The 57,377-nt window shown below is 50.7% G+C and carries 54 protein-coding genes (2 of these 54 cut by a window edge); 27 read left to right on the top strand and 27 right to left on the bottom strand.

Annotated features, from left to right (window positions below; all coding sequences use genetic code 11):
* A protein-coding gene (locus E3U44_RS03610) for a hemolysin family protein (protein ID WP_134356709.1) crosses the window boundary here: on the bottom strand, window positions 1–932 show its 5' portion. It extends 397 nt beyond the left edge of the window; 932 of the gene's 1,329 nt are visible here — the first part of the coding sequence; it begins with the start codon at window positions 930–932; its stop codon lies beyond the left edge, outside the window.
* Between the two features lie 213 nt (window positions 933–1,145).
* On the opposite strand from E3U44_RS03610, the gene E3U44_RS03605 reads away from it, so the two are divergent.
* The 3 genes from E3U44_RS03605 (at window position 1,146) to E3U44_RS03595 (ending at window position 3,169) form a co-directional block, all read left to right on the top strand.
* Window positions 1,146–1,748: a coiled-coil domain-containing protein gene (locus tag E3U44_RS03605; protein ID WP_134356708.1), complete on the top strand. Its 603-nt coding sequence runs from the start codon at window positions 1,146–1,148 to the stop codon at window positions 1,746–1,748.
* A 253-nt stretch (window positions 1,749–2,001) separates the two neighbouring features.
* Window positions 2,002–2,439, top strand: coding sequence for a glycine zipper family protein (locus tag E3U44_RS03600; RefSeq protein ID WP_134356707.1), 438 nt, complete (start codon window positions 2,002–2,004; stop codon window positions 2,437–2,439).
* Between the two features lie 70 nt (window positions 2,440–2,509).
* Window positions 2,510–3,169 carry a 2OG-Fe(II) oxygenase gene (locus tag E3U44_RS03595; RefSeq protein WP_166804990.1) on the top strand — a complete coding sequence of 220 codons (660 nt, stop codon included), beginning with the start codon at window positions 2,510–2,512 and terminating at the stop codon, window positions 3,167–3,169.
* Window positions 3,170–3,184: 15 nt separating this feature from the next.
* On the opposite strand, the gene E3U44_RS03590 is transcribed toward E3U44_RS03595, so the two are convergent.
* Window positions 3,185–4,258: a hypothetical protein gene (locus E3U44_RS03590; RefSeq protein WP_134356705.1), complete on the bottom strand. Its 1,074-nt coding sequence runs from the start codon at window positions 4,256–4,258 to the stop codon at window positions 3,185–3,187.
* Window positions 4,259–4,608: 350 nt separating this feature from the next.
* Between E3U44_RS03590 and E3U44_RS19815 the strand changes: the two genes are divergently transcribed.
* Complete coding sequence (locus E3U44_RS19815; RefSeq protein ID WP_240761717.1) at window positions 4,609–5,163, top strand: MBL fold metallo-hydrolase; 555 nt, start codon at window positions 4,609–4,611, stop codon at window positions 5,161–5,163.
* A gap of 73 nt (window positions 5,164–5,236) precedes the next feature.
* Window positions 5,237–6,031: an MBL fold metallo-hydrolase RNA specificity domain-containing protein gene (locus E3U44_RS19810; RefSeq protein ID WP_240761715.1), complete on the top strand. Its 795-nt coding sequence runs from the start codon at window positions 5,237–5,239 to the stop codon at window positions 6,029–6,031.
* Between the two features lie 62 nt (window positions 6,032–6,093).
* On the opposite strand, the gene E3U44_RS03580 is transcribed toward E3U44_RS19810, so the two are convergent.
* From E3U44_RS03580 to E3U44_RS03565, 4 genes are all read right to left on the bottom strand, one after another.
* Complete coding sequence (locus E3U44_RS03580; RefSeq protein WP_134356704.1) at window positions 6,094–7,137, bottom strand: metal-dependent hydrolase; 1,044 nt, start codon at window positions 7,135–7,137, stop codon at window positions 6,094–6,096.
* Between the two features lie 19 nt (window positions 7,138–7,156).
* A complete protein-coding gene (locus E3U44_RS03575; RefSeq protein ID WP_134356703.1) occupies window positions 7,157–8,011 on the bottom strand; it encodes a hypothetical protein in 855 nt (284 codons plus the stop codon).
* 174 nt (window positions 8,012–8,185) lie between these two features.
* Complete coding sequence (locus tag E3U44_RS03570) at window positions 8,186–8,776, bottom strand: hypothetical protein (protein ID WP_134356702.1); 591 nt, start codon at window positions 8,774–8,776, stop codon at window positions 8,186–8,188.
* The gene (locus E3U44_RS03565; RefSeq protein ID WP_134356701.1) at window positions 8,776–10,287 is read right to left on the bottom strand and encodes a PAS domain-containing sensor histidine kinase; all 1,512 of its coding nucleotides are present in this window, start codon (window positions 10,285–10,287) and stop codon (window positions 8,776–8,778) included. Before E3U44_RS03565 ends, E3U44_RS03570 begins: the two co-directional genes overlap by 1 nt.
* A 252-nt stretch (window positions 10,288–10,539) precedes the next feature.
* On the opposite strand from E3U44_RS03565, the gene E3U44_RS03560 reads away from it, so the two are divergent.
* On the top strand, window positions 10,540–10,737 hold the full coding sequence (locus tag E3U44_RS03560) for a CsbD family protein (protein WP_134356700.1): 198 nt from the start codon (window positions 10,540–10,542) through the stop codon (window positions 10,735–10,737).
* 492 nt (window positions 10,738–11,229) lie between these two features.
* Here E3U44_RS03560 and E3U44_RS03555 read toward each other — a convergent pair whose 3' ends face one another.
* Window positions 11,230–11,709, bottom strand: coding sequence for a hypothetical protein (locus tag E3U44_RS03555; protein ID WP_166804989.1), 480 nt, complete (start codon window positions 11,707–11,709; stop codon window positions 11,230–11,232).
* A gap of 265 nt (window positions 11,710–11,974) precedes the next feature.
* Between E3U44_RS03555 and E3U44_RS03550 the strand changes: the two genes are divergently transcribed.
* The gene (locus tag E3U44_RS03550; RefSeq protein WP_134356699.1) at window positions 11,975–12,958 is read left to right on the top strand and encodes a metallophosphoesterase; all 984 of its coding nucleotides are present in this window, start codon (window positions 11,975–11,977) and stop codon (window positions 12,956–12,958) included.
* Window positions 12,959–13,080: 122 nt separating this feature from the next.
* Here the strand turns inward: E3U44_RS03550 and E3U44_RS03545 are convergent, their stop codons facing one another.
* The gene (locus tag E3U44_RS03545; RefSeq protein ID WP_134356698.1) at window positions 13,081–13,989 is read right to left on the bottom strand and encodes a complex I NDUFA9 subunit family protein; all 909 of its coding nucleotides are present in this window, start codon (window positions 13,987–13,989) and stop codon (window positions 13,081–13,083) included.
* A 438-nt stretch (window positions 13,990–14,427) separates the two neighbouring features.
* On the opposite strand from E3U44_RS03545, the gene E3U44_RS03540 reads away from it, so the two are divergent.
* A complete protein-coding gene (locus tag E3U44_RS03540) occupies window positions 14,428–15,834 on the top strand; it encodes a DUF389 domain-containing protein (RefSeq protein ID WP_134356697.1) in 1,407 nt (468 codons plus the stop codon).
* On the opposite strand, the gene ssb is transcribed toward E3U44_RS03540, so the two are convergent.
* The gene (gene ssb, locus E3U44_RS03535) at window positions 15,717–16,190 is read right to left on the bottom strand and encodes a single-stranded DNA-binding protein (RefSeq protein ID WP_134356696.1); all 474 of its coding nucleotides are present in this window, start codon (window positions 16,188–16,190) and stop codon (window positions 15,717–15,719) included. The genes E3U44_RS03540 and ssb overlap by 118 nt on opposite strands.
* 39 nt (window positions 16,191–16,229) lie before the next feature.
* Entirely contained in the window at window positions 16,230–17,648 is a 1,419-nt protein-coding gene (locus tag E3U44_RS03530; RefSeq protein ID WP_134356695.1) for an MFS transporter, read from the bottom strand.
* A 62-nt stretch (window positions 17,649–17,710) separates the two neighbouring features.
* Between E3U44_RS03530 and uvrA the strand changes: the two genes are divergently transcribed.
* Window positions 17,711–20,578, top strand: a complete 2,868-nt coding sequence (uvrA, locus tag E3U44_RS03525; protein WP_134356694.1) for an excinuclease ABC subunit UvrA — start codon at window positions 17,711–17,713, stop codon at window positions 20,576–20,578.
* Between the two features lie 6 nt (window positions 20,579–20,584).
* Here the strand turns inward: uvrA and trkA are convergent, their stop codons facing one another.
* The 7 genes from trkA to def form a co-directional block, all read right to left on the bottom strand.
* The gene (gene trkA, locus E3U44_RS03520; protein WP_134356693.1) at window positions 20,585–21,958 is read right to left on the bottom strand and encodes a Trk system potassium transporter TrkA; all 1,374 of its coding nucleotides are present in this window, start codon (window positions 21,956–21,958) and stop codon (window positions 20,585–20,587) included.
* A 47-nt stretch (window positions 21,959–22,005) separates the two neighbouring features.
* On the bottom strand, window positions 22,006–23,370 hold the full coding sequence (locus tag E3U44_RS03515) for a sigma-54-dependent transcriptional regulator (protein WP_134356692.1): 1,365 nt from the start codon (window positions 23,368–23,370) through the stop codon (window positions 22,006–22,008).
* Window positions 23,367–25,568, bottom strand: a complete 2,202-nt coding sequence (locus E3U44_RS03510; RefSeq protein ID WP_134356691.1) for a sensor histidine kinase — start codon at window positions 25,566–25,568, stop codon at window positions 23,367–23,369. The genes E3U44_RS03515 and E3U44_RS03510 overlap by 4 nt, the downstream gene beginning before the upstream one ends.
* Window positions 25,532–26,125 carry a DUF4390 domain-containing protein gene (locus E3U44_RS03505; RefSeq protein ID WP_134356690.1) on the bottom strand — a complete coding sequence of 198 codons (594 nt, stop codon included), beginning with the start codon at window positions 26,123–26,125 and terminating at the stop codon, window positions 25,532–25,534. Before E3U44_RS03505 ends, E3U44_RS03510 begins: the two co-directional genes overlap by 37 nt.
* A complete protein-coding gene (gene rsmB, locus E3U44_RS03500) occupies window positions 26,103–27,419 on the bottom strand; it encodes a 16S rRNA (cytosine(967)-C(5))-methyltransferase RsmB (RefSeq protein WP_134356689.1) in 1,317 nt (438 codons plus the stop codon). The genes E3U44_RS03505 and rsmB overlap by 23 nt, the downstream gene beginning before the upstream one ends.
* A 9-nt stretch (window positions 27,420–27,428) precedes the next feature.
* Window positions 27,429–28,397: a methionyl-tRNA formyltransferase gene (gene fmt, locus E3U44_RS03495; protein WP_134356688.1), complete on the bottom strand. Its 969-nt coding sequence runs from the start codon at window positions 28,395–28,397 to the stop codon at window positions 27,429–27,431.
* A gap of 240 nt (window positions 28,398–28,637) precedes the next feature.
* Complete coding sequence (gene def / locus E3U44_RS03490; protein ID WP_134356687.1) at window positions 28,638–29,141, bottom strand: peptide deformylase; 504 nt, start codon at window positions 29,139–29,141, stop codon at window positions 28,638–28,640.
* A gap of 273 nt (window positions 29,142–29,414) precedes the next feature.
* Here def and E3U44_RS03485 point away from each other — a divergent pair, with 273 nt between their 5' ends.
* The 7 genes from E3U44_RS03485 (at window position 29,415) to E3U44_RS20530 (ending at window position 36,636) form a co-directional block, all read left to right on the top strand.
* A complete protein-coding gene (locus E3U44_RS03485; RefSeq protein WP_134356686.1) occupies window positions 29,415–30,452 on the top strand; it encodes a LysM peptidoglycan-binding domain-containing protein in 1,038 nt (345 codons plus the stop codon).
* Between the two features lie 24 nt (window positions 30,453–30,476).
* Window positions 30,477–31,583: a DNA-processing protein DprA gene (dprA, locus tag E3U44_RS03480; RefSeq protein ID WP_134356685.1), complete on the top strand. Its 1,107-nt coding sequence runs from the start codon at window positions 30,477–30,479 to the stop codon at window positions 31,581–31,583.
* Window positions 31,580–32,059: a DUF494 family protein gene (locus tag E3U44_RS03475; RefSeq protein WP_134356684.1), complete on the top strand. Its 480-nt coding sequence runs from the start codon at window positions 31,580–31,582 to the stop codon at window positions 32,057–32,059. Before dprA ends, E3U44_RS03475 begins: the two co-directional genes overlap by 4 nt.
* Before the next feature lie 112 nt (window positions 32,060–32,171).
* Window positions 32,172–34,526 (top strand): DNA topoisomerase I, encoded by a 2,355-nt coding sequence (locus E3U44_RS03470; RefSeq protein WP_134356683.1) that lies wholly within the window; start codon window positions 32,172–32,174, stop codon window positions 34,524–34,526.
* 58 nt (window positions 34,527–34,584) lie between these two features.
* Window positions 34,585–34,749, top strand: a complete 165-nt coding sequence (locus tag E3U44_RS19805) for an AIR carboxylase family protein (protein WP_240761714.1) — start codon at window positions 34,585–34,587, stop codon at window positions 34,747–34,749.
* 80 nt (window positions 34,750–34,829) lie between these two features.
* Window positions 34,830–35,903, top strand: coding sequence for a uroporphyrinogen decarboxylase (gene hemE, locus E3U44_RS03460; RefSeq protein WP_134356682.1), 1,074 nt, complete (start codon window positions 34,830–34,832; stop codon window positions 35,901–35,903).
* Between the two features lie 568 nt (window positions 35,904–36,471).
* Entirely contained in the window at window positions 36,472–36,636 is a 165-nt protein-coding gene (locus E3U44_RS20530) for a hypothetical protein (RefSeq protein ID WP_166804988.1), read from the top strand.
* Between the two features lie 188 nt (window positions 36,637–36,824).
* On the opposite strand, the gene E3U44_RS03450 is transcribed toward E3U44_RS20530, so the two are convergent.
* Together E3U44_RS03450 and E3U44_RS03445 are read right to left on the bottom strand one after the other, a co-directional pair.
* A complete protein-coding gene (locus tag E3U44_RS03450; protein WP_134356681.1) occupies window positions 36,825–37,304 on the bottom strand; it encodes a DUF2231 domain-containing protein in 480 nt (159 codons plus the stop codon).
* Between the two features lie 79 nt (window positions 37,305–37,383).
* Window positions 37,384–38,295 (bottom strand): alpha/beta fold hydrolase, encoded by a 912-nt coding sequence (locus tag E3U44_RS03445; protein WP_240761713.1) that lies wholly within the window; start codon window positions 38,293–38,295, stop codon window positions 37,384–37,386.
* A gap of 176 nt (window positions 38,296–38,471) precedes the next feature.
* Here E3U44_RS03445 and E3U44_RS03440 point away from each other — a divergent pair, with 176 nt between their 5' ends.
* The 4 genes from E3U44_RS03440 (at window position 38,472) to E3U44_RS03425 (ending at window position 42,422) form a co-directional block, all read left to right on the top strand.
* Entirely contained in the window at window positions 38,472–38,681 is a 210-nt protein-coding gene (locus E3U44_RS03440) for a hypothetical protein (RefSeq protein ID WP_134356680.1), read from the top strand.
* Between the two features lie 398 nt (window positions 38,682–39,079).
* A complete protein-coding gene (locus E3U44_RS03435) occupies window positions 39,080–40,243 on the top strand; it encodes a hypothetical protein (protein ID WP_134356679.1) in 1,164 nt (387 codons plus the stop codon).
* A gap of 28 nt (window positions 40,244–40,271) precedes the next feature.
* Complete coding sequence (locus tag E3U44_RS03430) at window positions 40,272–41,000, top strand: ferritin-like domain-containing protein (RefSeq protein WP_134356678.1); 729 nt, start codon at window positions 40,272–40,274, stop codon at window positions 40,998–41,000.
* Window positions 41,001–41,369: 369 nt separating this feature from the next.
* Window positions 41,370–42,422: an AI-2E family transporter gene (locus E3U44_RS03425; RefSeq protein WP_134356677.1), complete on the top strand. Its 1,053-nt coding sequence runs from the start codon at window positions 41,370–41,372 to the stop codon at window positions 42,420–42,422.
* 228 nt (window positions 42,423–42,650) lie between these two features.
* Here the strand turns inward: E3U44_RS03425 and E3U44_RS03420 are convergent, their stop codons facing one another.
* Window positions 42,651–43,901: an NAD(P)/FAD-dependent oxidoreductase gene (locus E3U44_RS03420; protein WP_134356676.1), complete on the bottom strand. Its 1,251-nt coding sequence runs from the start codon at window positions 43,899–43,901 to the stop codon at window positions 42,651–42,653.
* 390 nt (window positions 43,902–44,291) lie between these two features.
* Here E3U44_RS03420 and E3U44_RS03415 point away from each other — a divergent pair, with 390 nt between their 5' ends.
* Window positions 44,292–44,945: a hypothetical protein gene (locus E3U44_RS03415; protein ID WP_134356675.1), complete on the top strand. Its 654-nt coding sequence runs from the start codon at window positions 44,292–44,294 to the stop codon at window positions 44,943–44,945.
* A gap of 41 nt (window positions 44,946–44,986) precedes the next feature.
* Here E3U44_RS03415 and E3U44_RS03410 read toward each other — a convergent pair whose 3' ends face one another.
* Window positions 44,987–45,829 carry an alpha/beta hydrolase gene (locus E3U44_RS03410; protein ID WP_134356674.1) on the bottom strand — a complete coding sequence of 281 codons (843 nt, stop codon included), beginning with the start codon at window positions 45,827–45,829 and terminating at the stop codon, window positions 44,987–44,989.
* 31 nt (window positions 45,830–45,860) lie between these two features.
* Window positions 45,861–46,652: a co-chaperone DjlA gene (djlA, locus tag E3U44_RS03405; protein WP_134356673.1), complete on the bottom strand. Its 792-nt coding sequence runs from the start codon at window positions 46,650–46,652 to the stop codon at window positions 45,861–45,863.
* 217 nt (window positions 46,653–46,869) lie between these two features.
* On the opposite strand from djlA, the gene coaBC reads away from it, so the two are divergent.
* From coaBC to argB, 4 genes are all read left to right on the top strand, one after another.
* Window positions 46,870–48,081, top strand: a complete 1,212-nt coding sequence (gene coaBC, locus E3U44_RS03400) for a bifunctional phosphopantothenoylcysteine decarboxylase/phosphopantothenate--cysteine ligase CoaBC (protein ID WP_134356672.1) — start codon at window positions 46,870–46,872, stop codon at window positions 48,079–48,081.
* Window positions 48,062–48,517 (top strand): dUTP diphosphatase, encoded by a 456-nt coding sequence (gene dut, locus E3U44_RS03395; RefSeq protein WP_134356671.1) that lies wholly within the window; start codon window positions 48,062–48,064, stop codon window positions 48,515–48,517. Before coaBC ends, dut begins: the two co-directional genes overlap by 20 nt.
* A gap of 209 nt (window positions 48,518–48,726) precedes the next feature.
* Window positions 48,727–51,159, top strand: coding sequence for a phosphomannomutase/phosphoglucomutase (locus tag E3U44_RS20255; RefSeq protein WP_276321954.1), 2,433 nt, complete (start codon window positions 48,727–48,729; stop codon window positions 51,157–51,159).
* 39 nt (window positions 51,160–51,198) lie between these two features.
* Window positions 51,199–52,110 carry an acetylglutamate kinase gene (gene argB / locus E3U44_RS03385; protein WP_134356669.1) on the top strand — a complete coding sequence of 304 codons (912 nt, stop codon included), beginning with the start codon at window positions 51,199–51,201 and terminating at the stop codon, window positions 52,108–52,110.
* A 39-nt stretch (window positions 52,111–52,149) separates the two neighbouring features.
* On the opposite strand, the gene E3U44_RS03380 is transcribed toward argB, so the two are convergent.
* The gene (locus E3U44_RS03380) at window positions 52,150–52,803 is read right to left on the bottom strand and encodes a hypothetical protein (RefSeq protein ID WP_134356668.1); all 654 of its coding nucleotides are present in this window, start codon (window positions 52,801–52,803) and stop codon (window positions 52,150–52,152) included.
* Between the two features lie 42 nt (window positions 52,804–52,845).
* Between E3U44_RS03380 and E3U44_RS03375 the strand changes: the two genes are divergently transcribed.
* Window positions 52,846–53,601, top strand: coding sequence for a sulfite exporter TauE/SafE family protein (locus E3U44_RS03375; protein ID WP_134356667.1), 756 nt, complete (start codon window positions 52,846–52,848; stop codon window positions 53,599–53,601).
* Here E3U44_RS03375 and pyrE read toward each other — a convergent pair.
* Entirely contained in the window at window positions 53,582–54,253 is a 672-nt protein-coding gene (pyrE, locus tag E3U44_RS03370) for an orotate phosphoribosyltransferase (protein ID WP_134356666.1), read from the bottom strand. The genes E3U44_RS03375 and pyrE overlap by 20 nt on opposite strands.
* Window positions 54,254–54,386: 133 nt before the next feature.
* On the opposite strand from pyrE, the gene E3U44_RS03365 reads away from it, so the two are divergent.
* Window positions 54,387–55,610 (top strand): AmpG family muropeptide MFS transporter, encoded by a 1,224-nt coding sequence (locus tag E3U44_RS03365; RefSeq protein ID WP_134356665.1) that lies wholly within the window; start codon window positions 54,387–54,389, stop codon window positions 55,608–55,610.
* 363 nt (window positions 55,611–55,973) lie between these two features.
* Here E3U44_RS03365 and E3U44_RS03360 read toward each other — a convergent pair whose 3' ends face one another.
* The 3 genes in view from E3U44_RS03360 to proC are tightly spaced (at most 6 nt apart) and all read right to left on the bottom strand, a layout consistent with a single transcriptional unit that may run on beyond the window.
* Complete coding sequence (locus E3U44_RS03360; RefSeq protein WP_134356664.1) at window positions 55,974–56,285, bottom strand: DUF167 domain-containing protein; 312 nt, start codon at window positions 56,283–56,285, stop codon at window positions 55,974–55,976.
* 6 nt (window positions 56,286–56,291) lie between these two features.
* A complete protein-coding gene (locus E3U44_RS03355) occupies window positions 56,292–56,855 on the bottom strand; it encodes a YggT family protein (protein ID WP_134356663.1) in 564 nt (187 codons plus the stop codon).
* Window positions 56,848–57,377: the 3' portion of a pyrroline-5-carboxylate reductase gene (gene proC / locus E3U44_RS03350; protein WP_134356662.1), read on the bottom strand. 304 nt of this gene lie beyond the right edge of the window; the window shows 530 of its 834 coding nt (coding positions 305–834); its start codon lies off the right edge, out of view — the gene reads right to left on this strand; it ends in the stop codon at window positions 56,848–56,850. The genes E3U44_RS03355 and proC overlap by 8 nt, the downstream gene beginning before the upstream one ends.

Genomic DNA, 57,377 nt, shown 5'->3' with positions numbered 1-57,377 from the left:
CGTTGCCGCATGATGGCAAGTAGACGGTCACCGGTTACCTTGTCAAGCACGCTGATGGCAGGACGCATGGCTTCACCTACGGTAGGTAGTGCCCTATGCTCGGCAAAATGGGCGGTGACATCCTTAGTGTGGATCATGCCAATAATGTTGTCTAACGAACCCTTGTAGACGGGAAGGCTGGAGAAGGGGGATTCAACCACAATCTGAAAGAGTTGTTGAGGGGGGGTCTTTGCATCCACGATAGCGACGAACCGGCGGGGCACCATCAGTTGCCGGGCGGTGCGCCGGCTTAAGTATAATGCTTGGTGCAAACGCTGTTGCTCATGTAGCTTGAGCAGTCCCACTTCCCGGCTCTCAGCGATGAGCATGTCAATTTCTTCTGGAGAGTGAACATGCCGGTGCCGCGAATGTCGAATTCCTAGTGCCCGTAGCAACACGATACCACTGCCGTTCAGAAAGGCGATAAAGCCGCTGTAGAGCCTCAGTGACCAGCGCATGGGCAAGTAAGTGTAGAGGGCAAGCTGGACCGGATACTGAAGGGCCAGTGATTTGGGTACGAGTTCACCGAATACGACTTGCAGCCCAGTGAGCAGCACCAATACAACTATTGCTGCCGTTGACTGGGCTGCAAGGGGTTCCATGTCCCCGAGTAATTCAAACAGGAGTGCCAGATCCTGGCCTAGGGTAGCTTGGCCATAGGCACCTAAAATCAGGCTTGAGAGGGTGATTCCAATCTGACTGGCGGCAATATAGCGATCGAGGCGGGCTGTATCCTCGATGATGGGCAATAGCCCCTTCGCCAGCCAATGGCCATTTTCGGCAAGCTTTTGAATCTGGCTACGGCGTACCCCTACAGCGGCGAATTCTGCAGCAACGTAGAGGGCGTTAGCCGTGATGAGGAATAGGAATACGGCAAAAGTCGTTACATTCATGTAAGGGCCTGTTGTGGGGCGATCGTTTTTATTTGAGGGCGAAATATAGAGGAGGTTGACTATTATTCCTTGATAGATTTGACCCATAAACCCATATGGTTGACACTTGACCTAGACAACCTGTTATGGTGTGTACTTTGAGCTAAGCGGCAGGGATGCACAAGCTTCCTGAGCCGCCGGATCCCATATTTCCTAGATAAAGGTTAAGAGATTATGGATATTGCTAAGAAATTCTTGCGCTTGTTTTGTTGGCTACAATTGGTTGCCTTTGCTGCGCTGACCGTCCTTGCTTTACCCCTTCATGCCCAGTCAGGGGGAGACCTATCGTTGAGCTCTGAGCAGATGCAGGAGCTCCATAAGCTGCAACAGAAGATGCGTACTGTGAGTCAACAGTTGAATGAGATTCGGCAAGAAGCGCTGGAGGCGAAACCTGAACTGCAGGAGCAGCAAGATGAGTACCAATCGTTGTTGTTCGAGACAATGAAAGAGCAAGGGAACGATCCAGCACCGGCATTGACGCGCATGCGTGAGATCGAAGGACAGATGCAGGATCAGGAATTGGCTGAAGAGAAACGCAAACAGCTTATCAGAGAGTATCGGCAAAAAGATGCGGGACTCCAGCAGGCGAGTCGTAGGGCAATGCAAGATGAGAAAGTCCGTGAGGCAGCTCAAGAACTTTCTCAATCCACTATTGCGGCTATGCGTGAGCACAATTCCGAGACAGAGCAATTATTGCAAGAGATGAAGCAACTTCGCCAAGAAATACAGCAGATGGTGGCCCAGCTTAAAACTGAAGAAGGAACTGGCAATAAATAGTACCCTGTATTAAATTAATATGGATTTTTCACCACAAAGACACGAAGAACACGAGACGTGTTCTTCGTGTCTTTGTGGTGATCCTAACATCTAACCTAAAAAATAGTCCCCTCCTGTGGCCGAAACAGAGGCCACCGCCAATAGGCGAGCTGTTTATATGATGAACCTCGCACTCCCTCCAAGGTCCGATTTTAAATGGCTACAAAGCTTTGCCTGAGATTCGATTGCGAATCTTGACCAAAGGGTAGGTGTCATGAATGCTCCAGTAAGAGTAACCGCTTTGTTTTTGTTCTTCTTTACCATAATTTTAACAGCGACAGGTTGTGCAGGACCACGGCCAATCTTGTATCCTAACCCTCATTTTAGGAGTGTTGGTCAAGAAGTCGCAGAACAGGATATTGCCGAATGTCGCGCCATGGCTGAGGCTGCAGGGGTCTCACCTGGAAAAGGTAAGGCTGGAGAAACAGTGGAAAGTTCGGCGGTGGGTGCGGGAGTGGGTGCGGCCTCTGGTGCTGTTGGTGGTGCAGTGGTAGGTGCTGCCGGTAGTGGCGCAGCCATTGGGGCTGCTAGCGGTGCCGCGGCCGGTCTATTGCGTAGTCTATTTGGTGCTTCAAGACCTAGCCAGGCGTACATTAATTTTGTAAATCAATGCCTAAAAGAGCGGGGGTATAGGCCTGTGGGCTGGGAATAGTAAGCTGATATCCTCCTAAAGCCTTGCCTTTGACGATGAGCATCCGTTTAATTTCTTGGAGTGGATATGCTTGAACACCTTATCTTCAATCACTGATGTAAGTGAAAGCGATATATTCAACCAAATCGCTTCTGCGATCGAAACACAGGGCTACATCGTTTTATCATCTGTATTGCCAGAGCCGTTGACCAACTCTCTCTTCATCCATTTAAAATCCACTAAGGAACAAGATTTTTACAGGGCTGGCATAGGTAGAGAATTTAACTATCACGTTAATCAATTTGTCCGCACCGATCAGATCTGCTGGATCGATCAGCGCCATTCAGCTACCAAAGCCTATTTAGCTTGGATTGAAAGGCTTCGCCTTGAGTTGAATAGGCGTTTATTTCTGGGTTTATTCGACTATGAATGTCATTTTGCGTGCTATCCAGTAGGGGCTTTCTATAAAAGACATTTAGATGCGTTCAGTGATAGCAGGAACCGGATTATTACTACCGTGCTTTATCTCAATCCCAACTGGATGCCTGATGATGGGGGTGAATTGCTCCTCTACTCAATAGAGAATAATACCCTGTTAGAAAAAATAGCGCCTGAGTATGGGAAGATGGTGTTATTTTTAAGTGAGAAATTTCCCCACGAAGTGGTGACGACTAATAAATTGCGTTATAGTCTCAGTGGCTGGTTTCGAGTGAATAATAGTTTTGGTGCTGTTATTGATCCTCCGAAGTAATAGCTTATGGGGCCATTAGAAAATTGTGATTTTCCTGTAGACCGGTCGCAAGCTTTGTTTAAACCATCGCTCCAGCGCGGTCTGAAAGTGCTGCTCATCTTTCAGCTGCGTAGCGTCAAAATACGAGACATCTGCAGGGATAAACAATTCCTGGGCATCATCACAGAGCACTAAGATGCGATGGTGTGCCACTTGTGAGCAAACATTTTGTAGCTCATCAGCAGCATTCTGTGTAGCCTGGCGGAGATCTAGAAGAACCAAAAAACAGTGCTGAACCGCGCTTTGCAACCACTGTCTCCACTCTTCTTCAGTGACCCAATAACTCATGGCGTTTTTGTGTCTTAGTATTTTTGGGGCCATTGGAGAAGAATCGGAGATCCGCGCCAAGGTGATAAGTGGACCATATTGCCCCATAATGGGGTAAATGGAATTGGTAAATAATGGTGAGAGAATCGGTTTCCGGCTTACCTGAAGATAGGCGATAGGTCGGTTGTGAAGACACTCGAAAAGTCCATAGCGAATGATAAGCAGTCCCATAGCAGCAGGATAGGTGAGGTAATCTTCGGGTTGCAGTACTCCCCACAAGGTTAGGGCAAAAAATATCAATGGGTGTAATAAGGGAAAGCTAAAAATATGGCGCAATAATCTGGCATTTGCACTTTCTGCTTGATTAAGATCACGGTTGCGAACAAGCGTGTAAGTGACCAACAGGGCCAATAAAACAAAATAAAAAGGATAGCTTTGGAATATAGGTGCGCCAGGACGGTAAACTTCTTGCCATGAGGAAAACCAGATCAACAAGGTGGCTGTACAAAAGAGATCGTAGCTCCAACTATAATGGAACTGGGGTAACCAATAGAGTGCTGCAGCAAGGACAAGACACCCCCAACCTATTCCAAACGCCCATGGGCTAGCCAAATAATTTTGTAAGGGGTTATCAGTCAGAACAAGAAATCCAATAATAGCCGCACTCATAGAGAACAAAGGCAAAATAATTGCAGGGAAATTACGAAAATAGAGGAGGGGAGAATTTCCCGGAGAGGGTTTTAGTTTGTTCACGCTAGCCGCTAATTTACTAAAAAAAGCCATTTTTTGCCTCTTTCAGTTCTCACGAAGTTATTTAGGATTTTAGAGGCCATTTTAAAAATAGCAATTTTGTGCTGAGACCAGGCGAGGTACGTTTGAGAAGCGCAGTGTCTGCACTTATACATGAGTATCACAAAACGTGCCTCAATGCCGTATCGGTGCTAAAGGGCATTTTTAAAACGGTTTCCTAAAGATAACACAGAAATCCTGTCTCCATGGAAGGGGTGCCGGATTAGAATTTTTTCTCTTTGTCCTTTGTTCTGCTGCTAGAAAGGCGATGATTCCTTGATGGCTAAATGCATAAGCCGGCGGTCTTAAGACCGAAATTCCAATGAGTGGGAGAGTAAATAACATTGCAAATTCATTTTTTGGGCGCAGCCGGCGAGGTGACCGGCTCTTGTCATCTGATCCAGGTGGGGGAGAAAAAAATATTGCTCGATTGTGGCTTGATCCAGGGTAGGCCTAAGGACGAGGCCCGCAACCGGGAGCCGTTTCCTTTCGATCCTAAAATCATTGATGCTGTAGTACTGAGCCATGCCCATATTGATCACTCAGGCCGGCTTCCGCTGCTTATTAAGTCAGGTTATTCCGGTCCCGTATACACCCAGCGGGCAACAGCAGATTTATGCCGCACCATGTTGAGGGATGCAGGCTTTCTAAGTGAGAAAGATGCCGAATGGGAAAACCGTAAGCGCGAGCGCAAGGGTTTGCCATTGGTAGAACTCCTCTTTACGGTAGAAGATGCGGAAGCGGCCTTGGGGCAGTTCAAGGGGCTAGATTATGGTCAGCAGCAGACCATCTTACCGGGGGTGTCCATCCGGTTGTCCGACGCCGGGCATATCTTAGGATCAGCCGTCACCGAGTTATGGCTGAGTCAAAAATGGGCAAGTGCGGAAGCTGGTCTATAGTGGCGATTTAGGCCGTTCTGGCATGCCCATCTTGGCGGACCCTACACCGATCTAAGATGCTGATCTGGTGGTTATGGAGAGTACTTACGGCAACCGCCTGCACCGCACTTGGGGGCAGACCCTGACGGAGCTAAAAGGAATATTCAACGACACCCTCACAAACGGTAAGGGAAATATTCTCATCCCCGCCTTTGCGGTCGGGCGGACCCAGGAAATCCTGTATTTATTTGCCAAATACTATGAAAAATGGGGATTGGAGCGCTGGTATATTTTTTTGGACAGCCCTATGGCGGCTGAAGCCACGGATACCTATGCCCGCAATAGCCAACTCTTCGACCGGGAGTCAGGTGAAATGTGGCGGCGTCACCAGGAACATTCCCTCTTACCCAACCTGCGTTTTACCCGTACTGCGCAAGAGTCCATGCGGCTTAATAAGATTCGTTCTGGAGCCATCATTATTGCCGGTAGTGGCATGTGCGATGGCGGGCGTATCAAACACCACCTCAAGCATAATGCCTGGCGCAAGGATTGCCATATCATCATCACCGGCTACCAGGCTTCTGGCACGCTAGGCCGGTCCCTCGTGGACGGTGCCAAATATATTAAGCTTTGGGGTGAGAGTATCCGGGTGGCCGCAAGCGTACACACGGTGGGGGGATTATCCGCCCATGCGGACCAGGCGGGCCTCATGAATTGGTATGCCCATTTCCAAGGGCGTCCACCCCTGGTTCTCGTGCACGGTGAAGCGGCGGCTGCAGGAGGGCTTGCCAAGCGTCTGCGGGAAGATTTGGCTGCTCCGGTGAGGATAGCCCAGCCCGCTTCCCCGGTGGACCTTGGACATATAGGGGATTTTATCGAGAGTCTATAAAAATAATATCAATGAGGACCTTATCGGGTCTTTGAATGTTCTGTGGTCGGTGGTTTTTCCTGTCACTCCAGGGGAAGCTCCTCTGCCGAGATAGGGGCCGAGCTATCGATGGGGCGTCCCAGCAGCATATCCAGGAAAGCGTTCCGGGTGGCCTCGTCCAATTGGCGGAAGGTGCGAAAACGGACATGTTGATTTTGCTGTGCAAGGTCCAATTCAATGCCCCACAGGGGAATGAGCTGAGTGGGCAGCATGGCATAGCGGATATCACCAAGTATATTGGGCTGTTCCGGATGCTGGGCTATAAATCCATCTGAGAACCGGGTAAACCGCTGGATATCTTGAGCCAAGAGGGAGCCGGGCTGAAGTCTTTGTAGTTGTTTCGGGGTGAAGCGCTTGGTAGAACCACCCAGGTAGATACGCGGCTCACTAAGGATGCCAACACGCACCGCATCCACATAAAATCGCCCCTTGCTTTCGTAGATAGTGCGCCACAGGATGAGATTGCCCAAGGTGGGTTTAGCTTCCAATCGCTCAATCTGATGGCCTCGGCTTTCAGCCAGGGTAACTACCAGGGCTTCTACTCGCTCCTGTTGGACGAGGCCAAACGGTAGATAGAGGAGGGCAAGACCCAGTCCTAGGCGAGCTGCTACCGGCGTAGATTTGAAAAAGCTCCACCCCAAAGCGATAGCCAGCACCCCCGTAAACAGGGGGTCGACGACCGCAATTAAATTCCAGGCGATCCGAGTTTCTAACACCGGCCAGAGAAGCTGTGTCCCATAGCTGGTGCAGGCATCCAAAAGGCCACTTGGCAGGTAGCCGAGCATGGCCAGGCCGTACAGCCGCCCAAATTTGAGGCGACGTCGTAGGAATGGCCAGAGCAACACCGCAGCAATTAGACCGCCAATGGGGACAAACAGTAGGGAATGGGTGAACTGCCGATGGTATTCCAAGGTCAGGAGGGGATCCTCCGCAGAGCGGATAAAGACATCTGCATCGGCCAGCAGCCCGGCCACAAACCCCACTGCGGCAGCCAAACGCACCTGGGACGAGCGGGTAGCCGATTGGGCGACGACTGCCCCCAGTAAGCCTTGGGTCACAATGTCCATCAGCTAGGCCCTGGGAGTATTATGACAATACCGCCGGAGCTAAGGCGGGAATGTAGTCTTGCTGTAGATAGGGGGCAAAAAGCAGGCGGGGAATAACCTCCGGATAAAGATATCGCCTCCACAAAGCCGTTTGCACCCAAGTGAAACCTTTGACGACGGCTGGCGCAGTTCCCAAAGCGACCGCATCAACTAGACAATACCAAGCGGCAACGCCGCTGGGGGGATTACCCTGGGGAAATTCTAAAACCGGATCAATAGGTACCCACCGCCAATTACCATAGGAAACGCCAATGAGTTCCAGCCAGGTCGTCACAAAAAAGGCGCCAAGATAAACCCCTGGCGAGCGGCCAAATAGCACGAAAAGGACAAACACCACAAATAACAGGGCGCCAACCGCATCTTTCTGTGCCGCCCCGGTCAACCCCCAAATCGTCCACAAACCGCCGGCAGTTAGGACCATCACAGTAATGGCTTTAAGGTTTCGCTTAAAAAGTTCTGAGCGGGCCAGGGCTACGGCGGTCAAATAAACCATACCATGGCCTGGCGGGACATAGGCGGGAACATTATGGAAGCGGTAAATATAGCCTTCCATATAGGGAGAGGCAAAATGCTCCCCAACCGTGGCAAAGGCCACGGCCACCAGCACCTGGGCGCGGACTAAACTGCTTTCTCCGCGCAGCAATGCGAACAAAGATACCCAAGCACAAACTCCCAGAAGATTCTGGAAGGTCAAAGTAGAATCGGCATCCACATACAGGCAAAGGGCAATAGAAGCGAAGACGATCAGTGCAATTCCATAATCACGAAAATTTCCAGTCGCTGCAGCCCGTCCTTTCTCAAGCAAGCCAAAGCGAACAATCCCGTCTCCCCTCATGGCCATCCCCATCTTGTTCGTAAGTCATCTTTATTGCTTGTCTTTAACAGTAAATCATTGTATGAGATAGGGTATAAAGGAGCAAGCTTTATGTTAAGTAGCTGAATGAAAACAAATTATTTTAGTATTTTTTAGGATCTATTTTACGTTTAAAATTGATCTTGAGGGATCCGTCTAAGTATCTTGAGTTTCACTAAGCCCCCCAAGGAAAAGGTTGGTCAATAAAATTAACAAACCCAATGATAGGCTGCCAACGCCAAGATAAGTCAATGTTTCTGTAATCATGTGTGAATGGGCTGGGCCACGGCCTATTGAAGGGGCAAGTAAAAACATGGATAGCCATGCGAAGGGGTAAAAACTTCCCAGACCGATAAACAGGGAAGTAAGTTTTTTTAGGCCTGGTTTCAGCTTGGAGATAGCGACGAGCAATAATAAGCCGATTGAAAATGCCGCTATGCCGGTAGCGTGAAAGTGCGCCCGTTGTGCATAGCGCCAGATTTTATCTTGACTTTTGGCATCAGCAAGGTCTGGGTTTACTGCGATCCCTCGGGCGACAAAATCCTTGAATAGATCTTCACTAAGTCCAAAGGAAAATCCAAGGCTAATTCCCAAGATGAGACTTATTAAGACTAATGTAAGACCGCTTTTTATATGGGATAAATGAATGCTCATAATTTCTTTATGTCCTGTTTTTGGAATTCTACGGCAAGGGACTGGGTAAAGAGTAACCTTTAAGTGGTTACGAAACTGCCAAATAAATTCCACTAAGCGCCATTAGTCCACCTGCTATCATCTTCTTCCGCTATCGGCAGAGCAAAATGGAATGTAGCCCCTTGATCGGCGTTAGATGTCGCCCATATTTGGCCTCTATGGGCTTCGATAATTGAGCGGCAGATGGAAAGCCCCACTCCCATGCCTGAAACCTTAGTTGTGAAGAACGGCTCGAATAATTGTTTCAACGCCTCAGAGCTAATGCCCGCTCCTTTATCGGAAACGGCAATCTCAATCTGATTATTATCCGTTGTCAATGAGGTTTGAATGGTGAGCTCTCGCTTGCCAATCTCGGTAGCCTGCATCGCCTCTAAGCTATTTCGCACCAGATTCAACAGGACTTGCTGAATCTGGACAGGATCGATAGAGAGGGGCGGCAGCGACTCGGATAATTCCAACCGCAGCCTGGCTTGGCTGTTCCTGATCTCTATCTCTGCGAGGGGAAGGGTTTCCCGAACCAACTTGTTGAGGTCTATTAGGCTAGGGTGGGTTTCTCTGCCACGAATAAAGCTTCTTAAACGGCGGATAATTTCATCAGCACGTTGATTTTGGTTGATGGCGTTTTCTAGTGTTTCTACGAGTTGTTCCGGGGAAGCTGCCCCCCGTTGTAGCATGCGCAGACATGTTTCAATATAAGTGCTGACGGCCGTCAGAGGCTGTTTGAGTTCATGGGCCAATTCAGAAGCCATTTCACCGGCAGTACTTAAGCGTTCCAGATGGGCAAGTTCTAGTTGCTGCTGCCGTATCTTCTCTTCGGCCTGCTTGCGCTCGGTGATATCGTTGACGAGGACGAAGAATCCAGCGACCTCACCCTGTTCTCCTAGATGGGGAATATAGGAGGCCTCTACATAGCGAGGCCCACCATCCTTATAGGGGACTACTCGTTCAAATACAGCCATTTGCCCTGCTAGGGCCTTCTCCACGTATTCCTTGATCGCCTGATAAGCAGCTTCGCCTAGCACTTCAACCAAGCGCTTTCCTTGGATCTTACTCCGTGAATAGCCAAACCATTCTTCATAGGCCTTGTTGACGATGCGATAGCGCTGATCGGCACCTACATAGGAAATCAGCACCGGTAAGGAATCCATCAACAAGATAAGCCGTTGCTCAGTCGCTCGCAATGCTTTCTCCGCCTGCTTACGCTCAGTTATTTCACGAACCGCACTTAAGGCAAGCATGCCCTCCTTGGTCTGGTAGCCACTGAGGCTGATCTCGACCGGAAATTCGCTGCCATCCTTTCTCAAACCATAAAGCTCAAGGCCTATACCCATAGGGCGAAAATGTGGTGTTTGAAAAAATCTTTGGCAATGTTCTCGATGGTGATCTCGAAAACGTTCGGGTAATAAGGTTTCTAGACCTTGGCCGATCAATTCCTCCCTGGAATAGCCAAACATATTCTCCGCCTGGGTGTTGATCTGGACGATGCAGCCTTCTTGATTGACGACTAGGATGGCATCGGGCGCGCTTTCTAGAAGTCCGCTGCTGAGTGCTTCAATTTGGAGCATTTTGGGACTTTTAATTAGAGAAATTGGTATTTCAAGCAATAGCTTTTTATATTACCAAATGCATTTAAATATATAGTTGTCTTCTTCAATTTTTAATCTACTATTTATAGTAAATCTATCAGAGATGGGTTGGCTAACCATAAGGTTATCTGCTCTGTAGTAGCGGCTAGAGACTACTCAATGGTAGACGTTATGGCTGCAGATCAAAACCGGGCCCTAGGAGGGCACCAAGGATCTACAAGGAGAAAGACTATGAATTGGGAACAAATTAAAGGAAACTGGAAGCAACTCCGTGGTAAGGCGAAAACCCAGTGGGGCAAGCTTACCGATGATGATCTTGATATGGCTGAAGGACGCCGTGATGAGCTGGCTGGCAAAGTCCAGGAGCGCTACGGTGTTACCAAAGAAGAGGCCAATCGGCAGGTAGATGATTGGATGCGGGGGCTATAAATTGCTACCCCGGGATTGACCTCCAGTTAAATTTTTCATAGTGCTGGATTTTCCACGTTGGCACTACTGTGAGGTTAGCGAACACAATATCCTGGGGGCATGTCCCCCAGGATATTAACATTGGTAATTAACTAATAGAACGATTTACCGTTCTTGGGGTTGGAGCTGCAACCATCTGTAAGTTTTACCCGCCTTCATTTTCCTTTTCCATTTTTCCGCATCGTTGCAACCCTTGAGCGGCTAGCCACCAGCACAATGCCCACGCCGCTTCGGTACTCTATCCGGCAAACACATCAGTGGGAGTCCCATCAGAATCTTAGGTAATAATAAAAAATAAACTTGCAAGAAGATAATGGATACCAGAGAATCGACAGGAAAGACTCCCTTTCTAAAAAAGCAGTTCTCTTTCGGCAGTTAAGGCGGGAATGGCAGATTAAAAGCATCATGGCAGCCGCGAGGACTGCCATGCACTTTTGGAGTAAATTTAAAAATTTAATCCTCTTCCTTTTGCTCGATGTTATCAGAGATAAGGAAGGCCTCCACATTTTCAAGTTCGACCTTAAGATGCGGATCCAGATCCCAGCCGTATTCGCGCTCAACCTCAACTAGGCCCACGGCACGAACGGTTCCTGTCACAGTGACCTTAGAATCTTCCGTAACCCTTGCGTGTGCTTTCATATTGCCTTCAGGAATCAGCACCACCATCTCGTCGTTGAAAAGCCCACCACTTTCAAGAATAAATGAGTGTTGATCAATCAGTTCTTCCACTTCGCCAGAAACTCTTACTTTTTTGCCATCATAGCGAAGTACATCATCCAGAAGTTCTTCTACATTCTCCAGTGTTTGAGGCTCGCCACCTGCTTGTTGGCCAGCTGCTTGAGCAGAGGTTATTACGGAAAAAGTCATCAATAGGGCGGTTGCCATCATAGCTTTTGCCAGAGTGCTTATGCTTAACTGATTCATAAATTGCATTGTGCTTACCTCCTTAAAAATATTAATTTGGCGCAGTTTTACTTTCCATCACTTAACCTAATATAAGTGATTGTTATGAAGTTTCTTAGTAACCCTCTATAAACTATAGAAGGCGTTTCGAAATCAGTCCAATTATTATTTCTACAGCAGCATTTGAATGAGTAATTAATGGTCTGGATTGGTGAATAGGCTAAAATTAGCTATCAGAATACGGTGCTCAGTATGACAATATTTAAAACAATAAAAACCACTATCAGGAGCTAAAATGAAAAAATTTCTTAAATATACTGCGGTCGTCTTATTAGGGCTGTTCTTGGTGCTCATCCTATGGGGTTTGCTAGAACCGCGCCTGATGATCGACTATCGACCAATCACTGCAGAGATTCCCAATTTGCCTATGGAATGGGAGGGCAAGCAAATAGCGCTGCTCGCTGATATCCAGATTGGCATGTGGCTGGATAATAGAGCAACCGTGCGCCGTATCGTCAATAAACTCATTGAGCAACAACCCGCTGCGGTGCTGATTGCAGGCGATTTTATTTATGAGCCGACAGGGGAGAAAACCAAGGAAGAAGCCCAAGAAGAGATGGAGTTGGAAGATTATCGGGAGGCAATGGAGCAAATCCAGGACGTTGCTAGACTTATGGATTCCCTGCCGCGATCCGGCATTCCCACGTATGCTGTTCTTGGTAATCATGATTACGGCTTGCAGTGGCCCACTGATGTGAAATTGGAACAAGTCCCTCACCTGTTGAAGCGAGCACTGAGCCAGGTAGGCATTGTGGTGCTTGATAATGAAGCTATAGCGCTTACATCAGCAGGACAATCAATACAGGATTCCTATCCCCTTTATCTTGTGGGTATCGGCAGCCGCTATGCGAGCAACGATAAGCCTTTAACCGCCCTTGCGGGCGTCCCCGAAGAGGCGCCCAGAATAGTTTTCATGCACAACCCGGATACCTTCGCATCAATTACCTCAGGGGCAGCGCCCTTAGCGTTAGCTGCGCACACCCATGGCGGCCAGATTCGTTTGCCCTTTTTCCCTGCTTGGTCCTGGATGACCGTGTTAAAAGACGATAGAGTAACGGCCGATGGTTGGATCGATAATTTTGGGCAGCCGGGAAATCGGCTTTATGTTAATCGAGGAATTGGTTTTAGTCGCATTCCGATAAGGATCAATTGCCCACCGGAAGTGACTTTACTTACTCTCCGGCGTGCGCATTTATCAGTATCCCAACCGCCTAATTAGGGAGTGGTAAGAACCATGTACCTAATCCTCCGAGAACCCTTTGAACTCAATCTTTTTTCGTTGGATTTACTCCAGTTGTGATGGTATTGAAAAGCGATAATTGGTTCATCTGCTGCAACTCTTTAATGGAGAGATTCGCCCAAGCAATGGGACAGCATCTGTTCTAGGGAACGTGGGTCAATATCCAGATCGGCGAATGTCCCGATCCCAGTGCCGACCACATTATCCATTTCCATGAGTATGACCTGATCTCGCGTCAATGGGGGATTAGGTAGGAGGGAGGCCATCCTGGCGAGTATTTTCCAGACGCTAAAGGGTACCGGCAGCAGCAGCCGCCGGCGATCAAAATAAGCAAGCACCCGCTCTACAATGTCCCGGTAACTATAGATCTGGGCTCCGCCTAGTTCAAAGATTTTTCCAGCTGCTTCAGGTGTATCCAGCGCCTGGAGTACCGCTTTAGCCACATCCTCCACATACACTGGTTGCAGGCGGGTGGCGCCGTTGCCGAATAAGGGCACCACTGGCAAACGAGTCACTGTTTTCAAAGCGCCCAGAAATGCATCATTAGGGCCGAACATTACGCTGGGCCGGAGGATAACGGCGTCTGAAAATGCATTGTGAACACGTTGTTCACCGTAAGCGCGGGCGCGCACGAATTTTGAGGGCGAGGCCGGATCTACTCCAATACCAGAAATATAGACAAGTCTGCGGATACCGGCCTGCTGGGCCCGACGTGCAACTCGCCCAGCCCCTTCCACATGGATGGTATCAAAAGTGGCCTTCCCCTGTTCCACATAGAGTCCGACGGCATTGACGACACTTGTGGCGCCATTGACCGCTTCGGCTACGGAATCTTCATCGCGGACATCGGCGGTCTGGAGTTCGATTTGGTCACTGGCTCCGGCAAGATCCGGAGCATAGGGATGACGGGCAGCGATTCGTACCGTTGCTCCCGATTCCACAAGATGGCGAACAATAGCGCGGCCAAGAAAGCCAGTGCCTCCGAAAACAGTGATTAGGCCGTGAGTCATCGTCGAATAATTAGGTGAATGTACGAGTAAGTGGGTTGTGCAAAAGTCACCCAGTCAGGTTTTATGTTTTGCCTTATTTGCTTTGAAGGGGGCTTACTTGAGCATAGTGGAATCTAAAATAATTTCCAATTTTTTATGTTGTGGTTACCATTGGTTTCAATAGCGGTAATTTCGTTTTATCTGTCGAAATGCAGATGATATTTCTGCTTGCAATAAACGCCCCCCTACCCTATATCCTAATCTAAGTATCTTAGTAAAAATTTTGAATATTCCTGGGGCGAGCCGGTGGTGTGGAGCCAGAGGACAGGGAAGTCCCCGCCAATCCTTTTTGCAGGGAGGAAAAACGGGTTGGCGAAACACTACCGGCTCGCTCCTAAAACACCGCCGAATCGGCGGAGAAATCTATCCCATCTGCGCCCTGCAAAGGACAGAACTGGCATGCGGCAACTGTATATTGAGGTATCTGAAGAGAAGGCCTCGGAAGTTATCCGGCAAGCCCAGGAGTTCGCCGGAATGAATTTATGGCACCTCCCGCTAAGGGGTTGGCCTGAAGGAAAAGAAAAAGCACTCATCCTGGCACACCTTCCGAATCGGCAGGTCGGTTCGTTTCTCCAAGCGGTGCAGGACATCGATGCAGGAGCCCACTTCACTCTTGAGCCGCGCGGTATCCTCTCACTCCGCCCTCCGGCTGATAAGGTGCCGGAGCAGACTGCGGATGTAAGCGAGCGAAGCCCTTTTGAGATTTATCTGTCTGGGGTGCAGAGTATCGGGTCGCTGCGCGGATTTATTAGCTATGCAGTGGCAGGCGGCATCGTGGTTTGGATCGGCCTTATCACTAATACGGTTTATCTTCTGGTGGCCGCGATGCTGATCGCTCCTTTTGCGGGACCTGCAATGAATGCGGCGATTGGCACAGCGACTGGAAACCTCCATCTGCTCCGACGCAGTATTGGCCGTTATGTCCTTGGGTTGGTAGTAACGGCGGGAGTAACGGCGCTCCTCACCTTACTCTTCCAGCTAAGCATAGCGACGAGCATGATGGTGGAGGTAAGCAAAATCTCGGTAGTGAGCGCTCTGCTTCCCCTTGCAGCGGGGGCTGCCGGGGCGATTAACCTTGTCCAGAGCGAGCGCGACAGCCTTGTCTCTGGCGCCGCTGTCGGCATGCTCGTGGCGGCCTCTCTGGCTCCACCGACGGGCTTGCTGGGGATAAGTCTAGTGCTTGGGGAGTGGGCCATGGCCAAAGGAGCAGCATTCGTCCTCCTGCTCCAACTGGTCGGCATCAACTTTTCGGGTGCCGTGGTCTTTCGCCTTTATGGACTCTCAGGGAAAGGGCCGCGATTTCTGCGGGGGCGGAAGTGGGCCTTTCCTACCGCCCTCGCCAGCTCGATCATAGTCCTTGCAGGACTTCTGGGATGGCAATTTAGTTCCTCTCCGGAACTTCAACGCAGCACCCGTGCCCAACGCGCCATCGCTGAGATTCGCACCGCAGTGGAAGCAAGCAATTTGGCTCAACTTGTCGAGGCGAATGCTCGATTCACCCGCGCCAGTATCCCCGAGCAAAACTCACTCCTTGCTATCGTCTATGTTCAACGCGCCAGGACTATTCCCCTTTCTGACGCCGAACTTCGTCGGCGCCTTACCCATCAGATCCAGGAGCACCTTTTGAATGCCGGTTTCAACGTAACGCCACTGGTTTCGGTGACGGTCCTCAAACCACCCGATATCATTCAAAACGGTATATCATCCTCAAAATCATCATCGCTTGAGGGGGGTGGGGGAGGTGAAGTCCGGGACGGGGGGCTAGAAGGACCTGGGGCCGAGCCTTGGCTCATGTCATTGTTATAGGGGGCGCTGCCGCCGGTTGCCCGGTCCAGCATCTGCATTTCGTTGGCGACGATCTCGGTGGTATAGCGGTCCTGACCGTCCTGGCCTTGCCATTTGCGGGTTTGGAGGCGGCCTTCCACGTAGATCTTGGAACCTTTTTTGAGGTATTCACCGGCAATTTCCCCCAGACGGCCGAAGAACACCACCCGGTGCCATTCGGTGCGTTCCTGTTGCTCGCCGGTGGTTTTATCTTTCCAGGTCTCTGAGGTGGCCAAGGTAATATTGGCGATGGCCCCGCCACTGGCGGTATAGCGGACTTCCGGGTCCCGTCCCAGGTTACCTATCAGGATGACTTTGTTAACGCCTCTTGCTGCCACGATGAAATTCTCCTGCCGTAATGGCTGTTGAATGCTGGTTTATTTTACCGCTATGGGCTGTTCTCGGTTAGTGGGGTTAATCTCGCTCAGAGCGGCTTTATCTAGCTGCTCATCATCTACCTTGAGATAAGCGACCCCCTCCTCGGCCACCACCACTGCATCGGCGACCCCGGCGATTTCGGTAAGGCGTTTAGCCAGGAGTTTAGCCTCGTCGGGTTCCACTCTCCCGATGGAAAGAACTTGGCTGCGCAAGTATTGGGGCGGTCGCATGGTGGCGGCAAAGAATAGCCACAGGGCTGCGGCACCGGCGCAGAAGGTAAAGGTCCCTTCGAGGCCAAAGTGCTCATAGACGGCCCCGCCAGCCCAGCCTCCCACAAAGGCGCCCAGGAATTGGCAAGTGGAATACACGCCCATGGCGGTGCCTTTGCTGCCAGCTGGACTTTGTTTGGAGACCAGGGAGGGCAAGGTGGCTTCCAACAGGTTGAACGCGGTGAAGAACAGCCACAGGGCGGCGATGGTGCCGGCTAGGGAAGGGTGGAAATAGCGCCAGGCAAGTTCCGCCAGGCCTAGAATGGCCACCGCGCCGATGAATACCTCTTTCATGCGGCGCTTTTTTTCCGCCAAAATGATAAAAGGCACCATGGCGAGGATGGAGGTGATCAGCACCGGCAGATACACATAGCCATGAAAGTTGGGGGCAAGACCGCTTTCGTCCCGCAAACTAATGGGCAGGACCACAAAGTTGGCGGTGAGCAGGAGGTGTAAAATAAAAATCCCTAACGCCAACCGCATCAGTTGAGAATCTCCCAGGACCCGGAGAAATTGTTGCGGGGCGGGTTCTACATCCAGGTGGTGGCGAGGGGCCGTCACGTGGGGAACGCCGAGGTGGAGCACCCCAATCCCCAGAACCGCCAACACTGCCGTGGTCCAGAACAGGCCCGGAACCCCAATCCACTGGCTAAGCACCGGTCCCACGGCCAGGGCAATGGCAAAGGACATCCCAATAGAGAGTCCGATGAGGGCCATGGCCTTGGTTCGTTGCTCTTCCCGGGTCAGATCGGCCACCAGGGCCATCACCGCGGCGGCGATAGCACCGGTGCCTTGCAGGGCCCGGCCGATGATGACCCCGGTGATGGTATCCGCCATGGCCGCCATTATGCTCCCTAAGGCGAATAGAATCAGTCCAGCGGTGATGACTGGTTTACGCCCAATGCGGTCGGAGAGTAAACCGAAGGGGATCTGGAGCAGGGCTTGGGTAATCCCATAGGCCCCCAGGGCCAGACCAATCAGGGTGGGAGTAGCGCCCTGGAGATCCTGGGCATAAAGAGAAAAGACCGGCAGGATCAGAAATAGACCGAGCATGCGCAGGGAATAGATGCCGGCCAGGGAAAGGAGGCCGCGACGTTCCAAGGAGGTCATCCCCAAGGTAAATTGGCGTTTTGATTTACTGTGCTTCATTTTGCTTCATTACGATTTAGCCGCGTATATTAACAAGATTTATCGATGATGGGCTAAAGGCTATGGATCGGATTTGCATCCGCGGTGCGCGTACCCACAATTTAAAGAATATTGATCTGGATTTACCCCGAGAGCAGTTAATCGTCATTACCGGGCTATCGGGTTCGGGGAAGTCGTCTCTGGCTTTTGATACTCTTTACGCTGAAGGGCAGCGCCGCTATGTGGAGTCCCTCTCGGCCTATGCCCGCCAGTTTCTCTCTATCATGGAAAAGCCCGATGTGGATCATATTGAAGGGCTCTCCCCGGCCATTGCTATTGAGCAAAAATCCACTTCCCATAATCCCCGCTCCACCGTCGGCACCATTACCGAAATCTATGATTATTTACGTCTGCTCTATGCCCGCGCCGGTGAACCTCGTTGTCCCGAACATGGGATTATCCTAGAAGCCCAGACCATAAGCCAAATGGTGGATCAGGTTTTGAGCCTTCCTGAAGGAGGGCGATACATGCTGCTGGCGCCGGTGGTGGAAGGGCGCAAGGGAGAGCATCTGCAAGTTTTGGAAAATTTGCTGCAAGGGGGGTTTATCCGGGCCCGGATTGATGGTGAGGTGGTAGAACTGGAGCAGGCCCCCAAGCTTGCGGCTAATAAAAAGCATACCATCGAGGTCGTGGTGGATCGTTTTAAGATCAAGCTTCGTCCCGATCTCCAGCTGCGTCTAGCGGAGTCCTTTGAGACCGCCTTGCAGTTAGCCGATGGCCTGGCCCGGGTGGTGTCCCTGGATGATTCGGCCCTGCCAGAGCAGGTGTTTTCGGCCCGCTTTGCCTGTCCTGTTTGCCGCTATTCTTTAAGTGAGTTGGAACCCCGGTTGTTTTCCTTTAATAACCCCAAGGGCGCTTGTCCTCACTGCGACGGCTTGGGGGTGAAGCAGTTTTTTGATTCTTCCCGGGTGGTGCTCCACCCCGAGCTGAGTTTGGCCGCGGGCGCGGTCCGGGGTTGGGATCGGCGCAATACCTATTACTACCAGATGATCCTTTCCCTGGCCCGGCATTATGGCTTTGAGGTGGAAACCCCCTTCCAAGATCTTCCCGAAGTGGTACGTCAGGTGGTGCTTTATGGCAGTGGTCAGGAAAAAATCACCTTTCGCTACCTCAGCAGTCAAAATAAGCAGACCACCCATCGCCATGCCTTCGAGGGGGTGATTCCCAATATGGAGCGCCGTTATCGGGAGACCGAGTCCCCAGCGGTACGGGAAGAATTAGCCCGCTATTTGGCGGTGCAGGCTTGCCCGTCGTGCCAGGGTACCCGACTGTGCCAAGAGGCGCGCCATGTCTTTGTGGCGGATTATAGCCTGCCTGAGATTACTGCCTTGCCCGTGGGTCGGGCGCTGAGCTTGTTTTCCCAACTATGTTTGCCAGGCCGCCGAGGCGCCATTGCCAGCCCCATACTCAAGGAAATCCAAGATCGATTAGCGTTCCTGGTCAATGTAGGGTTGGATTACTTGACTTTGAATCGGAGTGCCGAGACCCTTTCCGGTGGCGAGGCCCAACGAATCCGGCTGGCCAGCCAGATCGGGGCCGGTTTGGTGGGAGTCATGTATATCCTAGATGAACCTTCCATTGGTTTGCACCAGCGGGATCATCAGCGGTTGCTGGATACCTTGACCCGTCTCCGCGACCTGGGCAATACCGTTATTGTGGTGGAACACGATGAAGACGCCATCCGGGCGGCTGACCATGTGGTGGATATGGGCCCCGGTGCCGGGGCCCATGGGGGAGAGATCATCGCCCAAGGTACGCCGGCGGAGATCATGGCCAATCCGGCCTCCCTGACCGGGCAGTATCTGGGGGGGCAGAAAGAGATTGCTGTGCCTTGCCAGCGCAGGCCTATCAATGCCTCCCGGCTGCTTTCTTTGCGGGGGGCCAGTGGCAATAACTTACGTCAGGTGGATTTGGAAATTCCCCTGGGGGTCATGACCTGCGTCACGGGGGTTTCTGGTTCCGGTAAGTCTACCTTAATCAACGATACTTTGTTACGGGTTGCCGCCCGGACCCTCAATCGGGCCTCGGTTGATCCTGCCCCCTATGAAGGAATCGAGGGTTTGGAGCACCTGGATAAAGTGGTTGCTATTGACCAAAGCCCTATTGGTCGTACCCCTCGCTCTAACCCAGCCACCTATACCGGCTTCTTTGCCCCTGTGCGCAATTTATTCGCGGAAACCCCTGAGGCCCGCTCCCGGGGTTATGGGCCGGGGCGTTTCAGCTTTAATGTCAAAGGGGGGCGCTGCGAATCCTGCCAGGGGGACGGCCTGATCAAAGTAGAAATGCACTTTCTTCCTGATATCTATGTGGCTTGCGATGTCTGCCAGGGCAAGCGCTATAACCGGGAAACTCTAGAGATCCGCTATAAGGGCAAAAATATTTATGAAGTCTTGGAGATGACGGTGGAGGAAGCGCGGGATTTTTTTGCCAATGTCCCGGCGGTGGTCCGAAAGCTGCAAACCTTGCTGGAGGTGGGACTGTCCTATATCAAGCTAGGGCAGAATGCAGTGACTCTCTCTGGTGGCGAAGCCCAACGGGTCAAATTGGCGAAAGAACTGTCCAAGCGGGACACGGGTCGGACCCTATATATTCTGGACGAACCCACCACCGGATTGCACTTCCATGATGTGGCCCAACTTCTTCAAGTGTTACTACGGCTGCGAGAAGGGGGGAATACCATTGTGATCATCGAGCACAATTTGGATGTAATCAAGACTGCTGACTGGATTGTAGACTTGGGCCCTGAGGGGGGCGAGGGCGGTGGGAGGGTTATGGCTATGGGAACGCCTGAGGCGGTGGCCGCCTGCCAAGCTTCCTATACCGGACATTACTTAGCCCAGCTCCTATCTCAGGCCAATGGTCCTCAACCCTTGTCAGCAGCGAAATTATGATCTGGATCACAGGAAAGTAAAACCGACCTGGAACAGGCGCTCCACATCGGTGATACGGCGCTTGTCCACCAAGAACAAAATGACATGATCGCCGGATTTAATGACCGTATCGTGGTGGGCCATCAGGACTTCGTCACCCCGTACAATAGCGCCGATGGTGGTGCCCGGAGGAAGCTTGATCTCCTCAATGGCCCGGCCGACCACTTTGGAAGAAGAAGAATCTCCATGGGCCACGGCTTCTAGGGCTTCGGCTGCCCCCCGACGCAGGGAATGGGCGGCCACCACATCGCCGCGGCGGATATGAGCAAGCAGGCTGCCAATGGTGGCCTGTTGAGGGGAAATAGCAATATCCACAGCCCCACTCTCAACTAAATCCACATAGGCCGCCCGGTTGATTAAAGACATGACTTTACCAGCCCCCAGCCGTTTGGCAAGCATGGCGGAAAGGATGTTGATTTCATCATCATTGGTCAAGGCGCAGAAAATATCCGTATCTTCGATATTTTCTTCTACAAGGAGCTCTTCGTTAGCCGCATCGCCTTGGAGGACAATACTTTTATGAAGTTCTTCAGAGAGGGCTTTGGCCCGCATCGGATCAGTTTCAATGATCTTGACCTGATAACGATTTTCCAGGGCTTTGGCTAGGCGCTGGCCAATACTGCCGCCGCCACCGAGTATGATCCGCTTATAGGGATTGTCCAGGCGGCGCAATTCCGCCATAACTTTGGGAATGTCTTTTTGCGAGGCAATGAAAAAGATTTCGTCATCAGCTTCAATAACGGTGCCCCCTTGGGGGAGAATGGGCTTATCTTGACGGAAAATGGCCGCCACCCGGGTCTCTACGCCGGGGAGGTGTTCCGGCAATTCTCGCAGTTGATGGCCTACCAGCAGCCCCCCGTAATAAGCCCTCACTGCGACTAGCTGGACTCTGCCATCGGCAAAATCCAAGACCTGGAGGGTGCCTGGATTATCAATGAGGCGTTTAATGTAATCAGTGACCAGTTGCTCCGGGCTGATCAACACGTCAATGGGCAAAGTTTTGGTAGAAAACAACTCCGGATAGGCTAAATAACCCGCAGCGCGGACCCGGGCCACCTTAGTGGGGGTATGAAAAAGGCTATAGGCGACTTGGCAGGCGATCATATTGGTTTCATCACTACTAGTGACCGCCACAATCATATCCGCGTCTTCCGCTCCTGCTTGGGCGAGGACATCTGGATGGGAGGCCAAGCCCTGTACGGTGCGGATATCTAAATGATCCTGAAGGTTTTGCAGCAACTTGCCATTGGTGTCTACCAGGGTGATATCGTTGAATTCGCTGGCCAGGTTAGCAGCCACTGAGGCACCCACCTGGCCCGCGCCTAGAATAATGATTTTCATAGGAACAGCCGCCTGTGTGTCTTGCTTTTAGAGAACGGGGAGGTCGATTATTCTTGATTTCCCAACCGCTTAGTATCAATTCCTAGTGACCGCAGTTTACGATAAAGATGGGTCCGTTCCATTTCAACCAATTTTGCTGCCTTACCTACATTGCCCCCCGTCTCTCGCAGTTTGTGCTCTAGATAAAGCCGCTCGAATTGTTCCCGAGCTTCACGTAAGGGAAGTCCCAGATCAATAGAAAGGGGAGTGCCGCTGACTGAAATCGGCTCTAGGCTGGCTTCCACTTCGGCTAGATCAATCTCTGTCCCCTTACCCACAATCAGTAGGCGCCGAACTAAATTGCGTAATTCCAGGACGTTGCCCGGCCAGTTATGATTGCGTAGGCGGTTTTGGGCCGCGACGCTAAAGTGACGGTAAGGAAGCCCTTCTTGTTCCACCAGGAGATCGACAAAGTAGTTGAGCAACTCAGGGATATCCTCGCAGCGTTCTCGCAACGGTGGAATAAATAAGGGTAATACGCTAAGTTGATAGTAGAGATTTTCTCGAAAGCGACCGGCTTCAACGAGTTGGTTCAAGTCCACGCTGGTGGCAGTTACCAAACGTGGAAAGCACTGCTCTGCCACCCCCGTGCTTGTTGAATTGGCGGCGTCAATGAGTGCATATAATCGGCGTTGACTATTCGGGCTTAAAGCCTCAATCCCATCGAGAAATACAGTACCCGTCCGGGCCCGCGCTAATATTCCAGGCTGATATTGGCAGTTTAAATTCTTACCAAACAATTTGAGCTGTTGAGACTCTGGGGCCAAGCCCGCAATATTGACCGTAACGAACGGACCCTCGCGCCGGGAGGTGCAGGTGGCATGGAGATATTGGGCGAACAGGCTCTTGCCGCTTCCCGGCTCTCCAATGAGCAGTATGGGGGCGTTATTGTCTGCCATGCGTCGTGCTTGCTCCCGCAGCCGAGTCATCAAGGTGCTCTTACCTACAGGTTCGATAGGAGAGAAGGAGAGTTCGCTCCCCCCTGGAGGAGAGGAGGATTGATGAGCGTTAGCCAGAGCCTTTTCTACCGTGAGCAAGAGTTTGGCCATGGAGAGCGGTTTTTCAATATAATCAAAAGCCCCCAGGCGGGTTGCCTGGACGGCAGTTTCTACCGTACCGTGCCCCGACATCATAATAACCGGTGCTTCCTTGGTAGGACCCTGGGTCCATTCCTGTAACAGGCTAATGCCATCAATGTCCGGCATCCAGATATCTAGCAAGAGAAGGTCTGGCGGATCGGTTTGCCATACTTTGCGGGCGACGTGGCCATTTTCGGCAACAGTCACCCGGTAGTTTTCATCTTCTAGAATTTCACAAATTAAAACCCGAATATCGGGCTCATCATCCACCACCAAAATATGGGATGCGGTCATGAGCGTACCTCCAATAGGGGTTGTGGAGCTGCTTGGTAGGGTAATTGGACAATGAGACAGGCCCCCCCTTCCGGAAGGTTTTTAGCCCAGACGTGACCTCCTTGTTCTTCCACAATGCGCTTGACGATGGCTAACCCAAGGCCGGTCCCTTTAGGCCGTGTAGAAACGTAGGGCTCAAATAGGTTTTGGGATAATTCAGGGGGGATACCGGGGCCTTGATCGATGATTTGCAGTTCCACCAATTCCCGTTGTTTATCCCGCAGGTGACGAGTTCGGATAGTCACCTGCGGCGTTTGTGGAAAATCAGCCATGGCTTCCAGGGCATTTTTGATTAAATTATGGAGCAATTGGCGCAGGCGGCTGGGGTCGGCCAGGAGCCAGAGGGGTTGAGGGGCCAACTGAGTCTCGATCCAGAGTTTATTTTCGTCACCTCGGTAGAGTTCCAGCACCTCATTAATCAAGCAGTTGAGATCCAAAGATTGTTGCTGCAGGGCTGGGTTACGGGCATATTCGGAGAAAGCGTTCACCATTTCTTTCATGGCTTCTACCTGGGCAATAATAGTATGGGTTAACCGATCTAAAAGCTGGGTCTGATTAGCAGGTAAAAGATTGAGATACTTACGCCGTAGCCGTTCTGCGGAAAGCTGGATAGGGGTGAGTGGATTTTTGATCTCATGGGCGAGACGCCGGGCCACTTCGCCCCAGGCAGCGTTGCGTTGGGCTTGAACAAAAGGGGTGACATCATCAAAGACAATCACTTGGCCAGCATTACCCGGCAAGGGTGTGCCCCGGCACATGAGAAACTGGCGGCCATCTTCCTGTTGTCGGATGATTTCTTTGTGCCACTCTTGATTAGGGCTTTCTAGATGGGGGTGGAGCAACTCAATAAATTCCTGTACTGCCGGATAATAGCGCGCTACCTGTTCCAAAGCTTGACCGGTATAGCGGCGCAGGTCCACACTCAAAATTTCCCCCGCCGTAATATTGGCAGTGCGAATCCGGTAAGCATTGTCTAGGGTTACGACCCCAGAAGATAAACTGCCCAGCACGGCTTTTAAATAACGCCGCTGTCTCTCCAGTTGCTGGCGGCTAGCGTGGGCGGTATCTCGGGCATGTCTCAAGCGCCGGGTCATTTGATTAAAGGAATCCACGAGAAAACCTAGCTCATCGTGACCATGGGGAGGCAATTGAGTATCGTAGTCGCCGTTAGCGACAGCCCGGGTGCCTTGGGCTAGGTCTGTTACCGGAGAAACTAAGCGCCGCGCTAAGAAGAATGCTGCCCACACGGCTGCCAATAGAGTTAGAAGCACGATGAGAGAAAGTGCCAGGGTAAAGCTATAGATTAATGGCTTACGTAGGTAAGCTAATTGTTGGTATTGGGTGTAGGCGTCTTGAACACTATCAGCTAGGGTGCTTAATCGGTCGGCAATGGGAAATAGGGCTTGCAAAACTAATGCCTCGGTATCAGGTCGCGTAGCAGGGAGGTTGACTACGGCCCGCAGATGTAATCCTGATTCGCCGACAGGATCTAGGCCTACATAATCTTGGCCCTGGCGGAGTTGGAACAAAATCACATCATTGGGATGATCCGGGACAATGGTTTCAGGATCAAGAGTAGCCGAGGTGATGATATGCCCGCGGGTATTCAGTAAAGTTAATTCGTGAGCACCACTGATATGACGGAGTTCCTGGAGGCTGTGCGCTGCTTTTTCTAGCGGTAGTTCAGCCAGGGTTGCAGCCATTAATTGAGTTTGTTTGAGTAAGGTCCGCATCCGAATTCCAAAGGCCGTGCGGCTGAGTTCTAGAGAATCTTCCAGGGCTTTTTCCACCTGTACATCAAACCAACTTTCGATCCCTCGGTGTAAAAACTGTAAGGAAAAGGAAAACACAATGACCAGGGGAATGAAAGCTAGGGAGATAAACATAGCCACCACCCGTAGTGTGAGCCGTGATCCGGGTTGGCGTTCCCAGTATCCTTGAACCAGGCGAATCAGGTTGGCACCGATAAAAAAGAGCAACAGCAACAGCGCCAGCAAATTGATTCCCAGCACTACAAAATAGAGGCGATCAAAATGGGCCGAATCTTCAAGGGCGGTGGCCAGCAGATAGAAAGAGAGCAGGAGAAGCCCTCCCAGGGCGAGATAGCGGGTATAGCCGTGGCTTAGAGTCCGGGCGATCCGAGTAACCAGCTGAACCATGGGCTGTCCAGGTGCCATTGGGGGGATAAATAAGCTATCGGCCGCATGGGGACCGGTAGATCTTCAATGCTCAAGCGAGTCCGCAGTCGAACCCGATAACGTTGGTGGGGTTCCAATTCCTCTTGGGTAATCAGGGGATAGTCCTTAATGGTGCTAAGACGTTTGATGGCTGCAGTAAGGTTGGGATAGGCTCGTTGCCTCCCTTGGCTAAGGTAGATCAATACGAATTGTTCCGATAGGGCATGATACCTGAGCTGGTAACGAAGCGTAATTTTTTTAATTGTCTTAGGCCAGAGCCAACGTCGAAGTCGTCGGATTTCAATTTCTTGATTAACGATCAGGGGAATGCCGCTTTTGACGGCCTTTCGTACCTCCTCGTGGAGAGGGTAGTCAATCTGGGCATGGAGACGATAGATCCCGTCCACTAATTGGGTACTGGCCATGCGAACATTAAAAGTTTCGCTGGCGATGCCACTCCTGCTGATCAGCAAGCCGAGCAATAATAACCCAAAATGACGCCAGGGAAGGCCGGTTTCAGCGCTTCTCCAGGCAAGCATAATAAAAGCCGTCTAGTCCTTCTACACCGGTGAGTAGTTGCCGTCCAACAGTTTGGGGTAACCCCCACGGAACCTCCAATGGCCGTTCTTTCCCCTCGGGGTGGGCAAGAAGAAATTCGCGAATCTGCTGTTCATTTTCCACCGGCAGTATGGAGCAAGTGCAATAAAGCAGCAAGCCGCCAGGTGCAAGCAATGGCCACAGGGCCGACAGCAGGCGTTTTTGCAAAACTGCTAAGGGGGGAATATCACGCTCCCGTCGGAGAACTTTGATGTCAGGGTGGCGGCGGATGACGCCACTGCTTGAGCAGGGGGCATCTAGCAAGATCCGGTCAAAGGGGATTCCATCCCACCAGGTTTGGGGTTGGGCCGCGTCACCTGGGACCACCTGGGCTTTTAGCTGCAGGCGTTTTAGATTACTGTCGAGGCGTTCTAAGCGGGCAGCATCCAGATCCAAGGCAATGAGGGTCTCAAGTTGAGGTTCAAGCTCTAGAATGTGACAGGTTTTACCGCCAGGGGCGGCACAGGCATCCAGTACCCGCTGCCCGGGGGCTAGGGCCAATAAAGGAGCGACCCGCTGCCCGGCACCGTCTTGGACCGAAACCCGCCCTTCAAGAAAACCCGGCAAAGTAGTGATTGGGCGGGGTTGGTCCAGCATCACTCCCCACTCCGTATGGGGTATGGCACGGGCTTCGATGCCATTGCGCTCTAATTCATGCAGGTAGCTTGCGCGGCTACCTTGGAGACGATTAATGCGCAGACTGAGAGGAGGATGATGGTTGTTGGCCGCGATGATTTGGGACCAATCATCCGGCCAGGAGCGGCGGATGGCTTCCAATAGCCACCGGGGGTGGGCGCTATGGGCGACTTCATGGGTGGTCACTTGAGCTTGCAAAGCGACTTGGTTGCGCAAATAGGCACGGAGGATAGCATTGATCAGTTTTTTGGCCCACGGCTTACCCAGACTTTCGGCAGCGGCGACTGTTTCGGACAAGGCCGCATGGGAGGGGATACCGAGCTCTGTCAGTTGGTACAAGCCTAAAAGCAATAAGCTATAAAGGTCCACATCGCGGGCCCGTAAGGGTTTATGCAAAAGTGTTTGGGCCAGATATTCAAGCCGGGGCAGCCACCGCAGAACGCCATAACATAAGGTTTGGGTAAAGGCCTGATCCCGCTCTGGTAAATAGGCCACCGCCGGCGGTAAAGCCGCGTTGAGGGAGCGTCCTTGGCCAAGAACCTGCGCTAGTACGGTAGCTGCTATTACCCGAGTACTTGCTAATTGAGGTGTAGTCGGCATTCCAAAGTACTAAGACAGGTGGGGCTTGCCTGGGTTTGTTGCCAGTACAGTACCTGGAGTTAGGGGGTGGGCATTGAGATAATCTTGGACTGCCATGGCCCGCTTACCTGCCGGCTGTACCTTTAACAGGCGCAAGACCCCACTGCCCGTGGCCACATCGATTCCTTTTTTATCCGCTGCTAAAAGGGTGCCCGGCGGGGCTGTGGTTTCTGTGGCAAGGGCCGTCGCTGACCACACGCGCAATAGCTGACTATTGATCTGGGTTTGTGCTACTGGCCAAGGATTAAAGGCCCGCACTTGGCGTTCTAAAAATATTGCGGGTTGAGACCAATCGAGCCACGATTCTTCCTTGTGGATCTTGGGCGCGTAACAGGCCTGGCTTTCCTCCTGAGGAGTTGGGGTGGCCGTCCCTTCAGCAATGGCAGGTAAACACTGCAATAGGGCTTCGGCCCCTAGTTCAGCAAGGCGGTCATGAATGGTGGCAGCGGTATCGTCTGGCTGTAGCGGATAAGGCACGGTATGGAGCACTGGTCCCGTATCTAAACCGGCTTCCATCTGCATGATGCTGACCCCTGTTTCCTGATCTCCTGCCATTAGAGCCCGCTGAATAGGGGCGGCACCTCGCCAGCGAGGTAGCAAGGAGGCATGGATATTGATGCAACCGAGAGGGGGGATTTTGAGTACTGCGGCAGGGAGAAGGAGTCCATAGGCGACCACCACCATCAGATCGGGAGCCAGTGCCGCAAGCTGGGCCTGTGAGGCTTTATCTTTAAGGGAATTTGGCTGGTAGACGGGAAGCTGATGGGCGGTAGCAATGGCTTTGACGGGGCTTGGAGTGAGTTGCCGGCCTCGGCCGCTGGGACGGTCAGGTTGGGTATAGACAGCTTTAATCGGATATTCGGTCTCAAGGAGTCGGCGCAGGACGACTGCGGCAAACTCAGGTGTTCCAGCGAAAATGATTTGCAGCGGTGCAGCCATGCGTGGTTATGGGATTATCTATAATTTAGAGAGTTACGAACAGGATGAAATTAGTTTGGCTTTTTGGGTGGGTGTGCACCATTAGTAGATATGCTGCGTATTTATGCTTGCATCTTAAAGTAGGGTTGGAGTCTGAGGCGCAAAACTACCTTCATTTTACCCAATAAAAGGGCCTTGACTACAAGCTTTAGCTGCAGCCCCTTGAAGGATGGCCCTGTGGCAAGGTAGGCAAGCTCTCCCCTAGGCGGAGAGGCGCTGCCGTTTTTCCACTTTTTTCCGGATACGTTGGCGTTTGAGGGTCGAGAGATAATCGATAAAAAGTTTCCCCTCTAGATGGTCTAGCTCATGCTGAATGCAAGTGGCGAGCAGTTCCTGAGCCTGAAGCTCTTGCTCTTGGCCCTCCCCGTCTAGATAGCGAACAGTAATTTCCGCGGCTCGAGTGACCGGCTCAAAAATCTCAGGTACCGAGAGACAGCCTTCATCACTTTCGGCTTTTCCTTGTCGCGCCACAATCTCGGGATTGATGAGCACCAGCGGGGAGGATTTATCCTCAGTGATATCAATCACCACTATTCGTTTAGGGACATTCACTTGGATTGCCGCAAGTCCAATACCCGGAGCCTGATACATGGTCTCCAACATGTCGTCGGCAAGCTTTTTTATGGACTCATCTACCGTAGCGACGGGCTGGGCCTTCCGTCGCAGTCGGGGATCGGGGTAATGCAATATATTGAGTATCGCCATGGGACTTCAACTAAAGATTATGCCAGTAATTTCATTATATAGAGTAAATAATCACAGCTTTTCGCATCTTCCTTGTATATAAATAAAACGAAAAACCCCTCCTTGCAACCTTTGCGCTACTACTAATTTTTGGCAGCGCTAAAGTACAAAGGTTCCATGTCGCCATAATACTTGATATTTCGGTAATGGTGCTACAGGGTTGGTAAGGGTGAAAACTCTCCCTTGGTCCTGCAGCCATCGTTAGATTTGGCTGAGGTTTATTCAGGGAAGCCGATGAAGCTTAAAAATTTATTAACTTTCATGCTCTTGTATACCATTGCCTGGGGGGTTTGGGGAGCACCCGTGACCCTGAGTCCGGATGCTCCCCAACGCCATGTGGTGGTCCGTGGTGATACCCTCTGGGAGATTGCCGGCCGCTTTTTACGGGATCCTTGGCGGTGGCCGGATATTTGGCAGGTTAATCAGCAGGTTAAGAACCCCCACTTAATTTACCCAGGCGATATTATTGCCCTCAGTTACCGTGACAATGGAGACCCTGTATTGGAACTCCAGCGAGGGCTTTCCACCTATAAGGTTTCACCGACGGTTCGAGTTATTGAGCTGGAAAAAGCCATTCCGACCATTCCCATTGATGTTATCCAGCAATTCCTGTTAAATCCTCAAGTGGTGAATAAAGAAACTTTGGAAAATGCCCCCTATGTGGTTGCAGGAACAGAGGAGCGCTTGATTTTAGGAGCGGGCGATGAGGCTTATGTTCGTGGTCTAGGCAATTCGGCTACCACGAGATATGGCATCTACCGGGGGGGCGAGGTCTACCGGGATCCGGATAACCCTTCTAAAGTTCTAGGTTATGAAGCTCTTTTTATTGCGGATGCGAAAGTGCGCCAGTTTGGCGATCCCGCTATTCTGAGTATTCAGAACTCCAAGCGGGAGATACTTGTGGGAGATCGGCTTTTGCCAAGAAATGACCAGGCATTTGAACAGCACTTTTTTCCCCATGTATCACCGACCCCCATAGAGGGTAAAATTATTACTGTGATAGAAGGCGTTTCTCAAATTGGTCAGCACCAGGCGGTGGTGCTGAATTTAGGTACAGAGGATGGCATGGATAAAGGGACAGTGCTTGCTATATACCAAGCAGGTAGGGTGGTGCGTGATCCCATAAGCCGTTTACCTGATGACAAAGTCCAGTTACCTGATGAACGAGCGGGGGTACTCATGGTCTTTCGCGCTTTTAACCATATCAGCTATGGGTTAGTGATGGGGGCGGAACGGGCTATTCATGTGGACGATGTCGTTCGTAACCCGTAAACTGTAGCTGCCTTTGGTTTGCCAATGAATGAACGAGCCTACTGGCTCGCCCTGCACCGTGCCCCCGGCATTGGCAGTGTGAGCTTTGGCCGACTCCTGGAGGAATATGGCTCGCCGGCTGCGGTATTTGCTGCCCCGGAGAAGGCGACAGACCTTAGCAATGAAACCCGGCATTATCTGCGACAGCCTGATTGGGAGGCAGTAGAGCAGGATCTTAAGTGGCTGGAACAGCCAGAGCGTTGCTTACTGACCTTAGTCGATCCAGATTATCCGCCACTCCTGCGGGAGATCCCGGATCCACCGCCGGTCTTATTCATCCATGGCGATCCTTCCCTGCTATCCTTACCCCAGCTGGCCGTTGTGGGCAGTCGTAATCCCTCCCCAACAGGGGCGGAAACTGCCGCTCAATTTGCTACTTATTTGGCCAGTTCCGGTCTTGTGATTACTAGCGGGCTGGCATTGGGTATTGATGCTGCTGCCCATGAAGGAGCGCTGGCAGCGAAGGCGCCCACTATCGCCGTGGCGGGAACCGGATTAGATAGAGTCTATCCGGCCCGCCATCGGGCTTTGGCCCATGCCATCGCCAAGGGGGGGGCCCTAGTGTCGGAATTTCCCATTGGTACCCCCCCTTTACCCCAGAATTTTCCACGTCGCAATCGGCTCATTAGTGGTCTTAGTCTAGGCATTTTAGTGGTCGAAGCGGCTTTGCAAAGTGGTTCTCTAATTACCGCCCGTTTAGGCGCAGAACAGGGACGTGAGATATTTGCGATTCCTGGTTCTATCCATAACCCGCTCTCCCGGGGTTGCCATCGCCTTATCCGTGAAGGCGCCAAGTTGGTGGAAATTGCCCAAGACATTTGGGAGGAATTAGGCCCTTTGGTAGGTGCAACGACCAACCTTCAAGTTGATGAAAAACATGAAAAAATAGAAGATTCAAGCAACGATCCAGAGTATCATATTCTGCTGGATTGCCTAGGTTATGATCCCCTTCCCATAGATATACTAGTTGAGCGCTGCGGATTGACGGCAGAAGCGGTTTCCTCCATGCTTTTGATGTTAGAGTTACAAGGCCGCATTACGGCATTGCCTGGAGGGCGCTATCTCCGTTGCGGTAAAGAGGGCCAATCATGAAAGAAAATGTGCTCGATGTACTGATGTATCTGTTCCAGACCTATATGGATAGTGAAGCTGAGGCTCAACCTACGAAGGAATCATTGGAAGTAGAACTGACAGAGGCGGGTTTTCACCATGGCGAAATAGGTAAGGCGTTTGATTGGTTGGAAGGACTTGCGGCGTTACAGCAAAGTGAGCCTCGCCCGTTCCCGGTGACCAACTCCTCGATTCGAGTCTTTACTCTCCATGAAAAGGAGAAGTTAGATACTGAATGCCGAGGATTTTTGCTGTTTCTGGAGCAGGTCGGCGTGCTGGATTCCATGACGCGGGAATTAGTGATTGATCGGGTGATGGCGTTAGAGGCAGAAGACTTTGACTTGGAGCAGCTTAAGTGGGTTATTCTGATGGTGTTATCTCACCAGCCAGGCCAGGAAGCTGCCTATGCCTGGATGGAAGATTTAGTCTTTGATGAGGTAACCGACCTTTTACATTGATGCGTGGGGTTGCTTGGCCCCGTGCCGAGCGTGGGTAGGATTTCACCTGCTCACCTTATGAGTTTACTTGATGCCCGCGTTTCGCGGGCTTTGAGTTTTCAGGGGATAGTCAATGAGTAAAAACCTGGTTGTTGTGGAGTCGCCAGCCAAGGCCAAGACTATTAAGAAGTACTTAGGGAAAGACTTTGAAGTAATGGCGTCCTATGGGCACGTGCGAGATTTGATGCCCAAGGAGGGTGCGGTGGACCCTGAGCACGGGTTCGCGATGAAGTACCAGGTCATTGAAAAGAATAGCCGCCATGTGGATGCCATTGCGAAGTCATTGAAAAAGGCTGATGCCCTTCTTCTCGCGACTGATCCCGATCGGGAAGGGGAAGCAATTTCCTGGCATCTTCTTGAGCTTCTTAAGGAGCGGGGAGCATTGGAGGATAAAACCATTAAGCGAGTGGTGTTCTATGAAATTACTCAGCAGGCAGTCAATGAGGCCATCGCTCACCCTCGCGACATTTCCTCGGATTTAGTCAATGCCCAGCAAGCACGGCGCGCCTTGGATTATCTGGTTGGGTTTAATCTCTCTCCGCTGCTGTGGAAAAAGATCCGCCGCGGCCTGTCTGCAGGGCGAGTCCAAAGTCCGGCACTGCGCCTGATCTGCGAGCGGGAAAAAGAGATCGAAGCCTTTAAGATCCAGGAGTATTGGACCCTGGAGGCCGATGTGGCGGCAGCTAAGCAACCCTTTGTTGCCAAACTGACCCACTTGGACGGTAACAAACTGGGTCAATTCGATATCGATAATGGTGATCAGGCCCAGGCGCTTGTGGAGCAACTAACTAAAACGGCGTGCGGTGAGCTGCTGGTGATTAAAGTGGAGCGCAAGCAGCGTCGCCGTAATCCAGCAGCTCCATTTATTACTTCCACGCTACAGCAGGAAGCTTCCCGCAAGCTCGGCTTTTCTACTAAACGGACCATGAGCGTGGCCCAGCAGCTCTATGAAGGGGTTGATATTGGAGATGGTGCCGTGGGTCTTATTACCTATATGCGGACCGATTCGGTCAATTTGGCCAATGAAGCGGTGAAGGAGCTTCGAGATTTTATTACAGGCCATTTTGGTGAAAAGAGTTTGCCGGCTAAGCCGAAGACATTCAAAACTCGGGCCAAGAACGCCCAAGAGGCCCATGAAGCCATTCGCCCGACCTCGGTGTACCGAACTCCAGAGGAGCTAAAACCCCACCTCAAGCCTGAACAGTTCAAGCTCTATCAGCTTATTTGGCGTCGCACCATCGCTTGTCAGATGATTCATGCCACCATTGAGACTGTGGCGGTGGATCTAGATACTCGGAAATCGGTTCCAGAGAAGGGAATGGACAATGTCGGCAGCAACATTTTCCGAGCCACAGGCTCAACCGTGGTTGATCCCGGTTTTATGGCCGTGTATCAGGAAGGACGGGATGATACCAAAGCGGAAGAGGAACAGCGGATATTGCCGCCCATGAAAGAGGGGGATAGGGTGGAGCTGGTGCAGATACGGCCGGAGCAACACTTCACGGAGCCACCACCACGCTATACCGAAGCTAGCTTGGTGCGGATCTTAGAGGAATTTGGTATCGGCCGACCTTCTACTTACGCGACGATTATCTCCACCCTCCAGCAGCGGAACTATGCTTTATTGGAAAATAAGCGCTTCCACCCCACAGATGTGGGGCGTGTGGTCAATCATTTTCTGACAGAGCACTTTAACCCCTATGTGGATTACGACTTCACCGCTCGTTTAGAGGATGAGCTTGATGCCATTTCCCGCGGAGAGAAGGTTTGGGTTCCGGTGTTGGAGGAATTTTGGGAACCCTTTTCGGGACGGATACAAGAAAAGGAACAAAGCGTCAGTCGGGAAGAGGCAGTCCAAGCCCGAGAATTGGGTATTGATCCCAAAAGCGGCCGCCCGGTATCGGTGCGCATAGGACGTTATGGGCCCTATGTCCAGATCGGTTCTAAGGAGGATGAAGAAAAGCCCCGTTTTGCGGGTCTGCGGCCAGGACAAAAAATGGATACTATTACCCTGGAAGAAGGGCTGGCTCTGTTTGAGTTACCCCGAGAGTTGGGTTTTACTCCTGAGGGCGAGAAGGTTAGGGTTAATATTGGGCGTTTTGGTCCTTATGTAAAATATGACAATAAATATGTCTCTCTACGGGGGGAGGACCCCCATACCATCGCTCTGGAGCGGGCCTTAGAGCTTATCCAGGAGAAGAAGCAGGCCGATGCCAATCGGGTGATTAAGGTCTTTCCTGATAGCGGAATCCAGATTCTCAATGGGCGTTATGGACCCTATGTCACCGATGGCGAACGCAATGCCCGGGTTCCCAAGGACCAAGCACCCGAGAAGCTTAGCTTGGAGCAGGCGCAAACCCTTATTAACGAAGCTCCCGCAAAGCGGGCGCGTCGTAAAGCCGGAGCCCGAAAAAAGGCTAAGGGGTGAAGCCTTTAGAAACTACGAATTAACTTAGACCTAGGAGTGTCTTTATAGCAGAAGAAGCTTGGCGAACACTTCTTTTGTCTCCGTATTAATGGGATCGGACTCAGATCTGCCCGTCATGCAAGCCACCTTGGATCGGTTAACGGCATTGGGGGTGCCCTTTGAAGTTCGGATTAGTTCTGCCCAAGCTGGAGAGGGCGCCAAGAGGGATGACCTTGGGGTATAATTGGAAGACTAAAATTTTAGCAATTGATGATACCTCCCAAGGAGTCCCATTGTGTTGTTTTTATGTGGTGATTTTTTCCCATGGCTGCACTAAAAAATGATCGTTTACTGCGGGCATTGTTACGGCAGCCAGTGGACCGAACCCCCATTTGGATCATGCGCCAAGCGGGACGTTATCTTCCGGAGTATCGGGAGGTACGTGCTAAAGCCAGGGACTTTTTGACTTTGTGCTCAACGCCGGAGCTGGCTTGTAAAGTGACTCTGCAGCCTCTGCAGCGCTTTGATCTGGATGCTGCCATTATTTTTTCCGATATCCTCACCATTCCCGATGCCATGGGGCTGGGTTTGTATTTCTCCAAGGGTGAAGGACCTTGTTTTGAGCGACCCGTTAGAACTGAAAGCCAGGTGGCGGCTCTGGGGATCCCGGATCCGGAAACCGAGTTGCGTTATGTCATGGATGCCCTCCGGTTAACCCGCAGGGAGTTGGATGGCCGCGTGCCTCTGATCGGCTTTTCTGGAAGCCCCTGGACCCTGGCCTGCTATATGGTGGAAGGGGGCTCAAGTAAGGATTTCGCCCTGATCAAGGGACTGATGTTTGATCAGCCTCAGGTCATGCACCGCTTGTTAGAGGTTCTTGCCCGCGCTGTCACCGCCTATCTCAATGCCCAAATAGCCGCAGGGGCCCAGGCGGTGATGGTCTTCGATACTTGGGGCGGAGCGTTAAGTCACCGAGATTACCGGGACTTCTCCCTCTCTTACATGGCCCGGATCGTAGAAGGCCTAGTGCGAAAAAATGAAGGTCGTCAGGTACCGGTGATTTTATTCACCAAAGGGGGAGGGCTTTGGTTAGAAACAATGGCCGATACGGGCTGCGATGCTTTAGGAGTCGATTGGACCGTGGATCTTGCCAAAGCTCGAGTGCAGGTGGGAAAACGAGTGGCTTTGCAAGGGAATATGGACCCTTGCGTGCTTTATGCTTCAACTGCCCGGGTACGCCAGGAGGTTGATGAGATTCTTAAAGCCTACGGAAGCGGCAGTGGTCATGTTTTCAATCTGGGCCATGGTATCCATCCCAATGTAGATCCTGAAAAAGTGGCTGTTCTGGTGGATACGGTCCATAAGTTCAGCAGGCCCTATCATACTGAAGAGGAATAAGCCAGTGCTATTCCCCCACCCTTGTGTTTATCCCTAAAAAAGGGTGGGGGTCTTTCCTATCTTTAGACAAGGGGTTGTTTCTTTTCGCTGGTCAAGCGCTTAATTAGCCTATCCTACTCCCTCGCTCCTAAAACACCTCATTCATAGGTACTTACTTTAGCAGTTTAGTAATTCTTGATTAAGTGAGATTTGCTAAGGTAGCCGGTAAATTTTTGCCTGCTCATCGGTAGCCATTAATTTCTCATTTTGAGGCAATGCGTTGAGCACTTAATTAAGTGTCATATTTTAATATAGCGCGGATTATAGTGGGGAATAGGTGAAAGTAAAGGTTAGAAATGGGAATTTTGGCACCTTATTAATAGAGAGGCCAGTAGCAAGCTAGTTGCAGATCGTATAGAGATGTTCTCAAAGATATAGTTTCGCAGCGCGAAAGCATACTAACTTTATTGCAATTTAAAGTTTATTACTGTCCTCTATTTTAAAAATTATGATATGAGGGTCTTAATTTTTAAGCTATCGGGGTTTGTCTCGGTACTCCTGATCTTGAGCAGCAGAAGATGCTCGGCGCATGATTAAAAATATTACCAACAAAATAAATCCAATGATAAATAAAATCCAGACAATCTCTAAAGTGACCCATGCTATGCCCATAAAACGGAGGATAGCTGCCACTAATGCCAAGCTCAGAAAAATTATTGTTGCCCACCCATACATTGTTGTTACTCCGAATTGATTAGTTTTCAACTCTAACCTTTGGTAAAAGCCATATAAATATACACTTTAAAATTTAAAACTAGTCTGGATAATTTTAAGTGTCAAGGGCGAAAATTAGCATACAAAAGAATTTCTTATTTAGGAATAAAATAGGAAAAATAAGATATAGTGACCCTATTCCAACCCTGGGATAGGGTCACGTTTTTCTTACTGAGATTCGTGGTCGACCACGCCAATTTTATGACGATAGGCTAATTCGCCCCCATACCAACCCGTCACCAGTAAAATAACTGTAGTGAGGGCTGAGAGCAGTAACCCCCAAGGTAGAATGCTCGCGACCGGCTCGCCTAGGCGCAGCAACCAATTAATCAGCGCTAGCAGCAACACGGTAGCATTACCGAGAAAGTGGATCCAAGCGATATTGTGCTCACGGACTCTTGGAATAGTCATAAAATCGGTTAGCCCAAAAACAGCAGCTAGCGCTCCACTGATAAAACCGGCAGCGATTAACCAGAGTGAGGCTCTAGCCCAGAAGAAATCGGTTGTCCCCAAGTAGGTTAGATCAGTCAATAAGGCACCCACTAGAAAAGCGATTGGAAAGGGGATCAACATAGGATGAACAGGATGCCCGCCAATAGCTGCAGTGCTCTTGACTCCTTCCTGTTGCGGCATCTGAGTGTTTGCCATGTTTCCTTACTCCCTATTGCTATGTTTAAGACACATTACCCATGACTTTTAATTGTAGTTTGCTTTATTCCATCTGCAATTATTGTAATCTCGGAAAGGAACAAGGTTTGCGTAGCTTAGTGAAACAGAAAAGAACACTGGCGCATGCTAAATCGTATTTTAAGGATATTATTTTTGCTTTTTTTTTACTTTGCCAGAAATGGCCGACATACTCTTGCCAATTGACGCGGGGCGGTCCATACAAGAGTGTGCTGTACGCTTGGGATGACGACTTTTCGCCCCTTCGGTAGTCGGCACACAATCTTTTCAGCCCATTCAGGGCGGCAAATAAGATCGTTACTGCCCCGTACACGAGCACTGGTATATGGATCTGGGAGAGAAGATCCTCCGGACGATGGCGGATAGAATATTGGAAAGTCCGTAGTAGGCGGTAAATACCGCAGGCACGGTAATCCTGCTTGGCAATTTCACCCATTGGCTTAGGATTAGAATTTTGCTGCCAGCGCACAAATTGCCAAAACCAACTCCGCTCAGAGGGTGGCGTGGTAGGTCCTTGCAAAACGGCTCGTGCTATTTTCTCTGGGTGGCGTGCTATGCATTCAATGATGATCTGACAGCCGAAGGAATTGCCGAGCAATGCTACCTGTTCTAGACCGAACGCCTCTATCCAAGCCGCAAGTGCATCTCCCAATTCCTGTACGTCAAGAATATGCCGTGGTTTAGCACTGAGACCAAAACCAGGAAGATCGGGCGCATAAACATGGTGGTTACGGGCCAGTTCGGCCGCAGTAGGGAGTAGATAAGTGCTGGAAAGTCCTAAGCCATGAACAAGTACTACCGGCAGAGCATCACCTGGCCCTCGCTCCGTGTTAACTCGGGCATGGACTAGCAAATTATTAATCTCAACCCAGCGGCTCACAAATTTTTTTTTGAGATTCTCTAGGCGGTTCTGTACTGCCTCTTCATCTGACTGTGGGTTAAAATTTTTCACACCATTATCTCATCAAGTTTCTAGCCATGGTATGTGCTTTATCCTTAATTTAAGTTCATTTAGTCACTCTGGAAAATAAATTTTTTCAATTACAGAAGTAAATGCTATATCACGTTCCCGGATCGCAGTTGTAAATTTAAGGCTTATAAATGAGACCTAAGGCGCTTGGGAAAGGCGTGACCAGACACGCTGTCAAACCGTCCCTGGAAGCTCGACATCGGCTTACCACGCCAGGCTTTCCTGCCTGGGACGGGCGTTCACCGGTCTACGTAGGTCCACCGAACCCCCGGTCCCGGCTCACCCTTGCCGCCGACAGTCTGGTCACGCTGACCCCAAGCCCGATGAAGTTCCATCTAAATGGAAACCGCTATATAACAATGGGCTGATTTTTAGCGAGAGAAAAGAAGATTGTAATTTGTACAATAACTTAGGTTTTTTTAATATGAACAAGTCAATAATTTAATTTGATTAATTCATTAACAATAAGTTAATGAATCCTTCCCTAAGCACCAACAAGCTATTGATTATTGTGTTTATGACAAGTTTACTCTTGTTTTAACTTTTTAACTTATACCAATTTGTAATTTTTACAGCATAGATAGCTGTAAACTGCTCTTTTTCCATTGCTAAATAGAACCCAGTCCTATTTCTGCTGGATAGCTATTTTTACGCACCTGATGCATAAGACAAATCATAAAAGGGCAAGAGTCTTGCAGGCTATCTTACAAGGCGAGCGAAATGTATTTTTGTTGACGGACCTATTACCTTAAGGAGAAGAGAAATCATGGGCGTAAAGTTATTTGATTCCAAAGGAACTCCGCTCGATAAGCAGCGGTTTACATGGAAAGATATGGTACAACAGCCTATAAGTAAACTCGATGATGATGCCTTCACGCGAGTAAGAATTATCCTCATGAATGGCCTTGAAGTAGAAGCAATCCGCTTTCAACATCTTTGTGCGAGGATGAATAAAGAGCTTCAGGTGCCGTTAGCAAAAGTCAGGCGTGTTGAACAGCACCAGCAAACTACCATTAATTGGCTTATCTCTTCAGATCATTCCCCTTTAGAAACGACCATTGGTTATGAGCAGGTGGCTATTGAGGTCACGGCCGCAGTGGCACAAAATGAACCTGATCCTTATCTTGCTCAGGTCTACCGTTTCGGGCTACTGGAAGACTTTGATCATCTTTATCGTTATGCAGCGCTGCTTGATCGACTGGAAGGTAAGGATGCGAATAATATTCTGCAATCTCATACCGATATCCTTCCAGGTCGCCCCACAGTGGACGAACATCGGGCACCGGAGGATGATGTTCGGGATCACTATGATCGTGCCAAAGCTTCTGCAATTACCAAGCTACATGCAACAACCATTATGGCTGCCGAATACCAGACACATGATTTTTACGCCAATGTAGGCCCGATGTACGCTGATCCCCTTGCTCGGCAATTATATGCTGAAATTGCTTCCATTGAGGAGCAACATGTCACTCAGTATGAGTCAATCATTGACCCTTATGAAACATGGCTCGAAAAATGGCTTTTACATGAAGCAACGGAGGCTTATAACTACTATAGCTGTATGGAGCAGGAAACTAACCCTCGCATTAAAGCGATTTGGGAACGGTTTCTCGATTATGAGCTTGGACAGTTGAATTATGTGGCTGAGCTGTTTAAAAAATATGAAAAGAGGGATCCCACGGAAGTTATTTCAGATACGCTTCCCGAGCCGATCCCTTTTAAGAGTAATCGTGAATTCGTCCGGGAAGTGCTCAGCCAAGAAGTAAACTTGCGGGCCTTAGGTACTCAATTCGTCGACCATACTCAAGAAGGGCAGGCATCCCTGGGGCAGCGGCAGCAACTGAACTCAGAAGGTTCACCTTCTCAGACCGCTGCGGCGGGATACCAATGGTCCCCCGGAACTGAATTGAATCGCAAAATTGCTTAGCCATGGAAAGTAAAGAAGGAGTTGAATAATGGAACGTTCAGTTAAAATGACGACAAAAAATAAAACCGGAATCGCAATGTCTCCTATGGATAGCCAAGCTATCATTGATGCCGCGCAGAAGATGCCTCCAAGTTCTGCGGGAGATAAAGCTATGTTCACCTCTGTGGAAAGCGCCTATATCAAGGAATCTAGTCCGGTAGGTTCCGTTCCGCCTCCGGGCACTTTGAAAGGAGCTGCCCAAGCCCTTCTTGATAAGCTTTCTGGAGAGAATCCCGAAGTCCTAATTGATAAGCTAGGTGAACGGTTAGCTTTTGAGCGCACAGGCGCCCGTCTTTATGAATACCTTATAACCAAGTGCCAGGCGGTCCAGGCAGATTCCCAACTTTCTATAGATACCCTTAGGCGTTTTAGAGATGAGGAGGAACGCCACTTTAAAATAGTGGCACGAGCGCTAGAGTCTTTAGGGGCTGATCCTACTGCTCAGACTCCTGGCGCTGATGTTAGTGCCGTAGCTTCCATGGGGGTGCTCCAGGTGATCAGTGATCCACGTACCTCTGTGGCTCAATCCATGGAAGCCATCCTCACTGCTGAATTGGTCGATCATGCTGGCTGGGAGCTTCTCATCCAACTAGCCGATAAAATGGGGCTTGATGAGATGGTAATTGACTTCCGCACAGCACTCGCGGAAGAAGATAATCATCTTAGGCAAATACGTGAATGGAATGAGCAGTTAACTCTGAAGCAAGCGGGAGTATAGGTAGCTTGATACGAAACATGCAGCCGCCTTCTGGCACGTTACTCGAGCAAATTAGTAGCGTTCCAGGTAGAGGCGGCTGCAAAATTTTCGCCCCACTCAGCAAGGCAAACTCCACCCTCTCTTTTCTCTCCTATTAATTTCTTCTTATGGCATTGCAGTACACTTAAGGATATTAAATCACCGAAAAAATTTTTCTAACCATGATGTGGACGCTCATCTCATAGCGATTTACTGGCACAATTATTGTTGAATAGAATGATGTGTTCGCCGCAAAGCTTGCGATCATAGATAGCGCTGCTGGTGACGTATATTAACGTCCCTTTCATCACTTACGAATAAAGAATAATCAATTGCGATAAGGAGACGGCCATGGAACAGGTAAATTTTCCGAGCAAGCCTTTTACCCACCGAGTTTTAATAATAGTGGGTATCGTTACAGTAGCCATTATCCTTTTATTCTCTTTGGGGTATTTTGCGCATCTATTGCTGCTGGTGTTTGCGGGTATTCTGTTGGCAGTGTTTTTGCATGGTATTGCAGAGTGGCTGAGTGATCATGTACCGCTTTCTGCGGGGTGGTCGCTTGCTCTCGTGATTTTTCTTTTGCTGTACATTATAGGCATAGGTACTTGGTTGCTGGGACCAGATATTGCCAATAATTTTGATGAGCTTACTCAAATCATTCCTCAAGCATTGCATCAACTTCAGGAGTTTATAAAAGAGCATGATATAGCCGATCGGTTATTGGAACGTTTTCTCCAACAGGATAAATCGACGCTCTTTACGCAGGAGATGTTTGCTCGCGTAGCCGGGATTTTCTCTAGCTTGCTGGGTCTGATTACGGGTATTTTGATCATCTTTGTGAATGGCATTTACTTTAGTGCGGAGCCGAAGGTTTATATTAATGGTGCTGTGCATTTGTTTCCCAAGAGTCAGCGTGGGCGGGCTCGAACTGTTTTAAGCGAACTGGGGCACGCGTTGCGTTGGTGGTTAGTGGGGAGAATTGCCTCAATGACTGTCGTAGGTGTTTTGACCTGGGTAGGATTACTGCTGTTAGGCATTCCTTCAGCAGCAGCATTGGCACTGCTAGCGGCGGCTTTGTCGTTTATACCCAATCTCGGTCCTATATTGGCCGCTGTGCCTGCGGTATTAGCGGGCTGGCTGCAAGGACCCATGAGTGCACTTTATGTGATACTGCTATATATGGTTATCCAAGCCATTGAAAGCTATCTTATTACCCCATTAATACAACGGCGGACTGTTATGTTGCCACCGGCTTTCATTTTGACGGTACAGTTAGCCATGGGAATTGCCTTTGGTATCCTTGGATTATTGTTAGCCACACCCTTTGCCGTTGTGATACTAGTACTTGTGCAGATGCTTTATGTGGAAGATATATTGGAAGAGCAAGTGAATCTGCCTTAAGCGTCTTTACTATATTAGGGATAAAATCCTCCGGGTAGGGAAAATGCTTTTACCTGATACAGTACGCACCCACGGTGGTGTGGGCGGACGGGGGAGCATCCCCCCGCCGACCCGATTATCTATCACGGTTGGCTTGGTAGGCAAATATATCCTTCAAATTCCATATCAATTTCAGAAGCAGAAGCTCAGAGTTAATTTATAGCACGGTAATGCTGCACTGCCATAGCATCAAGAAGGTTCCACATAGTCGGTGTTATGGGGTAAAAACCATTCATAACCTTTGAGCATGTAATGCCAATACATAAGGGGCAGCCCCGTGGTTTTAATCCACCAATTCACCCAGCGCTCTTTGCGGGGATCGAGGGGGAAAGTAGGGGTAACTTTTCCTCCGTAAATAAATTCGGCCATTATGACCTTCCCGTAAGCGGTGGTGAGAGGACAGGAGCCATAGCCATCATAACCCTCTTCCAATTCACCACCGCCAATGAGATGCAGTAGATTCTTCACCACTACTGGGGCTTGTTTACGAATAGCGGCGGCAGTCTTTGAGTTGGGGGTAGAACCTGCATCTCCAAGAGCAAAGACATTTTTGTATTGAGTATGTTGCATGGAGTGTTTATGGACATCCACGTAGCCCGATTCGTTCGCAAGGGGGCTGGACTTTATTACTTCGGGGGGGCTTTGGGGCGGCGTTACGTGCAACATGTCAAAGTCCAGGGTGATTTTTTGTCCTGCTTTTTCGCCGCCAACTATCTCAAAGGTCGCCTGTTTTTTTTCCCCATCGACAGCAATCAAGTTATGTTGAAAGTTGGCATGGATACCGTAGCGGGCCACCACCTTATTCAATTCCCGGGAGAAGAGTGGCACCCCAAACATGGCTGGCCCATGATTGCAAAAGTAGAGATCGCAATCGTCCAAAATTCCTTTTTTGCGTAAGTGGTCGGCAGCGAGGTAGGCAATCTTCTGGGGCGCACCGGGGCATTTGAAAGGCATGGGCGGTTGGGTGAAAATGGCTTTGGCGCCCTTTTCAAGCCCCTGCACGCATTCCCATGTATACTGGACATAATCGGGGGAATAGTTACTGCAGACCCCATTCTTTCCGATCGTTTCTGTCAGCCCTTGGATGTTTTCCCAGTTCAGCACTAATCCTGGACAGACGACCAAGTAGTCATACCCCACTAGGCCACCGGAAGCCAGGGTGACTTGATTGTTGTTGGGATCGAAGCTTGCCACCATATCGCGAATCCACTCCACCTTGGGAGGAATAAGGCTGTTCTCTGGGCGGCGGGTCTTATCCAGAGGATAGGCACCGGCACCGACTAGGGTAAATGCCGGTTGATAATAGTGGCTCTCTGACGGTTCAATGATGGCGATATCTAGATTTTTGCCTCCAGGTTTGCGGCGCAGGGAAGCTGCGACTGTAATCCCAGCGGTGCCGCCGCCAACGATCAGAATCTGGTGGTGTTGAGTGTTTGCCATATAACTTTCCTCTTCTTAACTCTAGCTGCCCCTTCTGAGCAGTACCTTAAATAGTGCAACAAAACTCCCTATAATTAAAATATTATTCCAGTAGGGATGAAGTTCCCCTAATATAGAAGTTCCCCTAATATATAGGAGTCAGGTAAGCCCAACATTAAATATTTAAGCCCATTAGCCGTTTGATACCGATAATGGCGGGAGGCCAGGCCCATGGAGGCGAAATCAGGGAGTATTTTAGGGGAATTGCATGGAATCTGATATGCTTTCGCCTTCCAGAACCTTAATGCTTGTAAGGGGACGGGGGATAAACCAAGCTTGCCAATAAGTTCTTTTTTTAGAAAAGTTCGCTTAATTTTTAATGATAGTAGATGACTTCTAGGGGGATTAGCGATGAAATTGCTCCGGGCTGTCGCCCTAAGCTTGTTCTTATTGATGGGGCTGGGGTTGAGCGCTGCCCATGCGTTAACTGCTAACATTCAGGGTGTGCCATTAGAGGCTGAGGAAACGGGGGGTTTTGCGGGAGTCTGCGTGACCATCGCTGGCGATTATCCTGGGGTTCGGGTGGTTGCCAGTGAAGCTGGGAAAACCCCTAAAATCTGTATTGATAAAACGCGGGAAAATGTGAATGCGATTGAGTTTCGGAATGTGACTTTCGTCGCGACAGAAGCTTCAGACGAGGTCCGGACCGTAGACTTTGAGCATGATTTTCTTAGGGGGCCGCGAGGGCTTGTCTATAGCCGCGTTAGACTTAAGGGGTTTTTTGCGACTGCAACAGGGGTAGGTGTTCCAACAGGTAGCCAGGTCTGGTTTAAGGGAATGTTCAATCAAGCAGGGCATAATGGGACCATTGGCGAGGAGTTGGTACAGGACGTTGGTGAAGTGCTGGATTCTGCATTGTTGCGTGGCGAAACTCGGAGTCAATTTGTGCTTTCCGGCCCCCGGGCCTTGAAAGGGAAACTGCAATTTACCCTCTTGAAGGAAGGCGATAAGCTTGTTCTCGAACCGGAAAGCGCTGTTATTATCGATAAAATTGAACGACAATAACGGCAATATTGATTAACGTTAATAAAATAACCGGGGAATCTTTAATTCCCTTTTTGACCGAAGTAGGTTTGCAAAAAGGCCTTGATACCGCTGAGGTATTTTTGATTGTCGACTAAAAAAGCATCATTATGACCCCCATTTAACACCAGAAACTGTTTAGGGAAAGGGGCGGCTTTAAAGAGGACTTGCCCATGAGTAAAAGGAATGATTTCATCGTCACGGCTGTGAATGATAAGCACCGGGCAAGTGGCCCTTTGCAGAAAATCCTGGGTAGGGTATTGAAAGCGGGCTAGCCACCGGGCCGGCAGGAAAGGATAGAGCTCCGCTGCTAAATCTGGAATGGAGGTGAAAGCTGATTCCACCATTAAGGCGCCCGGCTGGGTATGATCGGCTAGCTGGGCTGCAATGGCCCCGCCCAAGGAACGGCCAAAGAGGATAATTTCCCTCTCAGGAATCTGACGCTGCTGGATAAGATACTGCCAGGCAGCTTGAGCATCTAGGTAGGTGCCAGTTTCGGTGGGATGACCTTGGCTGCGGCCATAGCCTCGATAATCAATAATGAAGCTGGAGAGCCCAAGGTGATGGAACAGGCTTAAAGAGTCCAGGCGGTGACTAATGTTGCCAGCATTACCGTGAAGAAATAGCACTGTTCCTCTCTCTTTAGAAGAGGGCAAGTACCAACCCTCTATGGTGACCCCATCTTCCGTGGTGAGAGTCACCGACTCAAAAGCAAGACCAACCTGCGTTGGCGTTGTCTCCACGGCCCGGCTAGGAATATGGGGGAAGTACAGCAGGTGAGGTTGTAAGAGATAGGCTAAGAGCACCAATATGCCATAGGCGGCGGCAAACAATAACACTCCCTTTAGCAGGGCGTGGAGGCTCATGGAGTTTCCTCAAGGAGGGTGGTCATGGTCATCAAAAGCCCCGGGCTTTGCGGATCTGATCATAAGCGGCACCAATGGCTTTCGCCTTCTCGGTGGCGAGTGCCATCATGTCTTCGGGGAGTCCTTTGGCGACTAACTTGTCGGGATGATGCTGGCTCATAAGGCGACGATAAGCATGCTTGACCTCAGTATTGCTGGCATTTTCACTAATTTCCAGGACAGCGTAGGCCTGTTTAAGGTCGCTTTGCCGCATTCTGCCACTGCCTGCCGTTTCTTGCCTCCAGGTTCCCTGGAGCAGGGAGAGTAGAGTCTCAAACTCTCGCCGGGAAATCCTGAGGCGAGCAAAGATGTACCATAATAATTGCTGCTTTGCGGTGTTGATAGGCCCATCCGCCGTGGCGGCCTGCAATTGAATCTGTAAGAATACTCGCACCAGGATATGGCGATAACGGCAATCGCGGTAGAATTGATCCAGCACCTCATCGAGGGGAAAGTTAGGTTGCTTGCCTTGATTAAAGAGTTCAATGGCGGCTCGACGCCGCTCCGGTGAGAGCTGCATTCGGGTCATGATAGACTCCGCCATCCGGATTTCATTGGGTGAGATCCAGCCATCTGCTTTAGCTAGATGGCCCATGACCGAGAAAGTGGTGGTGAAAAATGTATTTTGAATCCGTTTTCGCTCTTCCGGGTGGAGTCCCAGGGAGGCGATTTTTTCCAATCCGGTATCAATTTGGTGGCCCAGTGCGGCTCCTAGTAGTCCTCCTAAGGGACCCCCCAGCAGAAAGCCAAATGCACCACCAAATGCTTTACCCCACCAACTCATTGTTTTAACTCTCTCCTGCACCCCTGGCTACGGGATCCGTTTGTAAAAACCCCGGGCCTTGGGCCTCGGGGCTTTTGCTTACCGCTGAATGTTGGAAAATATTCCATTTTAGACTGCTTTTCCCTGGAATTGGTTGGCAAAGACAAGTATAAATTGTGACCTTCAGGTTATGCTTAGATTGGTCCGACATTGGGAGTATCCCCCATTCAGTGAAATCATGGTTATTAATCCTTTGAAAGGAAAGCATATCCTACTCGGCGTTAGTGGTAGTATCGCGGCTTACAAGGCCGCTGACTTGGTTCGCCGGCTGAGAGAGATGGAAGCTGAGGTGCAGGTAGTCATGACGGCTGCCGCCCAAGGATTTGTCACTCCTCTTACTTTTCAAGCACTCACTGGAAAACCAGTGCATACGGATCTTATGGATCCAGCCCAGGAGGCGGCCATGGGGCATATTGCCTTAGCCCGCTGGGCGGATTTGCTGTTAGTGGCACCGGCCTCGGCTGATTGCTTAGCCCGGTTAGCCCAGGGCCGGGCTAATGATTTGTTCACTGCTGTATGCTTGGCAACGACAGCCCCTTTAGCCGTAGCTCCCAGCATGAATCAACAGATGTGGCAAGCCCTAGCGACTCAAGAAAACATTGCCATTTTGCGCCGCCGGGGGATACAAGTATGGGGCCCTGCTAGGGGAGATCAAGCCTGCGGTGAGCAAGGCCCTGGTCGGATGTTGGAGCCCCTGGAATTAATAGGGGCGGCAGCCAGACGACTAACCGAGCCTTACCTGGCTGGCCGGTCTGTGTTAGTGACCGCCGGACCTACCCGTGAATACTTGGATCCGGTACGTTTTCTGAGCAACCGAAGCTCCGGCAAGATGGGGTATGCCCTAGCGGCGGCGGCGGCTGAGGCGGGAGCCGAGGTGACGCTGATCAGCGGGCCGGTGACTCTTGAACCTCCTCCAGGGGTGCAGCAAGTTCAGGTGGAGAGTGCGCAACAGATGTGCGATGCTACCCTTACCCGGACAGCAGCGACGGATATCTTTATCGGCTGTGCTGCGGTGGCCGATTATCGACCTACTCGGCCGGCGGCCCAGAAAATTAAAAAGGGTTCCCAGGGCCTTGCCCTGGAGCTAGAGCGAACTCCCGACACTCTTGAGCAGATTAGCAAACTGGCCGATAAGCCCTTTATGGTGGGGTTTGCCGCGGAAACCGAGCATCTTGAAACCAATGCGCGCCACAAGCTTAACAGCAAAGGTCTTGATATGATCGCCGCCAATTGGATTAAGGCGGGGCGGGGATTTGAGGTGGATGATAATGCCTTAACCGTGTTATGGCATGGCGGCAAAGTAGAGCTGCCCATGGCCCCCAAAATTTACTTGGCGCGAGGACTGATAAAATTGATTGCGGAACATTATCATGCCAAAGATTCAGCTTAAGATTCTGGACTCCCGTCTGGGAACAGATTTTCCTTTGCCAGATTATGCCACTGTAGGTGCGGCTGGTTTGGATCTGCGAGCCTGTGTGGAGAGTCCCGTGGTGATTCCCCCTGGCGCTACGGAATTGATTCCGACTGGGTTGGCGATTTATATCGCCGATCCAAAGCTTGCCGCTGTGCTGCTTCCCCGTTCCGGGCTGGGGCACAAACATGGCATTGTTCTGGGTAATCTGGTGGGCCTGATTGACAGTGACTATCAGGGAGAAGTCCTCGTTTCTTGCTGGAATCGAGGTTCAGAGGTTTTTACCCTTGCTGTAGGAGAGCGCATTGCACAGATGCTCTTTGTGCCAGTGGTGCAAGTAGAGTTTGAACAGGTGCAAACCTTTACCACGAGCCAGCGGGGGGAAGGAGGGTTTGGTCACACAGGTCGGCACTAAGGACGGATAGACAGCGAGTCTGTCCCCGCCTGCCCCAAAGCTTCTTGGGTCTAATTTAAACAGGAAATACTATAAGAACACAGATTTTGAGGCAGAAGTTGAATTTAAGCCTAGCAAAATTAATAAAACACGGGATGGGATCTTTGACAGGTAAGTTTTCCTTCTTTAGCAGGCGAAATAGGGACGGGCAGCCTAAAGAGGGGAAGGCCTTGGGGCGTTATACTCTAGCCGCTTTTTTGGCTGCAGGGTTAGTCTTCGCGGGTTTGGCGCTGCTTTTCTATCAACAATGGATGCTGTCCTCTGAACAGCAACTGAGTAAATATATTCAGTTAGAGGTCCAGCGCCAAGCGGTGGCAGTGCATGCAAAGATTCGTGCTTATGGGGAAACCCTTGCCTCCATGGCCCGTAATCCCATCCTCCCGCGCTTAATCGAGGGTGGAGATAAGCGGTTATTGCAGGTCAAAGAACAAGAATTGAAATATGCTTTCCCTGGGGCGATCCGGGTTCGGCTTTTACCGCTTGGGTTAAATGATGTCGATGAGCAATCGGTACCGCCACTGAGCTACTCCGGGTTAGCCTTGCTGCGAACGGCAGAAGGCAGCGATGGGACAACGCTTGCCGAGGTGCAGTTGCTAGGTCGCTCGGAGCAATATGTGGCTATGGCCCACCGGATCCTATCAGCGGATCGAGAAGTGGCGGGAGTTCTCTTCTTAGCCCTTGAGCCCAGCGTGTTTGCAAATGTTCTAAGCCGGCTAGGTTTAGCAGATAGTTATCTGGAACTGCGCCAGGGTACAAACCAGCATCAGGCCTTTGCAAGGTATGGAAATGGACAATTAGCGAGTGATCCACCCCAAGGGCTTATCCCTATTGAGGATAGTCGCTGGCAGCTGGCCTATTGGTTATCCACTCCAGGGGAAAGTGAAAGCGCCCACCTGATGTTTTGGGGGGGAGTGGCTGCTGGATTGCTGATGTTAGGCCTGATATTTTATGCCCGAGACCGGGTATTCGCCCATTTTTTGCGGGGCGATCTTATCACTCTAGTTAATCTGGTCCGTGACCTCCAAAGAGGCCAGTTGCAGGGCCGCTATAAAGTTCATTTATCCGATTTCAAAGGGGCAGTTGCCGTTATTCAGCGTATGACCTCGGAAGAGCAGACGGGAGAGGAAACCGTAGTCTCTGCCGCGGCTTCTAGCGGGAATGCCATCAGTAATGTGGTTTTTGAGGCAACAGAGGGCATAAAGGTGGAAGAACAGCTTCCTAAGCAGGGCGGTCCTATCGCCGCCTCTATTTTTAAAGCCTATGACATTCGTGGCGTGGTGGGAGAGACCCTCACTTCGGAGACCGTCTATGAGATTGGGCGGGCCATTGGGAGTGAGGCCCACGCTCAAGGCCAGCAAAATATTATCGTGGGTCGAGATGGCCGCCTCTCCGGTCCGGAGCTGTCCCAGAGCCTCATTGAGGGTCTTCGGGCAACTGGCCGTGAGGTGGTTGACATTGGCGTGGTGCCAACTCCTGTACTGTATTTTGCGACTCAGTATCTGAGTACCGGTTCGGGGGTGATGTTAACAGGGAGCCATAATCCCCCCCACTATAACGGCATGAAAATCATGCTTCGCGGTGAGACGCTTGCGCTAGACGCCATTCAGGCGCTGCGGCATCGAATCGATTCGGGAGATTATACCAGTGGCACAGGGGATTTGCAGGCGGTGGACGTGGTGCCTGATTACATTGAGCGGGTGACCAGCGATGTAAAACTTATTCGTCCCTTGAAAATTGTAGTGGACTGTGGAAATGGGGCCGCCGGGGAGGTAGCCCCCCGTCTATTTCGAGCTCTCGGCAGTGAGGTCATCGAATTATATTGCGAGATTGATGGCCAGTTTCCCCATCATCATCCCGATCCTAGCCAATCGGAGAATTTAGAGGATCTCATCAATAAGGTAAAGGAAGAGGGGGCCGATTTAGGCCTAGCCTTTGATGGGGATGGGGACCGTTTGGGGGTCATTGATTCTCAGGGGCGCATTATTTGGCCCGATCGTCAACTCATGCTTTATGCGATGGATGTCCTCTCTCGGCATCCAGGAGCCACCATCCTTTACGATATTAAATGTTCCCGTCACTTAGATCAGATCATCACTGAATATGGGGGTAGCCCGTTGATGTGGAAAACCGGGCACTCTCTTATTAAGGCCAAGATGAGAGAGACCGGCGCCCTTTTGGCAGGTGAAATGAGCGGCCATCTCTTTTTCAAGGAACGTTGGTTTGGGTTTGACGATGCTCTTTATGCCGGGGCTCGCCTCTTGGAGATTTTAGCGGCCGATACCCGGACTTCGGGAGAAGTATTTGCAGCTTTGCCAGAAGCGGTCAGTACGCCGGAGTTACGGGTAGAGATGGCTGAGGGGGAACACTTTCGATTTATGGAAAGATTATTACACCAAGCCCAGTTCCCAGATGCTGCCGTGACCACCATTGACGGACTGCGGGTGGATTTTGAGGAGGGTTGGGGCTTAGTCCGTCCCTCTAATACCACCCCTTGTCTAGTATTACGTTTCGAAGCCAATGATGGTGAAGCTTTAGAGCGCATTAAAGACACCTTTAGACGTTTGCTGCTAGAGGTTGATCCTAGCTTAGCACTGCCGTTTTAAGCGGAGGCGCTAACTCGAAACTTTGGAAGTTATTGAGCTATGACTTTGACCGCCGATCGTGCCATGAATATTGCCCGGGTGCTGACGGAGTCCCTTCCCTATATCCGGCGTTTTGCAGGAAAGACTGTGGTCATCAAATATGGCGGTAATGCCATGGTGGATGATGATCTTAAAAACGGTTTTTCTCGCGATGTGGTCCTGATGAAATTAGTGGGGATTAACCCTGTGGTGGTCCATGGAGGGGGGCCGCAGATTGGACGCTTGTTAGAGCGTATAGGCAAGCAGAGTGAGTTTATCCAGGGAATGCGGGTCACGGACAAAGAAACCATGGATGTGGTGGAGATGGTCCTTGGAGGGCAGGTCAATAAGGAAATCGTGAATCTTATTAACCGGCATGGCGGACCCGCCGTGGGTCTCACCGGCAAGGACGGCACCTTAATCTATGCGGAAAAGTTACGTTTGACCCGGGATCAGGAAGATCCGACCGTCAATGTGCCCGAAATTATTGATCTCGGGCATGTGGGTAAAGTTAAGCAAATCAATACCCGTATTGTGGATATGCTGGTTCAGAGCGATTTTATCCCGGTAATCGCTCCTATTGGGGTAGGGGAAGATGGTCAATCCTATAATATCAATGCCGACTTGGTCGCGGGGAAGCTGGCGGAAGCCCTAGGAGCGGAGAAGTTAATTTTGCTCACTAATACGCCTGGCTTATTGGACCAAGAGGGGAAATTATTAACAGGTCTGAATGCCGCCCAAGTCCAGAGCTTAATTGCCAATGGGACGATATCAGGTGGGATGTTGCCGAAGGTACAATGCGCCCTTGAGGCCGTAGATAGAGGGGTGAAGTCAGCCCATATTATCGACGGTCGGGTCGAGCATGCGGTAATTTTAGAACTCTTTACGGATGAAGGGGTGGGCACACTCATTCGCCAGGAAAATGATTTCTAAAGCTGTCATCCATAGTGATTGGGTTCAAGTTGGGGATTTCTAGGGAGGGGTGGACTGTCTAAGTTCCTGGAGGCGTTCAAGATCTTTAGCAAATTTTCGCCGAATACTGTCTTGTTCTTGGCGTTTCTTGACAATATAGCGCTGGTTATTCATTAAACGGGTTTTGGCGGTTTGGATATTGTTAAGCAAGGGTTGCGGCAGGGGTTGGCCGTTACGCTCTAAATGAGCGGCTTGGCTTTGGTATTTGATCAGGGTCTGCCGCAGCGTTCTTATTTTGCCCTGGGCGAGATTGATTAATCCTTCGATGGCTTCGATCTGGCTGTCCCGACTTCGCAGCAGATCGGTTTCGGAGCTAAAGGTCGCTAGGAGAATGCGATCATAGTTTGCTTGCTCTTGGGCCCGCCGCTGCTTTTCAGCCTCGATTTTGGCTAGGCGTGCTTCCTCAGCAAGCTGCTTTTTAGTCTTCGCGGGGGGTACTCGCTCAATCACCACCATTGTCTGGTCATTAATAATTTCATACCCTCCCTGGGTTGCCTCTGGAGGAAGATGGCCACTGAGTACCTGAGTCCCCTTTTCATCAATGTAGCGGTAAAGTTCTCCCGCGTGAATTGAAGGGCCAAAATGGCAGAGGACAGTGAAGATCAAAACGCCTGAGATGAACCGAATCTGGATAACGTTGCTTACTTTGGGCATAGGACAATTAAATGAAGTCCATTAACTTGACCGTTCGCCACAATGCATTGGTTTGATCAAAGTGCTTTATTTCTAATTTCCCTGCTCGCCAATTTGTTTTCAGCCTTCAGCGGGGGTGGGGCAGGGCTAGTGCAGTTGCCGGCGCTCATTTTCCTGGGTTTGCCATTTGGTATTGCTTTGGCAACTCATAAGGTAGCATCCGTTGCCCTAGGTATCGGCGCGACTTTCCGACACTTGAGAGAAAATACTCTAGAGCAGCGCTTTGCCCTCTTTATTCTTGCCTGTGGCCTACCCGGGGTAGTCTTTGGAGCCAATGTAATTCTCAAGATTCCTGACCGCACAGCGGAACTTGCTCTTGGTTGCCTAACCCTAGGGTTAGGCACTTATTCCCTGCTCAAACCGAATCTGGGGCAAGACCCCCAGCTCCTAAACCGTCACTGGCAGGGGTATTTAGTCGGTGGCGGCATTTTATTCCTAATCGGCGTATTAAACGGTTCCTTGACCTCAGGCACTGGTCTATTTGTCACTCTCTGGCTGGTCAGATGGTTTGGTTTAGACTATAAACGGGCAGTGGCTTACACTTTGGTATTGGTGGGGCTATTCTGGAACGGAACAGGGGCCCTAACACTGGGATGGCTGGGGAGTATCCAATGGTCCTGGTTGCCGGCCTTGCTGATGGGGTCTCTGCTGGGTGGATATTTAGGGGCCCACCTTGCTATTATCAAAGGTAACCGTTGGATTAAGCGAAGCTTTGAAATAGTTACTCTATTGGTTGGCTTTAAGTTGGTGATAGGGTAAAAACCGTCTCTACGCCGTATTGTTTTTTGTAAGCTTGCATTTGATTAAGATGTTTCTCCATTGCTGGCCTTCCTTCTAGATGCCAGATCAAATGATCTAAGCGGGTAATACTCATTACCGGGATACCGTGTTGAGCCTCCACCTCTTGGACTGCAGATTGTTTTCCTTGGCCTCGTTCCTGACGGTCCAAGGAGATCACCACGCCAGCAGGGATGGCGCCTGCAGCATGAATAATAGTGACTGATTCTTGCACTGAGGTACCGGCGGAAATAACATCATCGACGATCAGGACCCGCTGCCCTTCAAGGGAGGTCCCCACCACACTGCCTCCTTCCCCATGATCCTTGACCTCTTTGCGGTTGAAAGCGTACCCTACATCTCGCCCGTGTTGTTCCATCAAGGCGATGGCCGTCGCTGCCACTAAGGGAATACCTTTATAAGCCGGTCCAAATAAGACCTCAAAAGCGATCCCCGAAGCGGAGATGGCTTGAGCGTAGAATTGACCCAGCCGTGCTAAGCTGGCGCCGCTGTTGAACAACCCGCTATTGAAAAAATAGGGGCTCACTCGGCCGGACTTTAGGGTAAATTCCCCAAAGCGTAATACTCCCTTTTCGATTGCAAACTCAATAAACTCATTTTGATAGTCCTTCATGGGTACCTCGTGACCAAAAATTTATTATTGTAGCGGGGCAGCATGTCCTTAGGAAACCCAGATTGTGAGCGCCTCTTTGTGAAGATAACCCCAGTTGATGATTTATTCCCTTTAAATGTGAAGGTGCCTCTACTTGATTAAAACAAGGCAGGAGTACCTGCGCGTTATTTTTTCAGGGCGCATGCTGGTGGTTTTTTTGATGGGATTTTCCAGTGGTCTGCCTCTTTTGCTTACAGGGTCAGTATTGCAGGCCTGGATGCAAGAGGAAGGGGTAGATTTAGGGACCATTGGTTTATTTGCCCTGGTGGGGCTGCCCTATACGCTTAAGTTTCTGTGGGCTCCCTTGTTGGATCGCTATCCATTGGGTCGCATGGGCCGCCGCCGGGGATGGCTGTTGCGAGTGCAGGTGGGGCTTATCCTTGCTCTGATTGGGCTTGGGCTCACCGAGCCGGCTATTAGTCCCTTGAGTGTTGCTGGTGCTGCTCTGCTGGTGACCTTTTTTTCTGCCACTCAAGATATCGTTATTGACGCTTATCGTCGGGAAAGCTTGGCTGACCATGAATTAGGCTTAGGGTCTTCTTTTTATGTCAATGGTTACCGCCTAGGGATGCTGCTGGCCTCTGGCGGAGGATTAATTCTTGCCGATTACCTGCCTTTTCCTCAGGTTTATCAATTGCTGGCCCTGGTGATGTTAAGCGGTGTCTTCACAACCCTGTTGGCTCCAGAGCCAGGGACTCCTGCCCATCTGCCTAAGACCCTTCGTGAGGCAGTCATAGCGCCTTTTCTGGAGTACTTTCGTCGCCCTGATGCCTTCTTGATTCTGCTTTTTATCCTGCTTTATAAGATCGGTGATACGATGGCTAGTCACATGACGATTCCCTTCTATCTAGACTTAGGTTATTCCAAAACTGAGATCGGCGCAATCGTCAAGGGATTTGGGTTTTGGGCTACTATTGTAGGAGGTTTGATAGGGGGAGGCTTTATGCTGCGGCTAGGGATCTACCGGGCGCTATGGGTGTTTGGTTTGCTCCAAGGAATTTCTACTGCTGGTTTTGCCGTGCTGGGAATTTATGGTTATAGCTTGCTAGGCCTTGCTGCCGTTATCGTCTTTGAGAATTTAAGCGGTGGCATGGGGACGGTTGCCTACATGGCATTCATGGCGAGCTTGACCAATAGGAAATTCACGGCCACCCAGTATGCTTTGCTTTCTAGCCTAATGGGGATTCCCCGGGTGATTGTTGCGGCCCCAACCGGTTTTTTCGCCGAGAGCTTTGGGTGGGTGCCGTTTTTTTCTTGCTGTGCTTTAATTGCGATTCCAGGACTGCTTTTGTTGCGCCGTTTTCAGCCTTGGTTATGACCTTCGTGCTCGTATAGCATGTGTCTCTCGCCTGCTACAAAGGCCCCACAGGGTTTCCTCTAAATGGAGTGGACTTATCCCGCTTATGTCATTCTTGGATAAAAGGCCTAAGTCCTTCTTCCCGTAATAAGTACTTATGAATAAAGTATGAGGTGTTTTAGGAGCGAGCCGGTGGTGTTCCGCAAACTTGTTTTTCCTGCCTAAAAAAAAGGTTTGATGCGCGCCCTCCCTGGCGCGCCCCCTGAGGGGCCTCCTGCGGATGTCCCGATTCGCTCCCGGCGAATCGGTGCGGGGACTTCCCTGCCCCCAGGCTCCACCCCACCGGCTCGCTCCAGGAATACTTCAAAACTTTCACTGAGGTATTTACTTAACCTTAACCCTATTCGTAGGGGGAGCCATGCCCGGCAGTAATTTAGCGGGTTTTTCAATGCACACCCGTTTATCTCGGCTAGTAGCTCCTGAGAGCAGGCGGATTTGGTTTTTGCTGACCCGGAAGGTTTTGGCTAGAAAGCGGATCAAGTCAGCATTGGCTTTACCTTCCACGGGAGGGGCCGTGATTCGAACTTTAAGCCGATCCCCATGGGGGCCAATAATTTCGTCGCAACTAGCCCGTGGTTGGAGCCGTATTTGGATAATCAGAGCATCCTGTTCCCAATAATACCAAGGAATGGCCATGGGCAATCAGATGATGCGGGGAAACCAGGGCTCAATAAGCATGGAGGCCACTTGTAGACCAATCAGAACCATTAGTGGTGAGAGGTCTAAGCCGCCGATGGGCGGTACTAAATTCCGGGCCGGCCGTAACAGCGGTTCGGTGAGATGGTATAGCAGTATAGTCACCGGGTTGTAGGTGGTGGGTGCTACCCAGCTTAAGATAACCTGGATTAAGATGGCAATCTTGAAGATGTCGAATGTCAGGCTGACTAGATCGCCAATGCTTGCCCATGCCAGTACGGCTATGGAGGGGACCCTTACGGCTAAACTTGAGATGATGGTGAGTTTAACCATCGTGAGTACAAAGAGCAGGAAAAGGGAAGCCGTATCTATGTTGCCGATAGGGGGTATAAAACGGCGCAGGGGTCGGAGCAGTGGTTGAGTAATCGTGATCAGAAATTTCGTCAAGGGGTTATGGAAATCGGCCCGTACCCATTGCAGGAGCAGGCGCAGCATTACCGCCAAAATATAAAGGCTAAAAAAGGTGTTAACCAGAAAAATGAATGGGGTGGAGAGGTAATCGCTAGGCATGATCGGTTCCCAGTTCCTCGGCTAGTTCTCGGGTACGGTCACGGGCGGCACGCAAGGCGCGAGCAAACGCTTCCCGGATGTGGGCTTCCTCCAAGGCGGTAATCGCTCGCTCAGTAGTCCCCCCCGGTGAGGTGACCCGCTGCCGGAGGCGGATACTATCTTCTTCACTTTCCAGAGCCATTTTAGCGGCTCCGAAGGCAGTTTCGAGAGTCAACAAACGGGCAGTGCTGTCGTCCAGGCCTAAATTGATAGCGGCTTTTTCCATGGCCTCCATGACCAGGAAAAAATAGGCAGGACCGCTGCCTGATAGGGCGGTGACCACTTCCATGAGATTTTCATCCTTCAGCCATAAGGTGAGTCCTACTGCGCGTAGTACGGACTCTGCCATTTGCCGTTGCTGGGGATTGGTTTGGGCGTTGGCAAATAGGGCCGTGGCTCCTGCTTGCACTAACGCCGGGGTGTTAGGCATTGCGCGCACGATGGGTGCCGGACCACCAAGCCAGCGTTCTAAATCCGGGATCC

Source organism: Nitrosococcus wardiae, assembly GCF_004421105.1.
GTDB lineage: Bacteria > Pseudomonadota > Gammaproteobacteria > Nitrosococcales > Nitrosococcaceae > Nitrosococcus > Nitrosococcus wardiae.
Note: the sequence above shows the minus strand (reverse complement) of the source record. Positions and strands in the feature narration are given on the sequence as shown.

Excerpts from the sequence above, each read along its gene's own strand:
- def (WP_134356687.1), bottom strand. The coding sequence starts at position 29,141 with ATGGCGATACTCAATATATTGCATTACCCCGATCCCCGACTGCGACGG.
- dut (WP_134356671.1), top strand. The coding sequence starts at position 48,062 with ATGCCAAAGATTCAGCTTAAGATTCTGGACTCCCGTCTGGGAACAGAT.
- pyrE (WP_134356666.1), bottom strand. The coding sequence starts at position 54,253 with ATGAAGGACTATCAAAATGAGTTTATTGAGTTTGCAATCGAAAAGGGA.
- E3U44_RS03415 (WP_134356675.1), top strand. The coding sequence starts at position 44,292 with ATGAAATTGCTCCGGGCTGTCGCCCTAAGCTTGTTCTTATTGATGGGG.
- fmt (WP_134356688.1), bottom strand. The coding sequence starts at position 28,397 with ATGGCTGCACCGCTGCAAATCATTTTCGCTGGAACACCTGAGTTTGCC.
- E3U44_RS03420 (WP_134356676.1), bottom strand. The coding sequence starts at position 43,901 with ATGGCAAACACTCAACACCACCAGATTCTGATCGTTGGCGGCGGCACC.
- djlA (WP_134356673.1), bottom strand. The coding sequence starts at position 46,652 with ATGAGTTGGTGGGGTAAAGCATTTGGTGGTGCATTTGGCTTTCTGCTG.
- E3U44_RS03560 (WP_134356700.1), top strand. The coding sequence starts at position 10,540 with ATGAATTGGGAACAAATTAAAGGAAACTGGAAGCAACTCCGTGGTAAG.
- E3U44_RS03605 (WP_134356708.1), top strand. The coding sequence starts at position 1,146 with ATGGATATTGCTAAGAAATTCTTGCGCTTGTTTTGTTGGCTACAATTG.
- E3U44_RS03475 (WP_134356684.1), top strand. The coding sequence starts at position 31,580 with ATGAAAGAAAATGTGCTCGATGTACTGATGTATCTGTTCCAGACCTAT.
- coaBC (WP_134356672.1), top strand. The coding sequence starts at position 46,870 with ATGGTTATTAATCCTTTGAAAGGAAAGCATATCCTACTCGGCGTTAGT.
- E3U44_RS03530 (WP_134356695.1), bottom strand. The coding sequence starts at position 17,648 with ATGAAGCACAGTAAATCAAAACGCCAATTTACCTTGGGGATGACCTCC.
- E3U44_RS03600 (WP_134356707.1), top strand. The coding sequence starts at position 2,002 with ATGAATGCTCCAGTAAGAGTAACCGCTTTGTTTTTGTTCTTCTTTACC.
- E3U44_RS03580 (WP_134356704.1), bottom strand. The coding sequence starts at position 7,137 with ATGGACATTGTGACCCAAGGCTTACTGGGGGCAGTCGTCGCCCAATCG.
- E3U44_RS03565 (WP_134356701.1), bottom strand. The coding sequence starts at position 10,287 with ATGCTCCAAATTGAAGCACTCAGCAGCGGACTTCTAGAAAGCGCGCCC.
- E3U44_RS03410 (WP_134356674.1), bottom strand. The coding sequence starts at position 45,829 with ATGAGCCTCCACGCCCTGCTAAAGGGAGTGTTATTGTTTGCCGCCGCC.
- E3U44_RS03515 (WP_134356692.1), bottom strand. The coding sequence starts at position 23,370 with ATGACCGCATCCCATATTTTGGTGGTGGATGATGAGCCCGATATTCGG.
- E3U44_RS03505 (WP_134356690.1), bottom strand. The coding sequence starts at position 26,125 with ATGCTTGCCTGGAGAAGCGCTGAAACCGGCCTTCCCTGGCGTCATTTT.
- trkA (WP_134356693.1), bottom strand. The coding sequence starts at position 21,958 with ATGAAAATCATTATTCTAGGCGCGGGCCAGGTGGGTGCCTCAGTGGCT.
- E3U44_RS20530 (WP_166804988.1), top strand. The coding sequence starts at position 36,472 with ATGATTAAAAATATTACCAACAAAATAAATCCAATGATAAATAAAATC.
- E3U44_RS03355 (WP_134356663.1), bottom strand. The coding sequence starts at position 56,855 with ATGCCTAGCGATTACCTCTCCACCCCATTCATTTTTCTGGTTAACACC.
- E3U44_RS19810 (WP_240761715.1), top strand. The coding sequence starts at position 5,237 with ATGGAGAGTACTTACGGCAACCGCCTGCACCGCACTTGGGGGCAGACC.
- E3U44_RS03540 (WP_134356697.1), top strand. The coding sequence starts at position 14,428 with ATGCGGCAACTGTATATTGAGGTATCTGAAGAGAAGGCCTCGGAAGTT.
- uvrA (WP_134356694.1), top strand. The coding sequence starts at position 17,711 with ATGGATCGGATTTGCATCCGCGGTGCGCGTACCCACAATTTAAAGAAT.
- argB (WP_134356669.1), top strand. The coding sequence starts at position 51,199 with ATGACTTTGACCGCCGATCGTGCCATGAATATTGCCCGGGTGCTGACG.
- E3U44_RS03510 (WP_134356691.1), bottom strand. The coding sequence starts at position 25,568 with ATGGTTCAGCTGGTTACTCGGATCGCCCGGACTCTAAGCCACGGCTAT.
- dprA (WP_134356685.1), top strand. The coding sequence starts at position 30,477 with ATGAATGAACGAGCCTACTGGCTCGCCCTGCACCGTGCCCCCGGCATT.
- E3U44_RS03555 (WP_166804989.1), bottom strand. The coding sequence starts at position 11,709 with ATGCAATTTATGAATCAGTTAAGCATAAGCACTCTGGCAAAAGCTATG.
- E3U44_RS03375 (WP_134356667.1), top strand. The coding sequence starts at position 52,846 with ATGCATTGGTTTGATCAAAGTGCTTTATTTCTAATTTCCCTGCTCGCC.
- E3U44_RS03485 (WP_134356686.1), top strand. The coding sequence starts at position 29,415 with ATGAAGCTTAAAAATTTATTAACTTTCATGCTCTTGTATACCATTGCC.
- E3U44_RS03435 (WP_134356679.1), top strand. The coding sequence starts at position 39,080 with ATGGGCGTAAAGTTATTTGATTCCAAAGGAACTCCGCTCGATAAGCAG.
- E3U44_RS03450 (WP_134356681.1), bottom strand. The coding sequence starts at position 37,304 with ATGGCAAACACTCAGATGCCGCAACAGGAAGGAGTCAAGAGCACTGCA.
- E3U44_RS03590 (WP_134356705.1), bottom strand. The coding sequence starts at position 4,258 with ATGGCTTTTTTTAGTAAATTAGCGGCTAGCGTGAACAAACTAAAACCC.
- E3U44_RS03550 (WP_134356699.1), top strand. The coding sequence starts at position 11,975 with ATGAAAAAATTTCTTAAATATACTGCGGTCGTCTTATTAGGGCTGTTC.
- E3U44_RS03425 (WP_134356677.1), top strand. The coding sequence starts at position 41,370 with ATGGAACAGGTAAATTTTCCGAGCAAGCCTTTTACCCACCGAGTTTTA.
- E3U44_RS03575 (WP_134356703.1), bottom strand. The coding sequence starts at position 8,011 with ATGAGGGGAGACGGGATTGTTCGCTTTGGCTTGCTTGAGAAAGGACGG.
- hemE (WP_134356682.1), top strand. The coding sequence starts at position 34,830 with ATGGCTGCACTAAAAAATGATCGTTTACTGCGGGCATTGTTACGGCAG.
- rsmB (WP_134356689.1), bottom strand. The coding sequence starts at position 27,419 with ATGCCGACTACACCTCAATTAGCAAGTACTCGGGTAATAGCAGCTACC.
- E3U44_RS03545 (WP_134356698.1), bottom strand. The coding sequence starts at position 13,989 with ATGACTCACGGCCTAATCACTGTTTTCGGAGGCACTGGCTTTCTTGGC.
- E3U44_RS03380 (WP_134356668.1), bottom strand. The coding sequence starts at position 52,803 with ATGCCCAAAGTAAGCAACGTTATCCAGATTCGGTTCATCTCAGGCGTT.
- E3U44_RS03360 (WP_134356664.1), bottom strand. The coding sequence starts at position 56,285 with ATGGCCATTCCTTGGTATTATTGGGAACAGGATGCTCTGATTATCCAA.
- E3U44_RS03430 (WP_134356678.1), top strand. The coding sequence starts at position 40,272 with ATGGAACGTTCAGTTAAAATGACGACAAAAAATAAAACCGGAATCGCA.
- E3U44_RS03470 (WP_134356683.1), top strand. The coding sequence starts at position 32,172 with ATGAGTAAAAACCTGGTTGTTGTGGAGTCGCCAGCCAAGGCCAAGACT.